The organism is Streptomyces sp. NPDC093065 (genome assembly GCF_044754585.1).
Lineage (GTDB): Bacteria > Actinomycetota > Actinomycetes > Streptomycetales > Streptomycetaceae > Streptomyces.
Window position 1 is genome coordinate 1 of the sequence record NZ_JBIVPJ010000017.1, and the last position, 55,408, is coordinate 55,408.

Here is a 55,408-nt window from a genome sequence, read left to right on the forward strand (position 1 = left end):
TACGAGTTGCGTCCGGGGAACGTGCAGATCGAGCCGGGGCGTGCGGCGTTCGTGGAGACGACGCTGAAGCCGAAGCGGATCATCTGGTTCGGTTCGAAGGAGGAGCGGCCCTACACGCTGGCGGTGCGGCGGTCGGGGGTGGATCCGACCGAGGTCGAGGGCACGTATGTGCAGCGGGGGTTCCTGCCTCGGTGGCTGGCGACGTTCTTCGGGGTCTTCCTGGCGTTGGCGATCGCGTTCGTGATGATTTGGATCGCCTACAAGCCGCAGGTCCGCACCAGCGCCACCGAGCAGACCCAGCAGGCAGGTGTGGCGCTCGCGCCCAGTCCCAGTGCCACCCCGGAGACCCTGCCCAGCACCGCCGAATCCGCGCCCGCCGAGCAGCCGCAGGTGCAGCAGCCGGCCACGCAGGAGTCGAAGGACGACGGCGGCGGTGCGGACAAGGGCGACGGGGACAAGGGCGGCGGCGAGTCCAAGAAGCCCGACAAGCCGGCCGTGAAACCGGTGGTCCCCGCGCGGAACATCCTGCTGCGGAACACCACCAGCCACATGTGCGCCGAACTCCCCGGGCGGGAGAAGGGCGAGCTCGACGGACCCGTCCAGCAGGCCGTCTGCGACGACACCGACGGGGACAACCAGATCTGGGACCTTGAGGTCAAGTACCCGAAGGCCGGCCCCGGCGGGGCGCCGCTCTTCCAGATCCGGAACATCAAGGACAAGTACTGCATGGACCTGCCCTACCACGGTGCCGCCGCCGTGGGGACGCCCGTCACCGAGTTCCACTGCGACAGCACCACTCCGAACGACAACCAGCTCTGGTGGGTCGACAAGCAGGAGAGCGGGGCCTACTGGATCCGCAACTTCTCCAGCAACCAGAAGTGCCTCGGCGTGGAGGGCGCGAACGGCGGCGCCCTCTTCTCCAAGATGGTGCTCGACAACTGCGGCAACGTCGACGACCAGGAGTGGGAGATCATCCACCCGAAGAAGGGCTGACGGCCCGGGCGGTCCGGGCCCCGGCGGTCACCAGCCGCCTTCGCCCGGGACCAGCCGGCCGGCCTTGCGGTACTCGCGGCGGGCGCCCTCCAGGAGGTCGTCCGCCGTCACCACGTCGTCGCGTCCGGCGGCGAGGTACGCGGCCGTGACGACCGCGCTGCGGATCGAACCGCCGGCCAGCTCGAACTCCCGGGCCAGCCCGCCCGGGTCGATGCCGTCGGCGGACGGGACCCGCGACAGGCTGTGCCGCCACAGCGCCAGGCGCTGGTCGACGTCCGGGAACGGGAAGTCGACCACCAGGTCCAGGCGCCGGGTGAAGGCCTCGTCGATGTTGGCGCGCAGGTTGGTGGTGAGCAGGGCGATGCCGTCGAAGGACTCGAGGCGCTGGAGCAGGTAGGCGCTCTCCATGTTGGCGTACTTGTCGTGGGCGTCCTTGACCTCGGAGCGCTTGCCGAAGACGGCGTCGGCCTCGTCGAAGAGGAGCACGGCGTCCGTGCGGTCGGCCTCCGTGAAGATCCGCTCCAGGTTCTTCTCGGTCTCGCCGACGTACTTGTCGACCACCGACGACAGCTGGACCACGTACAGGTCGAGGCCCAGGTCGGCGGCGACCACCTCCGCCGACAGGGTCTTGCCGGTGCCGGACTCGCCCGCGAACAGCCCGAGGACACCGCGTCCGCGTCCGCCGCCCGCGCTGAGGCGCCAGTCGCCGAGGACGCGGTCGCGGTGGCGGGCGCGCAGGGCGAGCTCGCGGAGCTGGACCAGGGGCTTGTCGGGCAGTACCAGGTCCCCCCAGTCCACGGCGGGCCGGATGCGCCGGGCGTGGCTCTCCAGACCGGAGGCGGACTGGCGGCGGGCGGCGAGCCGGACGTGGTCGGCGGTGACGGGGGTGCCGTCGAAGGCGGCGAGGGCGCGGGCGGTGTGCGCGGCCCGCTGGATGCGGTCCCCGCCGAGCCGGTACGGGGCGACGGCCGAGGCCAGGTCGAACCCGTCGGCGTCGGCTCCCAGCGCGGCCCGCCAGGCGGCGGCGCCCCCGGCCCGGCGGCCCGGTGCGTCCAGGACCAGCGGGTCGGCCGGGGCCCAGTGCGGGTCGTAGGGGCGCGGGTCCGTCATGAGTACGGTCACGCCGGTGGCGGCGGTCAGCGCCCGCACCAACGGGCCCGGCTTCTCGGGCAGGCCCGACACCACGATCGCCCGGCCGCCGAGCCGGGCCTCGCGCAGCAACTCGGGTACGTGGTCCTCGGGGTCGGTGCAGCGCAGCGCGTCGATGCCCGCGGCGTCCAGGGCACGGGCGAGCGCGGCCAGGCCGTCGCCCTCGCGCGGCTCGCGCAGGTAGGCCGTGAGCGGACCCTCGCGCAGCCGGGCGGCCAGCCGGCGTACGAAGGCGTCGGCGTCGGCGCCCGCGGCGGGCAGCGGTTCCGGCATCGCGGTCAGCATGCCGAGGAGTTGGGCGTCGGGGGCGTCGTCGCCGAGCAGATGGCCGATCAGCCGGTCCGGGGCCCGCAGCGAACGGGTGAGGAAGGGCCGCTCGGGCTCCTCCACCTCCAGCAGGCCGAGGGAGCGCAGCGGCGCGGAGACGTGGAACCGGGCCCGGGCGGCGGCCGCGTGCGCGGGCACTCCGCACAGGTCGAGGGCGAGGCCCACGGTCGCGCGGCGACGGCTCACGTCGTTGTTGAGGTAGCCGTAGAGCGGCTCGAAGGTGCGGTCGACGTCGGGAGCGAGGGCGACCAGCAGGGCGGCGGTGTCCAGCTCGGTCAGTCCCGCCCGCCCGGCCAGCCGCGCCAGCCGGTCCCCGGGGCCGGCCGGTGTGCCGTCGGAGACCGGTTCCACGGGCGCGGGCCCGGGGTCGCCGGACGGCCAGGTGCGCAGCAGGTGGTGGACGGCCTCGTCGGGCAGGTACAGGCCGCGCAGCGGGTCGTCGGCCGTGGGGTCGGCGGCGCTGCGGTGCTCGACCAGCGCGGTCACCCGTTCCCGCAGGACGCCGAGGCGGGCGAGGAGCGTCCGGGCGGGGTCGTCGGACGCGGCGCCCGGGGCGGCCGACCAAGGATCGGTGCCGGGGGTGTTCACAGTCGTCACGGTTGTCACTGTCGCTTCGTGGGACCGCCCGGCAGGGCCTTGCGGGCAGCACGGGCCGCCACCACCTGGTGCGGCCGGTGCGAGCGGCCCTCGGACATGGGCGGGTCGCCCTCGACGCCGCCGACCCGGACCGTCGCGCCCTCGGTGACCGGAGGCCCGGCGTCGTACTCCGGGAAGGCCGGGAAGGGTGCGGTCACGACCAGGTCGAGGGACGGCTTCAGCTCGCCGCCCAGGGCGGACCAGATCTCGGCGAGGGAACGGGACTCGGTCTGGGCGCCCGCCACCGTGATCGGCACCGGCAGCCCCATCGCCCCGAGCGCCCCCGGGAGTTCGGAGGGGGGCAGCTGCTCGCGCGGAAGCAGCGTCGCCAGTACGGCGGACAGCAGCCGGTGTTCGTCCTGCGGGGTCTTCGTCCAGGCCGTCACCAGGTACGACAGCCGGAACCAGCGCGGCGGCTGCCGGCGCTTGACGACGATGTCGTCCTGGTCGCGCACCGCCACCTGGCCGCGGTGCCGGCGGCCCACGTCCTCGCGGATGTCGTACAGGTAGGTGTTGACGACGGGCGCGTTGCGCCGGGCCGCCCAGTCGCGGGTGGGTGCCTCGAAGGCCACGTCGATGCCCGAGTCCGTCAACGCCCCGCCCTTGAGGAGGGTCTTGAGGACCTCGTCCACCTCGTGGATCACGCTCGTGCTCCCGCCTCGCCCGTCATGGACATCCACCGTCGATCGTGCCCCGGTGCCCACCCGCCCGCACGTGCCACGGGGACGGCGGCCGGGCAGGACACGCTGCCCGTGCGGACCGAAGGGTCCGCGTTCGATTGCCCGTTCGGTCAGATGTAACCTTCCCGGAGGGCATAGGCCACGGCGTGGGCGCGGTTGCGCAGATGGAGCCGCGTGGTGAGTCCGTGCATGACGTTCTTGACGGTGCGTTCGGAGTAGGACAACTTGCCGGCGATCTCTCCGGTGTCGAGACCCTCGGCGACCAGCCGCAGGACGTCCACCTCTCGGGGTGCGAGGCCCAGCGAGGGGGCGCCGGGGCGGCCCGCCGCGCCCCGGTGCAGGGTGCCCACCTGGCTGATGAGCCGGCCCAGCAGGTCCGCGGGCAGGTCGCCGTCGCCGCGCGAGGCGGCCAGTACGGCCTGCACCAGCCGGTGGGCGGTGGCCTCGTGCCGCCAGACGATCGCGCCGACGCCGCACTCGACGACGTCGAGCAGCTCGCTCTCGCGGATCGCGCCGACCACGAGCACGGCGCGGGCGCCCTCGCTGCGCACGATGCGGCGCAGCCGGGTGAGCGCCGTGTCGTCGAGCGCGTCCTCGATGAGCAGGGCCACCGTGCCGGGCCCCGACTCCTCGCGCAGGTCGATCTCCGGGTGCCGGCGCAACTGGCTGACCGCGCCCTCGCGGCTGATCGGGTCCGGAGCGGACACCGCCACCGGGACCCGCCGGTCGACGACGCCGGCGGCGGCGCCGGAGCCGCGGGCCGAGGTGGTGGTCGTGACGGATGTGGTGGTGTTCCGGGGTGAGTTGAGCAACCGTTTCCCCCCTGTTCACGTGCCCGCAATACGGCACAGGCCGGTAGCGGATGTGCGTGTTCCACACTTATGGGACTGCTGGGACTTCGCAATCGTGGACCACCACGAGGTACACCACGAGACCAGTGCGCCGGCCGCCACGAACGGCCCTCTGGCGGGTGTCCCGGCAGGTCACAGGGCTCGCACAAGGACGTGCGGGACCGTGTGGAGTGCCGCGTGCCACCGTGACCCGCGCCACTTCGCACCACCGTTCGCCGCAGCCGTTCGTCTCACACACCGGGGGAGCACCATCCACCACAGGAGGCACCGATGACCGGACCGCTCCGTGAACGCGACGACGCCCACGCGCTGTTGGCCGCGGAGACCGAGCGTGCCCGGGCCGGCACCGGCCGCCTCGTCCTGCTGCGCGGCGCCAGCGGCACCGGACGCACCGCCGTCCTGGAGACCGCCGCCCGGCACGCCGAGGACCGGGGCGTCAGGGTGCTGCGCGTGCGCTGCTCGCCCGAGGACACCCCGGTGCCCTTCGCCATGGTCCTCCATCTCCTCGGGCCCGTACCGGAGTTCACCGACATGGCGCCCGCCGGCGACGACCGGGGCAGCGCGGCCCGGCTGTGGCGGCTGCTGCGCTCGTACGCGGCCGAGGGCCCGGTCATGGTGGCCGTCGACGACGTCCACCTCGCCGACGACTCCTCGCGCCGCTGGCTGGCGGAGGCGGCCCGGCACGTCGACCGATTACCGGTACTGCTGGTCGCCACCGAGCGCAGCCAGTACGACGTCGACCCCCGGCCGCCCGGACTCACCCAGGCGCTGCCGCCGTCCCTGGTGCGCACCCACACCCTCGCCCCGCTCGGCGACGCGGCGGCGGCCGGGCTGGTCCGCGACGCCTTCCCGGACGCGTCCGCGGCCTGGACGCGGGAGGTCGTCCTGGCCGGCGCGGGCAGCCCGCTGCTCCTGCACGCCCTGCTGGACGACCTCGGCGGCACCCCGCACCCCGACGGCGTCCCGCCCGTGCCGGACACCTGCGCCGCGCTGTACCCCGGGTCCTACCCGGCCGCCGTCTCCTGGTGGCTGAACAGCGCGGGTCCCGCGACGGCCGACGTGGCGCGCTGCCTCGCCGCCCTGGAACAGGCCTGGCCCGCGGGCCGGGAGCCGCGCCGGGGCGCGCTTCGGCATGCCCTGCCGCACCCGCAGACGCCGCCGTTCGAGCCCGTGCACCGGCACCCGCGCGACACACCGGCGGTGCGGACCCGGCGGTCCGGCGACACCGCCCCGGGCTGCCGGGACGTGTGGAGCGCGGACGCGGGGGACGGCGGCCGGGACCCGCAGGCACCGCCGTCGCCGTACGCGCGCGGGACGCTCCTGCCGGCGCCCGGGGCGGCGGACCTCCTCGCGGACCCGGGGGAGCACGGCCCCTACCCGCACCCCACCGAGCCCGCCGCCGAGATGCCGTACCCGCCGTACCCGTACGCGGTCCACGCCCCGTACGACGGCCGCCCGCGGCCCGCAATCGGCGCCGCGGGCCACGGCCGCACCGATCCGCCCGCGCACGTCCCCCGGGCGGCGCCGTGGCGCACCACCGGCCCGTCCGCGGCGCGAGGCCCGGCCGGGGACCCGGTCGACGTGCTCGCCGATGCGGCCGGGGCCGACCCCGTGCGGATCGAGGGGTGGCTCGCCGCCATGACCCGGCTCGGCCTGCTGCGCCCCGACACGGGCGGCCGCCCCCGCTACGCGCACCCGCTGCTGCGCGACGCCGTGCTCAGCGGCTGGCCCCGGCCGCGCCGCGAGGCCGTGCACCGGGCGGCGGCGGAGGCGACGCTGCGCCGCGGCGACCGGGTCGAGGCGGTCGCCCGGCACCTGCTGCGCACCCCTGCCGTCGGCCTGTCCTGGGCGCTGCGCGTCCTGCGCGACGCCGTGACGGTCGCCGTGCACGACGCCCGGCCCGCCGACGCCGTCGCCTACCTGCGCCGGGCGCTGGACGAACCGCTGCCCGACGACCTGCGGCAGCGGCTGCTGACCGAACTGGGCTCCCTGGAGTACGCGTCGGCCGACACCCCGGCCGCCATCGCGCGGCTCGCCGAGGCCCAGCACCTGCCGGCCGAGCCCCGCAACCAGGTGCGCACCGCCGTCGCCCTCGGCACTGCCCTGGCCGGCCGCGGCGAGATCCGCACGGCGATGGAGGTGCTGCGCCGCACCGAGGGCCGGCTGTCCGCCCACCCGGGGCTCGCACGCACCGTGCAGACGGCCGGCGCCCTGCTGTCCGACGAGGACCTGGCGACCCGGCAGCAGGTCTACCGGTGGCTGTCCGAGACCGGCCGGCACTCCCCGGAACTGGTCGGCACCGCCGGACAGGCCCTGCTGGTGCGGCACGCGGCGACGGCCGGGCTGATCTCCGCCGACGAGGCGATGACACGGGTACGGGACCTGCTCGCCCAGCCCACCGACCCGCTCGCCGAGCCCTTCCTCCTCGGCACGGCCGCCGCGGTCGCCCAGTGGGCCGACGAACTCGAGGAGGCCGAGCGGCTCGTGGAACGCGGCCTCGCCGGGCAGCACCCCGCCCTGCTGCACCCGATGCAGCACGCGCTGCTCAACACCCGCGCCGACATCGTTGCCTCCCGCGGCGACCACGCCCGGCTGCTCGCCCTCGCCGCCGACCCCGGGCCGGGTCCCGGTCCCACCAACCGCGACGCCCACGCCCTGATGGCGCTGGTCCACACCGGCCGCACCGACGAGGCTCTGCGCCTCGCGGACCGCTTCGACCTGCGCGAGGCGCCGGAGAACTGGGAGCTGAACCGCTACCTGTACGCGCGGGGCGTGCTGCGCGCCGCCGCCGGCGACCCGACGGGAGCGCTCCACGACTTCCTGGAGTGCGGGCGGCGCCAGTCGGCCCGCGAGGTGGTCAGCCCGGTCGTCACCCCGTGGCGGACCGCCGTCGCGGAGATCCGGCTGGCGTTCGGCAGCGGCCCCGAGGCGCTGGCCCTGGCGACGGAGGAACTGCGGCTGGCCAGGGTGTGGAACACCCCGCGCACCGTGGGCCGCGCCCTGCGCGTGCTGGGCACCGCGACCGGCGGGCGCCGCGGTCTCGAGCTGGCCGAGGAAGCCGTACGGACCCTGCGCGACGCACCCGCCGACACCGGCATGGAGCTGATCCCCGCACTGCTCGCCCAGGGCCGCCAGCTCCTCGACGCGGGCGAACGCGGGCGCGCCCGGGCCCGGCTGCGCGAGGCGGCGGACCTCGCCGAACGCAAGGGCGCGCTGCGCTGGCTCACCCAGGCGGGACAGGCCCTGCGCGAGGGCGGCGCCCGGGGCTCCGTGGCGTCCCGCACCGGCGCCGGGGCACTGACCGGCAGCGAGCGCCGGATCGCCGAACTGGCCGCCGACGGCCGCACCAACACCGAGATCGCCGCACTCCTCCACCTCGCCCGGCGCACCGTGGAGACCCATCTGACCAGCACCTACCGCAAGCTGCGGATACGGCGCCGGACGGAACTGCCGGGCGCCCTGGAGCGCGGCGGACACCGGGAACGGGAGCCGCGCCCCGACACCCGGTGCTGAGGGCGTCCCCTCACAGGCCGCGCAGCAGCCGCCCGATCTCCAGCTGCTCGGTCTCCAGCGGGTCGCCGTCCTCGACGTTCCACAGGCTGTTCTGCAGCACGCGGCCGAGGGACCAGGCACGGGCCCGCTGCCGGTCGAGGCCGAGTACGTCGGTCATGGCGTCGAAACGCCACCGGGTCCCGGCCGGTTCGTAGCGGTTGTCCAGGGCGGGCAGCAGGTCGAACCCGGGGTCGCCGGCCAGCGGCTTGGGGTCGATGGCGAGCCAGGGGGCGCGGTCCGCGGCGAGCACGTTGTCGTAGTGCAGGTCCCAGTGCAGCAGCCGGTCGCCCGGCTCGTCGGCCACCTCGCGCAGGGCGGCGGCGCAGTCGGCGACCAGCCGCCGGTCCGCCGGGTCCGGGATGCGCTCCAGCGCGCCGGGCGTCCGCTCCAGCATGCCCCGTGCGATGTCCCCGAGCCGGCGCACACCGGGCGGCGCGGGCGTCGCGGTGAGGTGCGCGAGCAGCCGGGCGACGACCAGGACGGCCTCGCGGGAGTCCTCGACGTGAGTGAGCGTGCGGCCGGAGTCCAGGCGCTCCAGGAGCATGGTCCCGGTGGCCGCGTCGTGGTCGAGCAGCCGCACCGCGCCGTCCCCGTCCCACACCCGCAGCGCGACGGGCTCGCCCTCGGTCTCCGCGTCGAGGATCTGGAGCTTCAGCACGGCCCCGGTGCCGTCGCGCCGCACGACCGGCAGCACCAGCGCCGCCCACCCGTGCATCGACGGTCCGTCCAGCCGCAGCTCCCACCGCTCCAGGAACCCGGCCGCCAGCGCGGGCAGCCCGGCCACGAAGGCGCGCCCCGCCTCCCCGTTGTGCTTCGCCTGCGAGCGGGCGAGTGCGTCCGGAACCCCGATCATGTCGGGCAACGCTACCGGCCCGTCCCTTTGGCCATGCCCAAAGGGATGGACCGCCTCTCCCGGCGCCTGCCACCGTCGGTCGGGCCCGAGGACGGGCACGGGGGAGCGGGGGACGGGACATGCGTGTTCACGGAGTTGCTCCGGGCGGCACGAGAGTGCGGGCGGCGGCCGGCACGGCGGCGACGGCGGTCGTCCTGATGGCGGCCGTCGGGTGCGGCGGGCCGGGGGCCACCGGACCCGCGCGGCCCACGGACGGCAGCGGGCCGGTGCGGGACCTCACCACGGCCGAGGAGGCCGTGCTCGACCGGGCCGAGGGCCTGCTCGTCCGGCAGTGCATGGCGGAGGCGGGATTCTCGTTCTGGCCGGCGGCCGAGGACGGCACCGCGGAGCGGGAGGGCTTCGGGTACGTCCTCGACGACGTCGGCTGGGCACGGAAGTACGGCTACGGCGGGCAGTTCGCGAAGAAGGCCGAGAAGGCCCGGCGCAGCGGCCCGAACGTCTCGTACCTGAACTCCCTGCCGCGCAACCGCCGGATGCGGTACGACGCGACGCTGGGCGGCCGGCTCGCCGAGGACGCGCTCACGGTCGAGCTGCCCCAGGGCGGCACGGTCAGGACGCCCCGCGACGGCTGCCGGGCGGCGGCCCAGGGCGAGCTCTACGGCGACTTCGCGACCTGGTTCCGGGTACAGGCGATCGCCACGAACCTGACCCCGCTCTTCGTCCCGGACCTCGTCAGGGACAAACGCTTCCGCGAGGCGGTCGGGGCCTGGTCGGCGTGTATGCGCACCAAGGGGCACGACTACCCCGACCCACCCGCGGTGCGGGCGGAACTGCCCGCACTGACCGAGGGGTTGGACGACGCGGAAGCGCACGCGGTCGAAGTGCGCCTCGCCGTCGACGAGGCGACCTGCGCGACCACGACGCGGCTCGCCGCCACCGGACGTGCGCTGGAGCGCGAGTACCGCGCCGAGAAGACCGTCCGCTACCGCGAGGACGTCCGCACCTACCAGCGCCTGCGGCTGTCCGCCCTGGCGCGTGCGCACGAGATCGTCCACGACGCGACGGCCTGAGACCCCTCCCCTTTCCAGACTCCCGCAGCCGACGCGCGCTGCGGGTGCTCCACCCTTCCAACCGACAGGAGGAAGTCATGCGCAAATGGTTCGCCGCGACGGCGGCCGTCGGCATCGCGCTGCTCGGGGTGTCCCTGCCCGCCGGCACCGCACAGGCCGCGACCGCGTGCGACAACGCGTGGAACGGCATGCCGACGGGCTACATGCGGGCCTATCAGAACGCCTACTGCGGAGGCGACATGCTGGGCCAGTCGGCCGGCAACGACTCCAACTGGGGCAACGGCCAGGGTGCCTTCCAGGGCAGCGACACCAACAGGGCCAGCTCCGTCCTGAACAAGGGGACGACGTCGGGCACCACGTACACGGCCGTGCAGTTCCTCAACGGGACCGGAACGGACTGGGGCGGCGGCTACATCTGCCTCAAGCGGGGCGAGCTGTACGCCGACTACCTGGGGGACAACTACTTCACCAGCGGGTACAACGTCAACGACGCGATCAGCTCGCACCGTTGGCTGCCGCCGTCCGCCTGCAGCAAGTTCCTGACCTGATCCCGGGGTCACCGGCGCACCGCCCCCCGTCCGGCCCGGGCCGGACGGGGGGCGCGCTCAACGGCCGGTCAGGAGCTGATGGCCGAGCGGGGTCGCGGTGTGCCGGACACACTTGCCGTCGCGTCGGCTGACCACGAGTCCGCCGTCCCGCAGCGCGGCCAGTTGCTGACTGGCGCTCGGCAGGGACGCCCCGACCGCCCTGGCGAGCTCCGAGGTGGTGGCCTCGCGTGCGGCGGTCTCGTACAGCAGCGCGGCACGCGTGGCACCCAGCAGCCGGGCCAGCGTTCTCGGGGAGGCGGTGGACCACGAGAAGGTCCTCTCGACCGGGCAGACCAGCACCGGCCGCAACCCGTCGTCGGCCAGTGCCACCGGCCGCCGCGCGCAGAAGTACGACGGGACCAGCAGCAGGCCGCGGCCGCCCAGGTGCAGATCGCGGTCGACCGGGTAGTCGACCGTCAGCACCGGCGACTCCCACACCGCCATCGGCCGCAGGCTGTTGAGCAGCGCGTGGTTCCCGCCGTCCAGCAGGGCGCGGGTGCGCAGCGTCAGGTCCGCCGTCGTGGCCGCGTGGACGCGGTCCCACAGGGGAGCCACGAACTGCTCGTAGTAGGTGCGCAGATGCCCGCCCAGCTCGGTCAGCGCACGGGCGTCCCCGCGTGCCAGTGCCGCGCCCGCCCAGGGCCGGGCGCCGTCCGCCGCCAGCAGGGTCATCTCCTGACGCAGACGACGGCGCGGCGTCGTGAGCACGCGGTCGACGGACACCTGGAGGTCGTCGGCGGCGTCCTGCGACGGCGGGGTGAGGAAGTCCGGGAAGTAGGCGGCGTTCGGCACGAGACTGCGCAACGCCAGGGCCGACCTCCCGGCGGCCCCGCCCCGGCGCAGCAGCGTTCCGGCCGTGCGCCGCCACGCGTCGAAGGCGAGAGGCTCCTCACGGGTCTGCAGCCGGCACACGCTGCACACGACCTCCCACAGGAGGTCCGGGCGTCGGGCCAGGCGCACGTTCTCCAGATCGGCGCCGGTGAAGTGGATACGCAACATGTTTCCCCCGTTGTCGCTCACACGGCATAAGACTCTCGCCATGCCAAACAGGGCGAACAAGGGGTGTTTCGGCCAGTTGCTCCCCGGGGGCCCTCCCCCTCAGGCCACCGGCTCCGGCACCGGCCGCTCCGCCGGAGTCCCGTGCTTCGGCGCCTTGGCCGTCACCATCAGGCCCGCGACCAGCCCCGCCAGCAGCATGACCCCGGCGGCCACCCAGATGGCGACCGTGTACCCGTGCACGATGCCCTCCCGGACGATCAGCTCCCGCTGCGAGGGGTCGGTCAGGTGCGAGGCGATCCAGGACGCGCTGGTGCCGGTCGCGATGGTGTTGAGCAGCGCCGTGCCGATCGAGCCGCCCACCTGCTGCGAGGTGTTGACCGTCGCGGAGGTCACGCCGGAGTCCTTCGGGGCGACGCCTGCGGTGGCCGTGGAGAACACCGGCATGAAGGTCAGGCCCATGCCGAGGCCCATCAGGAGCAGCGCGGGAAGGATCTCGGAGACGTACTCCGAGCGCACGGTGATCCGCGTGAGGATCACCATGCCGCCGGAGGCGAGCAGCATGCCGGGCACCATCAGCATGCGCGGACTCACGTGCGGCAGCAGCCGGGCCGAGATCTGGGTGGAGCCCACGACGATCGCGACGGTCAGCGGCAGGAACGCCAGGCCGGTCCGCACGGGGGAGTAGCCGAGGATGACCTGGAGGTAGTAGGTCATGAACAGGAACAGCCCGAACATGCCGATGACCGCCAGCATCATCGTCAGGAAGCAGCCCGCGCGGTTGCGCTCCCGGATGACGTGCAGCGGCAGCAGGGGCGTCCGCGCCCGGGTCTGCCACCACACGAACGCGGCCAGCAGCACCACGGCCAGGGCGAACAGGGCCAGCACGAGCGCGTCGGTCCAGCCCCGGGGCTGGGCCTCGCTGAAGCCGTAGACGAGGGCGACGAGTCCGCCGCAGCCGAGGACGACGCCGGGCACGTCGAGACGGGCGTCGGCGTGGCCGGGCCGGTCGTGCAGCAGGGCGAACGCGCCGATCACCGCGATGACGGCGATGGGGATGTTGACGTACAGGCACCAGCGCCAGTTCAGGTACTCGGTGAGCACGCCGCCGACGATGAAGCCGATCGCGGAGCCGCTGCCGGCCAGCGCGCCGTAGATGCCGAAGGCCTTGCCGCGTTCCCGGGGGTCGGTGAACGTGGTCGTCAGCAGGGACAGCGCCGACGGCGCGAGCACGGCGGCGAAGACGCCCTGGAGGGCGCGGGCGCCGAAGAGCATCACCGACGTGGTGGCGGCGCCGCCGATCGCGGAGGCGGCGGCGAAGCCGATCAGGCCGATGACGAAGGTGCGTTTGCGCCCCACCAGGTCCGCGACCCGCCCGCCGAGCAGCAGCAGACCGCCGAACGCGAGGGTGTACGCGGTGATCACCCACTGCCGGTTGGCGTCGGACATGTCCAGGTCGCGCTGGGCCGAGGGCAGCGCGATGTTCACGATCGTCGCGTCGAGGACGACCATCAGCTGGGCCAGGGCGATCACCACCAGCCCCCACCAGCGGTGGGGGTCGGCCTCCGCGGGCGCGGCGGGCCCGCCTGTCCGGCCTGTCCGGGAGCCACTCATCTGGCCAGAAGACCACGATTCAGGAGGTATCGCATCCCGTTGCGTGCGCCCCCGACGGCATCCGCGCCGCGGGCCGCCGGTCATGGCTCCAGGACCACCTTCCCGGTCGTCCCGCGGCTCTCCAGGGCACGGTGCGCGGCGGCGGCTTCGGCGAGCGGGAAGCGCCGTACGGCCGGGACCAGCCGGCCCTCGGCGGCCTCGGCGAGTGCCCGCAGTTCCAGGGTGCGTACGGGGTTTGCGCCGCCGGCCCGCTCCATCATCACCGGGCCGAGCACCTGCTGGGAGACGCCGTCGACGAGGTAGGGGGTGCCGTCGTGCGGGCCCTTGCCCGACCAGCCGAAGACCAGGTGCCGGCCGCCGGGCCCGAGCAGGGCGACGGCCTCGCGGGCGATGTCCCCGCCGACGCCGTCGAAGACGACGGTGGCCTTCCCCGCGCCGGGCTCCGAACGCGCGGCGGGAACCCCGTCGCCGCCCAGGTGGGCGCGGACCTTCTCCGGCCACCGGGGATCCTTGTAGTCGACGGCGAGATCGGCGCCGTTCGCGGCGACCCGGGCGGTCTTCTCCGGCCCGCCGGCGAGGCCGACCACCGTGGCACCGGCGTTCTTCGCGTACTGCACCAGCAGCGTGCCTATGCCGCCCGCGGCGGCCGTCACGACGGCCACGGAGCCGGGGCCGAGCTCGGCGAACTGCAGGATCCCCATCGTCGTACGCCCCGTGCCGATCATGGCGACGGCCTGGGCGAAGTCCAGGTTCTCGGGGATCTCGTGGACGCGGGCGAGGTCGGTGACGGCGAGTTCGGCGTAGCCGCCGGGGGCGAAGCCGAGGTGGGCGACGACGCGCCTGCCCAGCCGGCTCTCCGGCGTGCCCGCCCCGACGGCGTCGACGACGCCGGCGGCCTCGCGGCCGGGGATCGTGGGCAGCTCGGGGAGCGCGGGCGCCGGGCCCCGGATGCCCTGGCGCAGGGCGGTGTCCAGGAGGTGGACGCCCGCCGCGCGGACGGCGATCCGGACCTGGCCCGGACCCGGCGCCGGGTCCTCGACCTCGTCCAGGACGAGGTTCCCGGCCGGGCCGAAGGCGTGCAGACGGATGGCGTGTATGACGGTCCCCCAGGGGAAGCGCGCAGCCGAGGAGTGCGGCTGCTCCGGGTCGGTACGGCCCCCACTCAACGACCTCAAGCATGCTTGAGGTCAAGCTCCCGCCGGCCCAGGGCGAGGGAGACCGCCGTCAGGGCGCTGTTGAAGGAGACCTCGGAGAGCAGGCCGGGCGAGGCGACCTGGTCACCGGCGAGGTAGACGCCGTCGCCCCGGTCGACGGCCGGCCGGTCGCGCCAGGTGGTGCCGGGCGGGTCGACGGCGCCCGTGCGGCCGTTCGCGACCGCCTCGCGCCGCCAGGTCAGCCGCTCGCGCCAGCCGGGAAAGCCGAGGTCGAGCAGCTGCTCGGCCCGTGCGGTGCCGTCGGCCTTCGACTCGTGCGGGGCAATGGGGATCTGCCCCTGGATCAGCTGCTCGCCCGCCGGTGCGAGCGTGCGGTCCTGGGCGGTGAACCGCTCGATCCACCCCGGCGCGTCCAGGTCGGAGACGGCGAAGGCGTCGCCGCGCCGGGTCCGTACGGCCAGGTCGACCAGGGTGGTGCGGCCGCTGGGCCAGGTCGGAGCCGGGTCGTCCAGCAGGCGGCGGGCCGCGTCGAGGGAGGTGGCGACGATGACGGGGTTTCCGGTGGGCAGCGTGTCGACGCGGGAGAGCGTCTCGATCCGGACCCCGAGGTTCCAGGCCAGGGCGGCCATCCGGTCGACGAGTCCGGCCCAGCCGCCGCGCGGGTAGTGCGCCTCGGGCGGCAGCTTGGCGGCCCGCCGCAGCCGCTCCTGCACGAAGGCGGCGGACAGCGAGCCCGGATCGTGGTGGAACAGCGCGACGGCGCAGTAGTGGGCGGCGGCCCGCGCCCCCTCCTCGCCCGCGATCCCGGTCGCCCAGGTCAGGAAGTCGGTCTCGACCGGCGCCGGTCCGACCCCCCGGCGCAGCAGCTTCAGCATGGCCAACGGCGGAGTGCGGCGCAGCGCTCCCTTGTGCCGCAGCCGCAGCCGGGCCGCCTCCAGCGGCGGGATCGGCGCGAGCGGGCCGATCAGGTCGCGCCGGCGCAGCCAGGCCCAGTGCGGGCCGCTGTTGTAGAGGGCGTGCGGGCCGTCGTTGGTCCGGTAGGGCCCGTCGGCCGTCCGGGCCCGCCCGCCCAGCGTGTGGTGGGCCTCGTGCACGGTGACCTCGGCGCCCGCCTCGGCGGCGGTGATGGCCGCGGTCAGACCGGCGAAGCCGCCGCCGACGACGGTGATGCGATGCATGGCTCGGGTTCTCCCTCGGATCGGGGTCACGGTCGGGCCGCCCGGTGCGGCGCCCCTCTTCCCGTACGACGGTCGAGGGGGTGCCGGATGTGACATGCGGCCGGGGCGCGGATGTTTCCGCAGGTCACAGCGGGCTGTCAGTGGCCGGGTGCAGCATGGGGCCATGGCGAGGAGAACGGTGGGAACGGCGGGCGGGCGCGGTACGACAGCGGTGCGTGGGGCGAGGCGCCCCCAGCTGCGGCTGCCGCCGCTGGAGCCGTACGAGGGCGGGGGCGGACTGGAGCCGGACGGGGACTACGACGCGCTGGACTTCCGGGACACGGACCTCACCGGGCAGGACGGCGCGGGCGCGCGCTTCATGGACTGCGCGCTGACCGGCTGCGCCCTGGACGAGGCGTCGCTGCCCCGGGCCCGGCTGCTGGACACGGTCCTCACCGGGGTCCGGGGCGTGGGCACGAACCTCGCGGAGGCGACCCTGCGCGACGTCGAGCTGCTCGACGCCCGTCTCGGCGGCACCCAGCTGCACGGCGCCGTACTGGAACGGGTCCTGGTCCGGGGCGGCAAGATCGACTGTCTCAACCTGCGCCGGGCCCGCCTCAAGGACGTCGTCTTCGAGAGCTGCGTCCTGGTCGAGCCGGACTTCGGGGGCGCCCGCCTGGAGCGGGTCGAGTTCGTGGACTGCGCCCTGAAGCAGGCGGACCTCAGCGCGGCCACCCTCACCGACATCGACCTGCGCGGCGCCGCCCCGCTGGAGCTGTCCCGCGGCGTGGACCGCCTCTCGGGCGCGGTGATCAGCCCCGCCCAGCTCCTCGACCTGGCACCGGTGCTGGCGGCGGAGCTGGGGGTGCGGGTGCTGGCGGAGGGGTAGCGGGCGGCCGTCCGGTGCTCAGGGCAGCCGGGGGAAGCGGGCCTGGAGGGACCAGATCGCCGGGTTGTCCGCCAGGTCCTCGTGCAGGTCGGTGAGGTCGGCGAGCAGGTCGTGCAGGAAGTCCCGGGCCTCCCGGCGCAGTTCGCCGTGGGAGAAGGAGATCGGGGGTTCGGTCGCCGGAAGCCACTCCGCCTCGATGTCGACCCAGCCGAAGCGGCGCTCGAAGAGCAGGCGGTCGGTGGATTCCGTGAAGTCCAGCTCCGCCCGCTGCGGCCGGGCGGCCCGGGAGCCCGCCGGGTCCCGGTCGACCTGCTCCACGATGTCGCACAGCGCCCACGCGAAGTCGAGCACCGGCACCCATCCCCAGGCTGTGGACAGCTCCCGGTCCGCCTTGGTGTCGGCGAGATACACGTCCCCGCAGAACAGGTCGTGCCGCAGGGCGTGGACGTCCGCGCTCCGGTAGTCCGTCTGCGGCGGGTCCGGGAAGCGGGTGGAGAGGGCGTAGCCGATGTCGAGCACGCAGGTGATGGTGTCACGGACGCGGAACCGCCCACGCGCCGCGACCCCGGTCGCTCCCGGCGGGACGGCAGCGGCCGGCTCCGGCCGGGCGGCAGCGGTCGGCTCCGGCGGGCGCGGTCAGTGCGGTGACGTGGCGCGGCGGACCGTGTCGCGGAGCACGGCGCGCCGCCGTTCGTGCACGTCCTCGGGCTCGTCGGCGGTCGCCGCGTAGACGTTGCTGACCGGTGACCAGGCCATGGACATGGCGATGACGAGGGCCAGCACGTCGAACGGCTCCCCGGGCCGCACCCGCCCCGCCGCCTGGGCCTCGGCGATGGCGCGGAGCTTGGCGTCGTCACGGCGGTCGGCGTCGTCGACCAGGTGGCCCGCCGGACGCCGCTCCAGTCGCGCCCAGGTGGCCAGCCGGATGAGGTCGGGGCGGCGCAGATACTCGTCGTAGAGGCGCACGGCCCAGTCCGCGAGGTCGTCGGCGTCGATCGGCACGACGTTCACGATGCGGTCCAGCGAGCCGAAGAAGATCGCGTCGAACAGGCCGTCCTTGCTGCCGAAGTAAGCGTAGAGCTGCGCCTTGTTGGTGCGCGCGGCGGCCACGATCCGCTCGACGCGCGCCCCGGCGATCCCGTGCTCGGCGAACTCCCGGGTCGCGACGTCCAGGATGCGCCGGTGGGTGGCCGCCCCGCGCGGGGTCAGGGGCCGGCCGGGGGTGCGGTCGGAGGTGCGGTCGGGCATGTCCGCAGGGTATCGCACGCTCAGACAGAACAGTTGGTTTGCCTGCTGCGGCAAGCGCGTCTACGCTCGAACAGACCGAACAGTCTGTCTGAGGAGTTGATGAGTGCCATGAGGACCACGACGGGCTGGCAGGCGCAGGCGCAGGCGCAGGACCCGGACGGCGCCGCGCCCACGCGGGCGCTGCGGCGCACCCCGCTGCACCGGCGCGACCTGCGCCCCGACGACCTCGCCGTCCGGGTCGACTACTGCGGCGTCTGCCACACCGACCTGCACGCCGTGCGGACCCGCGCCGCCGACGGGAGCGGGGAGCCCCTGGTCCCGGGGCACGAGTTCACGGGCGTGGTGACCGGGGCCGGCGCCGAAGTCACCCGTTTCCGGCCGGGCGACCCGGTCGCCGTCGGCAACATCGTCGACTCCTGCGGCGCCTGCGCCATGTGCGAGATCGGCCAGGAGAACTTCTGCCACGCCTTCCCGACCCTGACCTACGGCGGTACCGACCGCGTCGACGGATCGCCCACCCTCGGCGGCTACTCCCGCGAGTACGTGCTCGGCGAACGGTTCGCGTACGCCCTGCCCGCCGGACTCGACCCGGCGGCCGCGGCACCACTGCTGTGCGCCGGGGTCACCGTCTGGGAGCCCCTGCGCGCCCTGGGCGCCGGGCCCGGCACCCGCGTCGCCGTGGCCGGTCTCGGTGGTCTCGGCCACCTCGCCGTGAAGTTCGCCGTCGCGCTCGGCGCCGACACCACGGTCGTCAGCCGGTCGCCGGACAAGGCCGAGGACGCCCGCCGTCTGGGCGCCCGCGGGTTCCTCGTCTCGACCGACCCCGGGCAGACGGCGGCCGCCCGCGAGCGGTTCGACATCGTCATCGACACCGTCTCCGCACCGCACGACCTGAGCGCCTACCTGCGCCTGGTCGCCCTGGACGGCACGCTCAGCCACCTCGGGCACCTCGGACCCGTCACCGTGGACACCCTCGACCTGCTCGTCGGCCGCAAGAAGCTCAGCTCCGCGGGCAGCGGAGGCCGCAGGGGCACCGCCGAGATGCTGGCCTTCTGCGCCGCGCACGGCATCACCGCCGACATCGAACTCCTCCCCTCCGCCCGTGTGAACGAGGCCCTCGACCGCCTGGCCCGGGGCGACGTCCGCCACCGCTTCGTCCTCGACCTGTCCGACCTGGACTGACCCGGGCGGCGGGCCAGGGCGGCCGGCCCGGCGGCCGGATAGGTTGCCCCCGTGATCCTCACTCCCCTCACGCTCGCCCCCGACCACGACATCCCGGGGCCCGTCCTCACCGAACTCACCGCCCTCTACGCCTCCCACCGCGCCTTCCACGCGCTGAGCGGCGACTTCCCCGACCCGGAGGACATCCGTCCGGAGCAGGTGGCGGCCGCGCTCGCCGGCGAACTGGCGCGGCCGGGTGCCGAGGTGCTGCTGGCCCGGGACGCCGGGCGGCTGGTGGGAGTCGCCATCACGCTCGCCCGGCACCCCGATCCCTCCGACCCGGACCCGTGGATCGGGCTGCTGATGGTCGACGCGGGCCTGGCGCGGCAGGGACACGGCAGACGGCTCGCGTCCCTCGTCGAGGACCGCTTCCGCGCCGCGGGCCGCACTGCCGTCCGGCTCGCCGTCCTCGACGGCGACACCGACGCGCTCGCCTTCTGGACCGCCCTCGGCTACACGGCCGTCGGCCATCGCCGCGATCCCGGGGCCGGCCGCCCGTGCACGGTGCTGCGCAGGGAACTGGAGAGCGACAGGCCGCGCGTGCCGCGCCACGCCGCCCGCGTCGCCGTGCTCGACCCCCAGGGCGCGGTCTTCCTCCTGCGCTACGACAACGTCGAGGTGGGCGTGCACTGGGCGATGCCCGGCGGCGGCCTCGAAGCGGACGAGAGCCCCCGCGAGGGCGCCCTGCGCGAGGTGCGCGAGGAGACCGGCTGGACCGACCTGGAGCCGGGTCCCCTGCTCTGCACCTGGGAACACGACTTCACCCACCTGGGCGTCGGCCCCGTCCGCCAGTACGAGCACATCTACGTGGCCCGGGGGCCCCGCCGCGAGCCCACCGGCGCCGACCTCGCCGCCGCCCACGCCGCGGACGGCATCCTCACCTGGCGCTGGTGGACCCCGGCCGAACTCGCCGAGGCGCCCGAGCCGCTCTGGCCGCCGGACCTGGCCCTGCTGCTCGACGCCTTCGAGGGAGCCGGAGGAGCCGGGGGAGCCGCGGGCTTCGCAGGGTGAGCCTCAGGGGCTGTCCGGCCGGCCGTCCCCGCGCAGCCAGTCCGCCCAGATCTCCGAGAAGTCCTCGTCCGGCGCCGACTTCTCCACGTACGCCGTGAAGTCCCCGGTGTCCGCGTTGCCGTGGCGGTGGGCGGCCGCCCAGCCGCTCAGCAGGTCCCGGAAGGCGTCGTCGCCGACCGTCTCGCGGATCTTGTGAAGGACCATGGCGCCCCGCTGGTAGACGGGACTGTCGGAGATGTGCGCCGCGTCGGGCGGGTCCGCGGGCGGGAACGCCCAGATCGAGGCGTTCGCGTCCGCGTCGTCGTAGTACGTGCCGTCGTACAGCGCCTCGAAGGACTCCTGGGCCGTGTCGCCACCGTGGTCCTCCTCCCACAGCCACTCCGCGTAGGTGGCGAAGCCCTCGTTGAGCCACATGTCCCGCCAGGTCTTCGGGCTGACGGAGTTCCCGTACCACTGGTGGGCGAGTTCGTGGACGAGCAGGACCGTGTCGGGGGCGCCGGGGAAGTAGGGCCGGTTCTGGGTCTCCAGGGCGTACCCGGCGTCCTCGTCCCGGTCGACGATCGCGCCGGTGGAGGAGAAGGGGTAGGGGCCGAAGTTCTCCCGTCCCCATTCCATGATCTCGGGGATCCGCTTCAGGACCTTGCGGCTCGCGTCGGCCTGTGTCGGGTCGACCGCCGTGTACACGGTCAGACCGTCGTCCGTGGTGGAGCGGGCGGTCTCCCACTCGCCCACGGCGACCGTGACGACATGGCTCGCCACCGGCTCGGCGGTGTGCCAGGTGAACGTCGTACGCCCGCCCCGGGTCCGCTCGTCCCGCAACTCACCGTTGGAGACCACGCCAAGGCCCTTGGGCACGGTCACCGCGAGGTCGTACGTCGCCTTGTCGGAGGGGTGGTGGCTGCCGGGGAACCAGGCCATCGAGCCCGTCGGCTCACCCAGCCCCACCGCGCCGTCGGCCGTGGGCAGCCAGCCCTCCTCCGAGCCGTCGGGGTCGGTGACGGTCTGCGGCTCACCGGAGTAGCGGACCGTCACGCGGAACGTCTCGCCTTCCTCCAACTCGTCGGCGGGGCGCACCGTCAGTTCCTGCCCGGCCCGGTTGAAGCGGGCGTCCCGGCCCTCGACCTCGACGTGCTCGACGTCCAGGCCCTTGAGGTCCAGGTTGAAGGCGGACAGGACCTCCGTCGCGCGGGCGGTGATCACCGCGGTGCCGGTGAGGTGCCCGGCGTCGGCGTCCGTATCGGGGTCGTAGTCCAGGGTCAGGTCGTAGTGGCCGACGTCGTAGCCGCCGTTGCCCGCCTTGGGGAAGTACGGATCGCGCACCCCCGAAGCGCCGGGGGCGCCCTCGACCGCGCCGCCTCCACTGCACGCCGCGAGGGCGAGGGCGGTGGCGGCGGTCACGAGCAGACGGGGAGTGCGCACCTCGTGATCCTATGGGGCGTTTCACGTGAAACGCCTGTTGAGACCGCCTGTTGGACCGCCTCTTGGGACTCTTGCGTCCGCTTGGGCCAGTGCCGTCACGCCGACGCCCCGCACCGCCCCGCCGACGGAACGCCGAAGGTCCCCCGGCCGGACGTCCGGGGGACCTTCGTACGGAGCGAACGAGCGGGTGAACCTCAGACGTTCACGCCGAAGTCCTGGGCGATGCCCACCAGGCCCGAGGCGTAGCCCTGGCCGACGGCGCGGAACTTCCACTCGGCGCCGTTGCGGTACAGCTCGCCGAAGACCATCGCGGTCTCGGTGGCCGCGTCCTCGGACAGGTCGTAGCGGGCGATCTCGGCGCCGCCGGCCTGGTTGAGGATGCGGATGTAGGCGTTGCGCACCTGGCCGAAGTTCTGCGAGCGGTTCTCGGCGTCGTAGATCGAGACCGGGAAGACGATCTTGTCGACGTCGGCCGGCAGGCCGGCCAGGTTGACGTTGATCGCCTCGTCGTCGCCGGCGCCCTCGCCGGTGCGGTTGTCACCGGTGTGGACGATCGTGTTGTCCGGCGTCTGCTTGTTGTTGAAGAAGACGAAGTGGGCGTCGGAGTAGACCTTGCCCTCGGTGTTGACCGCGATCGCGGAGGCGTCGAGGTCGAAGTCGGTGCCGGTGGTGGTGCGGACGTCCCAGCCGAGCCCCACGGTGACTTCGGTCAGGCCCGGAGCCTCCTTGGTGAGCGAGACGTTGCCACCCTTGGACAGGCTTACAGCCATTGTTGGGAGTCCCTTCCCTCGTTTACGTACGGCAAGAAAGCTACAGCTACCACCATGAACGTCGAGAGGGGTCCACAAGGTTCCGTCTCTCTTTACTTTCTTTACCCGGACGGGGAGAACCGGCCGGGAGAGCGGACCGGCAGAACGGACCGCGGATATTCGGGTGACGTGGGCCGCCCGGGGGCGGGAACATGGAGGACATGTCCGGTCCCCATGTCATCCGCGGCTCCGTCTCCCTGCCCGAGGCCGAGCTCGTCTGGCGTTTCTCGCGTTCCTCGGGGCCCGGCGGACAGCACGTCAACACCACGGACACGGCGGTGGAGCTGCGCTTCGACCTGGCGCGGACCGAGGCCCTGCCCGAGGTGTGGAAGCAGCGGGCGCTGGAGCGGCTGGCCGGGCGCCTGTCCGGCGGGGTCGTCACCGTCCGCGCCTCCGAGCACCGCTCCCAGTGGCGCAACCGCGAGACGGCCGCCGTGCGGCTGGCCGCCCTCCTCGCCGAGGCCACCGCGCCGCCGCCCAGGCCGCGCAGGCCGACCCGCGTCCCGCGCGGCATCAACGAGCGGCGGCTGCGGGAGAAGAAGGAGCGCTCCCAGACCAAGCGGGGGCGCTCCCCGAAGAACTGGGACTGAGACCGGTCAGTCCAGCTCCAGCACGCCGACCGTCTCCCCCTCGGACTTCTCGCCGTTGGGACGGAAGCCGAGGCCCAGGTAGAAGTTCTCGGGGCCGTCCGGGCCCGGGTGCCAGGTGACGTAGCACTCCTTGCCGCCACGGCGCCGTACCTCCGCCGCCACCGACTCGACGGCGAACCGGCCGTAACCGTGGCGCTGTTCGCCTGCCGCGACGTTCAGCCGCCACAGCCCGGAACGCAGGACGCTGCCGTCCCCGTGCCAGTCGATGCCGAAGAAGGCCATCAGGAAGCCGACCGGACGGTCGCCGTCGACGATGAGCCGGGGCCAGGCGACGCCGTGGTGGACGTAGGCCTCGGCGAGGGACTTCACCACCGGTGAGACGGCGAACTCCTGCTCGGGGCGCACCCGTACGGCGAGCGCCGCCTCGATGTTCGCGGGGGTGATCTTCTCCAGGCGGAGCGTGGTGCCGGTCGTCATGCGCGCACCCTAGGCGGGCGCCCGCGTGCCGGACGAGCGAATCACCGCTCAGCCCAGCTGCCGGTACCGGCCCCGGAAGTACGTCAGCGGCCCTCCGTCCGCGCTCGGCAGGGCGGCGGTCAGGACGCGGCCGATCACCAGGGTGTGGTCGCCGGCCGGCACCCGCTGTTCGGTGCGGCACTCCAGGGTCGCCAGGGCGCCGCCCGCCAGGGGCGCCCCGGTCGCCTCGCCCCGCACGTACGGGATGTCGGCGAACAGGAGGCGGTCGCTGACGCGGCCCTTCATCGCGAAGCGGCCCGCGATGTGCCGCTGGCTCTCGGACAGGACGGACACCGCCCACAGGGGCTGCTCGTCCAGCAGGTCGTCCATGCGGGAGCCCTCGCGCAGGCTGACCAGGACCAGCGGCGGGTCCAGGGACACCGACAAGAAGGCGGTGGCCGTCATGCCGACGTCCTCGCCGCGCGGCGCCAGCGGGTCGTCGGGGTCCAGCGGCGGCTCCTGCGCGGTCACCAGGACCACGCCCGAGGCCAGCCGGGACATGGCGGCACGGAACTCCTCGTTGCTCACCCCCTCAGAATGCCCGGAGGCGGGCGACGGGAACGGGGACGCGGGGGACGTGAGGGCCCCGGGGGACGTGAGAGGGGGAGTGTTCGGCACCCCGTCACGCTAATCTCCGGTGCGTGCGCCCGGCATCGGACCCCGGTCCGAACCGGGACCTAGGACCATGGGAGGAGACGTGCGCATACCTACAAACTTTGCGTTCGGTAAACGCACAGGGAAAACGCGGGATCCCCACTCAATTGTTCAGGTTTCGCTGTGACTTGAGTCACAAGGGGCGGTAATTGTTGACCCTGTGTACCGAGTGGGGAGCGCGCTGTGATTCAGTGGCGGGGAACCTGCAAGAGCACGATCCGGGGCACCATCAGTAAAGGCGCCGAAGAGAACCCTTGATTCACTGCGAGGTCTCGGGGGGAGGGCGAGCATGGAGACCGACTCGGAGCCCTATGTCCGCCTTGCGTCCCTGCGGCAGCTGCACCAGGCCATGGCCGACATGAACAAGGCCCGCAGCCTGGCCGACACCCTGCAGGCCGTCGCCGACGGCGTCGTCCAGGCCCTCGGCTACGAGCTGGCGTGCGTCAACCTGGTCGGCCCCGACGGCGACCTCGTCGTCGCCGCCTTCGCCGGCAACCAGGCCGCCGAGGCGCTCATCACCGGACGCTCCGGCTCCCGCGAGTCCTGGGACCGGCGCCTGAACATGGGCGAGCAGTGGGGCGACCTGATCTTCATACCCCACACCGAGGGCTGGGTCCTCGACGACGACGACGTCCCGCAGTGGTACACGGACGGGCCCGCGCCCCGCTTCGAGGACGAGTGGCACCCCTCGGACCGGCTCTTCGCCCCGATGTACGCGCCGGGCCCGCAGGGCGGCGGCAACAGCGGCGAACTGATCGGCGTCCTGTCCGTGGACCGGCCGCGCAACGGCCGCCGTCCCGGCGCCTGGGGCCGCGAGGCTTTGCAGATGTACGCGTTCCAGGCCGCCATCGCGATCAGCAACGCCCGGCTCCGCTCCAACATGCAGCGCGCCCTGGTCCGGCTGGAGCGCGACCAGCAGGCGCTCAGGGCCAGCGAGGAGAGCTTCCGGCAGGCCTTCGAGTACGCCCCCTCCGGCATGGCCATCGCCGAGATGGGCGGCGACCAGCACGGCCGCATCCTGCGTACCAACGACGCGCTGTGCCGGCTGCTGGGCCGCCGCGCCTCCTCGATGCGCCGCTACGCCTTCTCCGACCTGGTGCACCCCGAGGACATCGGCACCCTGCTGCGGACCTCCGCCGAGGGCGGCCGGGCCGAGCTGCGCCTGGGCCGCCGCGACGGCACCTACGTCTGGGTCTCGCTGCGCAACAGCGTCGTCGCCGACGCCGCCGACGGGCCGCGCTTCCTGCTCACCCACGTCGAGGACATAGAGGAGCGCAAGCGCCGCGAGCTGCAGCTCGCCCACCGCGCCTCCCACGACTCGCTCACCGGCCTGCCCAACAGCGCCGAGCTGCGCTCCCGCCTCGCCGCCCGGCTGTGCCAGCGCCCCCAGTCCTCGCACGCGGCCGTGGCCGACGCCATGGACGCCGCCTACGGGCATCCCGCCGTGTTCGACTCCGGCGGGCACACCTTCGACTTCGGCGCGGTGACCGAGCCGTACGGCGCCTTCGACCACCATGTGCACGCCGTGGCCCCCGAGGACGGCCGCGACGACGGCACCAAGGGGCTCGCGGTGCTCTTCTGCGACCTCGACGGCTTCAAGTCGATCAACGACCGGTTCGGGCACAACGCGGGGGACGCCGTGCTCATCGAGGTGGCCCGGCGGCTCAGCGGCGGGGTCCGCGACGGCGACACCGTGGCCCGGCTCGGCGGCGACGAGTTCGTGATCCTCGCCAACGGGCTCGGCCGGGCCGACGCCCAGGACCTCGCCGTACGGCTGCGCAACGAGATCATCCAGCCGATCCGGGCCGAGGGCCGGGCCGTCCGCGTGGGCGCCAGCTTCGGCATCGGATGGGCCCACTGCGGCATGACGGCGGACGAGGTGTTGAAGTCCGCCGACGAACGGATGTACGTCGAGAAACGATCTCGTCCCAAACAGCACCGCCGAGCCGGATGATCACCAGGTCGGCGCCCTGATGCGGTCTGAGTCACCCTTTTGGGTGTGTGGGAGCGGGTAGGCTCGCTCTCTCACGACCCGTACCGCACCACGCACCGCATCTGGTTAGGAGACCTAGGGATGACGCCCGGCAACAACGGCGCGAGCACGCCCGAGGACGACGACCCCTTCGGCTACCTCTACGCCGACGGGCAGGCCAACGGGGCCCAGCCGCCGTCCGGTGGCTACGGCTACCCGAACTCCGTCAACCGGGTGCGTCCCGTCGGCACACGGCAGTACGGGGCACCGCAGGGCCAGGGCGCGCAGACCGCCGCCTACGGCCAGGCCGCCCCGCCCCAGCAGGGCGCCTACGGCCAGCCGCAGGGGACGTACGGCCAGCCGAACGCGCACTACGCGGCGCCGGAGACCTTCCCCGGCGGTGGCGGCCCCGGGGCCCCGCAGCAGCCGTCCGGCCACGGCGGGGGCGGCGGGCGCCGCGGCCCCAACACCAAGGGTCTGCTGATCGGCGCGGTGGCGGTCGTCGCCGCCGTGGTCATCGGCATCATCGTGGCCATGACGAGCAACGGCGCCGACGACGACAAGGGCGGCGACGAGGCGGGCGGCGACTCCGCCCCCACCCAGTCCCAGAGCACCGAGCCGAGCCCGTCGGCGAGCGACGGCGGTGCCGAGGAGGAGGTCGAGCTGCCCTCCGTCGAAGCGAAGGCGATGCGGCTGGGCGGCCCCGCCTCCCTGGCGTCGGACGTGGAGGGCGCCCAGTCGGCCGGCGGCGTCTACGTGGCCAACCTCGACCAGCCGGGCGCCTCGGTCACCTGGTCCGTGAACGGCATCCCCGAGGACGGCCTCTACACCCTCTTCACCACGTACAGCGCGGCCGGCGAGGACCAGTCGATGACCCTGACGGTCAACGGCAAGGAGTTCGGCAGCAAGCTGAACCTGGGCAACTTCGCGCACGCCGAGGACGGCGACTTCGCCAAGGGCTGGACCAAGACCTACGCCTGGCCGACCCTCAACAAGGGCACCAACACCATCACGCTGTCCTGCGCCGACGGCGACAAGTGCAACGTCCTGCTGGACCAGTTCTCCCTGAAGAAGGGCCAGGTCAAGAACTAGGCCGCGCCCGCCTCCGCCGTCACCGCGACCCCGCGTCCGAGCAGTTCCTCGTACGCCGCCCGGTCGAACTCACCCGCCACCGGCGCCAGCACCGTCGCCGCCGACAGGGCGACCGCGCGGGCCAGCCGGTCGGGCCAGGGCAGGTGCTCCACCAGGCCGGAGAGCAGGCCCGCCACCGCGGAGTCGCCCGCGCCGGTCGGGTTGCCGTGCACATGGGCCGGCGGGGCGGCCCGCCAGCGGCCCTCCGGGGTCACCGCGAGCAGTCCCTCGGCGCCCAGCGAGGCGACCACCGCGCGGGCACCTCGGCGCCGGGCGGCCTGCGCGGCCCGCTGCGGCTCGTGCGAGCCGGTCAGCTCGGCCAGCTCGTCGGCGTTCGGCTTGATCAGGTCCGGGCGGGCGGCCAGCCCCCGCCGCAGCGGCTCCCCGCTGGTGTCCAGCAGCACCGGCACGCCCGCGGCGCGCGCGGACCGCACCAGCCCGGCGTACGCGCCCACCGGGACGCCCGGCGGCAGGCTGCCGCACAGGGCCACCGCGGCGGCGCCGGTCAGCAGGTCCCCGTACGCCTCCTGGAAGGCGTTCCACTCGGCGGGCGCCACGGCCGGGCCGGGCTCGTTGAGCTGGGTGGTGTCGCCGGTGCGCTCGTCGACCACGGCGACGGTGCGCCGCGTCGCCCCCGCGACCGGGACCAGCGCGTCGGTCACCCCGGGCACGCCGGTCAGCTGCTCGCGCACGACGCCCCCGGTGGTGCCGCCCGCGAAGCCGGTGACCGTCACCTCGTGGCCGAGGGCCGCCAGCACGCGGGCCACGTTCAGCCCCTTGCCGCCGGGCCGCTCGGTCACCTCGGTCACCCGGTGGGAGGCGTGCGGCCTCAGACCCTGGACGCGGTAGGTGATGTCGAGCGCGGTGTTGAGAGTGACGGTGAGGATCACCGTGCCGGCCTCCCCCGATCGTCTGCGGCTGGGTGTGCCCGCGGAGCCGTGCTCCACGACACGATCATGCCAAAAGGGAGGCGGTCGGCCCAGCCCCCGGGTCGGCCGTCACCGGCCGGACCCGGAGCGGACTCGGGGACGGATCAGCCCAGTTGGGGATCGACCACCCATTCGCCCCGGCGCATGACGCCCACCAGGTCGAAGGCGTCGTCCAGGACCACCAGGTCGGCGTCCTTGCCGGGCTCCAGGGAGCCGATGCGGTCCTCCAGGCCGAGCAGCCGCGCCGGGTTGGCGGAGATCGCCGCGACGACGTCCCCGACCGGCAGCCCGTCCACCGTCACCGCCCGCTTGAAGGCGCGGTCCAGGGTGAGCGTGGAGCCCGCGATCGAGCCGCCCTCCACCAGCCGGGCCACACCGTCCGTGACCTCGACCTCCAGCGGGCCGAGCAGATAGCGGCCGTCGCCGAAGCCGGCCGCGTCCATCGCGTCGGTGATGAAGGCGACCCGGCCGGCACCCGCGTGGTGGAAGGCCAGCTGCAGCGCGGCCGGGTGCAGGTGGGTGCCGTCGTTGATCAGCTCGACGGTGATCCGCTCGTCCTCCAGCAGCGCGGTGATGGGGCCGGGGGCGCGGTGGCCGACCGGGGGCATCGCGTTGAAGAGGTGTGTGGCGACGGTGGCGCCCGCGTCGATGGCCTGCACGGTCTGCTCGTACGTCGCGTCGGTGTGCCCGACGGCCGCGATCACGCCGTGCTCGACGAGCAGCCGTACGGAGTCCAGGCCGCCCGGCAGCTCCGTCGCCAGCGTCATCATCATGGCGTGGCCGTGTGCCGCGTCGACCAGCTTGCGCACCTCGGCCGGGTCGGGGTCGCGCAGCAGCTGTTCGTCGTGCGCGCCCTTGCGGCAGGGGGAGATGAACGGCCCCTCGAAGTGAATGCCAACGATGTCGCCCTGCTGCGCGAGTTCGGCGAGCAACCCGGCCCGCCGGGCGAGGTAGTCCAGGTCACCGGTGACGACGGAGGCGACCACCGTGGTGGTGCCGTGCCGGCGGTGGGTCTCGACGCCCTTGAGGATCTCCTCGGGCGTACCGCCGGTGAAGGAGGCCCCACCGCCGCCGTGGTTGTGGATGTCGACGAAGCCGGGGACCACCCAGTGGCCGGACACGTCGACGACCTCGGCCTGCGGGGGAGCCGTGTCCGCGATCCGCGTGCCGTCGACGATCACGCGTCCGTCGTCCACGGTCCCGGTGGGCAGTACCACCCGGGCACCGGCGAGAACCTTGCTTGGGGCCATCAGGTGGTTACCTCCGGGGGAGTCGCGGCCGTGGCAGCCGTGGAAGCCGTGTGAGTCGGAGAAGCGGTGTCGAGCAGGTCCCAGGCCATCAGCCCGGCACCCAGGCAGCCGGCGGTGTCCCCGAGTGCGGCGGGGACGATCTCCGGCAGTTTCTGGAAGGTGACCCGCCGCCGGACCGCGTCCCGCAGCGGTGTGAACAAGGTTTCCCCCGCCTCGGCGAGGCCGCCACCGATGATCAGGACGCGGGGGTCCAGCAGGGTGAGCGCGGTGACCAGCCCGTCGGCGAGCGCGTCCACCGCGTCCCGCCACACGGCGAGCGCGCGGGCGTCGCCCGAATCGACGGCCTTGGCGCAGTCGGCGGCGTCCGCCTCCGGGTCGCCGCAGGCCTCGGCCCAGGCCTGGCTGACCGCCGACGCGGACGCGAACCGCTCCAGACAGCCGCGCTGCCCGCACGGGCACGGGAGGCCGCCGGGGCGTACGACGACGTGGCCGATCTCGCCCGCGAAGCCGTGCGCACCCGCCTCGACCCGGCCGTCGATGCCGATGGCACCCGCGATGCCGGTGCCCAGCGGCACGAACAGGAACCGGTCGGCGCCCCGGCCGGCGCCGATCCTGCCCTCGGCGAGCCCGCCGGTGCGCACGTCGTGGCCGAGGGCGACCGGTATGGAGCCGAGCCGTTCGCCGAGCAGCCTCCGCAGCGGCACGTCGCGCCAGCCGAGGTTGGCCGCGTACACGGCGACGCCCTGCTCGGCGTCGACGATGCCGGGAACGGCGACGCCGGCGGCGCCGGCCGGCTCGCCGAAGCGGTCCGCGCCGTAGGCCCGCAGCTCGGCGGCGAAGTCGAGGATGCCCGCGACGACCGCCTCGGGGCCCCGTTCACGGCCGGTGGCCCGGCGCGCCTGGTGCAGCAGCTCGCCCCCAGGCCCCGCCAGGGCGGCCTTCATCCCGGTGCCGCCCACATCGAGGGCGATGACATGTCTCACGGGGACAGTGTGGCCCGTCTACCCGCGAGAGGTCTAGTCCACTCACGTGGTGTAGACCTTAATCCGGTAAGCGAACGCGCGAACGAGCAGTGAACAACTGGCAGTGAACGCCGAGTCGTCGGCAGGGTTGGGGAACAGGGTGCAGCGGCGTAGGACAGGAATGATCGCGGTGGTGTCCGCGCTGGGCATGACGGCGGTCCTCGGCGGCTGCGGGCTGACCGGCGACTCCGACGGGGTGACCCTGAGGCTCGTCGCCGCCGACTACGGCGACGGCAAGGAGAACAGCTCCCAGAAGTACTGGGACGACCTGGTCGATTCCTACGAGGCCAAGAACCCCGACGTGCACGTGGACGTCACCGTGTACTCGTGGAACGACGTCGACCGCAAGGTCCGCGAGATGGTCGGGGCGGGCAAGGCGCCCGACATGGCGCAGATCGGCGCCTACTCCGACTACGCGGACAAGGGCCTGCTCTACCGGGCCGACGACGTGCTCTCCATCCCGGTCCAGGCCGACTTCGTCTCCCAGCTGGCCGGCGCCGGCCAGGTCAACGGCGTGCAGTACGGCCTGCCCTTCGCGGCCTCCACCCGCGTGCTCTTCTACAACAAGACCCTCTTCAGCGAGGCCGGCGTCACCCCGCCCAAGTCCTGGGACGACCTCGCCGAGGCCGCCGAGGCGCTCAAGGAGAAGGGCGTGAAGTACCCGTACGCCCTGCCGCTGGGCCCCGAGGAGGCACCGGCCGAGACGATGCAGTGGATGCTCAGCGGCGGGGGCGGCTACACCGACGACGTCGGCACCTACTCCGTCGACTCCTCGCAGAACGTCACCACCTTCACCTGGCTGCGCGACGAGCTGGTCGGCAAGGGCCTCACCGGGCCCGTCGCGCCCGGCAAGCTCAACCGCGCCGACGCCTTCGACGCCTTCGCGGCCGGCGACGTGGGCATGCTGAACGGGCACCCCTCGCTGATGAAGACGGCCTCCGACAAGGGCGTCGAGTACGGCATGGTGACCACGCCGGGCGTCGACGGCGAGAGCAGGAACACCCTCGGTGTCTCCGACTGGATGACGGCCTTCAAGAAGAACGGCCACCAGGACGAGATCGGTGACTTCCTCGACTTCGTCTACAGCGAGGAGAACGTCCTCGACTTCTCCCGCGAGTACGGTCTGCTGCCGGTGACCACCTCGGCCTCCCAGACCATGAGCACCGCCGCGGAGGACAAGAACCTTAAGCCGTTCCTGGACGAGCTGCTGCTCTCCCAGCTGTACCCGGTCGGCAAGACCTCCTGGGCCTCGGTCAGCACGGACGTCAAGAAGCACATCGGCGAGGCGGTCGCCTCCGGCGGCAGCCCCACGGAGGTCCTCGGCAAGATCCAGGCGACGGCCATGCGGGCGGGCAGCGCGGAGTAGCCGGGCGGTACGGTGCCGTACATGGACCCGGGAGAACTGGCCGAGCGGGAGCGGAGCATCCTCGCACTGGAACGCCGGGGCTTCTCCGGCCCCGGCGCCAAGGAGCGCGCCATCCGCGAGGAACTGGGCCTGGCCCCCGTCCGCTACTACCAGCTCCTCAACGCCCTCCTGGACGACCCCCGAGCCCTGGCCGCCGACCCGGTGACGGTCAACCGCCTGCGCCGGGTCCGTGACTCACGCCGCTCGGAGCGCTGAGGGACCGCGCCGGGCGGGGCATCGCGTCGGCGCGCGCGGCGCGCCGAGGGCGTGCGCGGGGTGGAGCGCCTGTGCTGGGGCGACGAGCCGGCCAGGCCGCGCAGGGGGGCTTGGGGCGCTGGGGCCGCGCGTACCGGCCGGCCCTTGTACCGGCCCGGACCGCCGTGCCGGGGACGGTGTGCGAGCGTGGCGACGGGCGTTCCCCGAGCCCTGGCCGCCGGCCCGGTGACGGTCAACCGCCTGCGCCGGGTCCGTGACTCACGCCGCTCGGAGCGTTGAGGGCCTGCCCCGCCCGGGCCGGCGCGGGGCGGCGAGTCGGCCCGTCCGTGCCGGTCGTGCGGGCCCGGACCGCCGTGCCGGGCGGGTACGCGCCGGGGCCGCGTGAAGCGCCGCCGGGGACGGTGTGCGAGCGTGGTGACGGGCGTTCCCCGAGCCCTGGCCGCCGACCCGGTGACGGTCAACCGCCTGCGCCGGGTCCGTGAGTCACGCCGCTCGGAGCGTTGAGGGCCCGCGCCGGGCGGGGCCTCGCGTCGGCCCGCGCGGCGCGCCGAGGGCGTGCGCGGGGTGGAGCGCCCGTGCTGGGGGCTTGGGGCGCTGGGGCCGCGCGTACCGGCTGGCCCTTGTACCGGCCCGGACCGCCGTCCGTGACTCACGCCGCTCGGAGCGCTGAGGCCCCGCCCCGCTCGGGCCGGCGCGGGGCGGCGAGTCGGCCCGTCCGTGCCGGTTGTGCGGGCCCGGACCGCCGTGCCGGGCGGGTACGCGCCGGGGCCGCGTGAAGCGCCGCCGGGGTGTGTCGGGCGGTGGCCGTCGTGGGTGGCGCGTGGGGCCGGGGCCGGCGGGATAGGTTCGCGGTATGGGCAGCCACCAGGACTCCACGCGAGACGACTCCCTGCCGACGCCCGCGACGGCCGCCGGACGCGAAGGGCTCGACGCCCTGCTCGCCGATCCCGGCCGTGCGGTGGTCGCGCTCGACTTCGACGGCACGCTCGCCCCGATCGTGCCCGACCCCGACCGGGCCCGCGCCCACCCCGAGGCCGTACCGGCGCTCGCGGCCCTCGCCCCGAAGGTCGCCTCGGTCGCCGTGATCACCGGGCGCCCCGCCGAGGTCGCCGTCCACCACGGCGGCTTCGCGGACGTCCCCGGCCTCGACCGCCTCGTCGTCCTCGGCCACTACGGCGCCGAGCGCTGGGACGCCGCCACCGGTGCCCTCACCACGCCCGAACCGCACCCCGGCGTCGCCGCCGTCCGCGCCGAGCTGCCGGGACTGCTGGAGCGGTCCGGGTCCGCGGCGCAGGGCACCTGGACGGAGGACAAGGGGCACGCGGTCGCCGTCCACACCCGCCGCGCCCCCGACCCGCAGGCCGCCTTCGAAGCCCTGCGCGCCCCCCTCGCCGGCCTGGCCTCCCGCCACGGCCTGATCGTCGAACCCGGCCGCATGGTCCTGGAACTGCGCCCACCCGGCATGGACAAGGGCGCCGCCCTCAGGTCGTACGTCCACTCCCTCGACGCCGGCTCCGTCCTCTTCGCCGGCGACGACCTCGGCGACCTCCCGGCCTACGCGGCCGTCGACACCCTCCGCGCCGAGGGCACCCCCGGGCTCCTGGTCTGCAGCGCCAGCGACGAGGTGACGGAACTGCGCAGGCGCGCGGACGTCGAGGTGCCCGGCCCGGCCGGGGTGGTGGCCCTCCTGGCGGCCCTCGCGCACCGGCTGGCCTGAGACAACGTCACGGACGGTTCCCCCGCCCGTCACAGGCGTGTCCGGACCCGGCGGGCCCGGCAACCCGGTCTGCCGCCCCGCGGTCTTGCCCGCCGTAAAGCCTGCTCGATGAGGCCACAAGCCGTGGAGGAACCGTCATGACCGTCAGGAAGACCCCGATGCTCGCCCTCGCCGCCGTGGCCCTCGGGCTGGCGCTGACCGCCTGCGGCAACGACGCGGACGGCGGCAGCACCGGCGTCCCCGCCCCTTCCACCACCGCCACCGCGACGAGCACCGCACAGACCCCCACCGCCGACGAGGGGACCGCCGCCGGCGGCACGTCCTCGGACAGCCCGGAGCAGGCGAAGCCGGACCAGGGTGCGGGGGAGAAGAAGTGCACGGACCAGCTGGACTACGCCGGTGACCCGAGGCCGAACGCCGAGATCAACTCGATCGGCGAGGAGAGCGGCACCTGCCCGCCGGTCCAGGCCGAGTAGTCCCGGCCGCGCCCCGGCCCGTCAGCGCCGCAGCGCCTCCAGCTGCTCCAGGAACCACCGCGCCGGGGGCAGCGCGGTGCCGGCGTCCGCCAGCCGCTTCGACCGCTCGGCCCGTTCCCCCGCCGGCAGGCCGAGCGCCTCGTGCAACGCGTCCGCCGTGCCCACCACGTCGTACGGGTTCACCAGCACCGAGTCGGCGCCCAGCTCCTCGTACGCCCCCGCCTCCCGCGACAGCACCAGCGCGCACCCCGCGTCGGAGACCAGCGGCACCTCCTTCGCGACCAGGTTCATCCCGTCGCGGACGGGGTTGACGAGCGCCACGTCCGCCAGCCGGTACGCCGCCAGCGACCGTGCGAAGTCGTCCTTCAGATTCAGCACGACCGGCGTCCACCCCGGCGTGCCGAACTCCTCGTTGACCGCGTTCGCGACCCGCTCCACCTCGGCCGTGTACTCCCGGTACACGGCGAGGTCCTGCCGCGAGGGGTAGGCGAACGCGACGTGCACGACCCGTTCGCGCCACTCCGGCCGTCCCGCCAGCAGCTCCCGGTAGGCCAGCAGCCCCCGCACGATGTTCTTGGACAGCTCGGTCCGGTCCACCCGCACGACGGTGCGGCGCGGGCCGCCCTCCGGAGCGGTGCCGATCTCCTCCCGCAGCGCCGCCATCCGCTCCTCGACGTCCGCCTCGTGCGACCGCTTGCGCAGGAAGTCCCCGTCGGCGCCGAGCCCGTGCACGCCGATCTCCGTGCCGCCCGTGCCGCCCACCACGGCGTCGCAGCAGGCGGTGAACGCGTCGGCCCAGCGCCGGGTGAGGAACCCGAGCCGGTCGGCGCCCAGCATCCCGCGCAGCACCTGCTCGGCGATGTCGTCCGGCAGCAGCCGGAAGTAGTCGACCGGGGCCCACGGCGTGTGCGAGAAGTGGCCGATCCTGAGGTCCGGGCGCAGCTCGCGCAGCATCCCCGGCACCAGCGTCAGGTGGTAGTCCTGCACGATCGCGACCGCGCCCTCGGCCGCCTCCTCGGCCAGCGCCTCGGCGAAGGCCCGGTTGTACTCCTCGTAGGAGGCCCACTGCCGCCGGAACTCCGCGTCGAAGACCGGCTCCAGGGGCGTCTGGTACAGCATGTGGTGCACGAACCACAGCACCGAGTTGGCGATCCCGTTGTACGCGTCCGCGTGCACGTCGGCCGGTACGTCCAGCATCCGTACACCGTCCTCGCCGACCCCGCGCCGCACCGCCTCGCGGTCGCCGTCGCCGAGCGCCGAGCACACCCACAGCGCGCCCGCGTCGGGCCCGATGGCCGACAGCCCCGAAACCAGCCCGCCACCGCCGCGTTTGGCGTGCAGCGACCCGTCCTCCCGCACCTCGTACGAGACCGGCCCCCGGTTGGAGGCGACCAGCACCTGAGCAGCACCGAAGCTTGAAGCCATACGCCTCAACCTAGCCCGGCCCCCCGAACCTCAAACGTTTCCCGGTGTCACCTCGGCGGCGATTCGGTCACGCGTCTTGTGCAGAAACTGTGAACGGGTCGAGGATATGCGGTGCATATTTCAACTTCTTGGGGGGCGGGCGAACCATGCCCATACGCATACGTACGAGACGGCCGCGCACCGGCCGGCTCACCGGCACGGCGGCACTGATCGCGGCCTGCGCCCTGGCTCTGGCGGGCTGCGGCGACGGTGACGGCGACACGAGCACGAAGGCGGACGCGGCACCCACGACGGCCACTCCGACCGCCACCGCCACGCCGAGCAGCAGCCCCACCCCCGAGGCGTCCCCCAGCACCGAGCCCCCGACGCCGACCGGGACCCCGACCGCCGTCACCCTGCCGGATCTCACCGGCGGCGGCATCGGTGCGGCCGTCAGCGCCGCCAAGAAGGCGCACGTCGGCTACACCGTGCGCCTCCAGGGCACCGGACAGCGGGCCTCCTCCTGGGGCAGCGGCGAGAAGGTCTGCGAGCAGAGCGGCGGATCCGGCGCCGTGACCTTCACCGTCCCCCGCGACGGCCGCGACTGCGACGGGCGTCTGCTGCACACGCCGAAGCCGGCCCCGAAGCCGACGAAGACCCGGGACAGCGGGACCGGCGGCACGAGCGGGGGCGGCGGCACCACCGGCGGCTCGGGTGGCGGCTCGGGTGGCGGCTCGGGCGTCTGCGAGCTGATGAGCCCGGCCGGCAACTGCTACGCCGACGGCCAGTTCTGCGCCAACAAGCACCACGGCCTGCACACCCACGGCCGCGGCGGCGAGTACCTGACCTGCGAGCTGGACTCCGGCGGCCGGTGGCGCTGGTCGGACGGCGTCCCCGGCTGAGGCCGGGGTCAGGCCACCTTCCGGGCCGCGTACTCCGCGATCTCCGTCATCGGGGGCCGTTCCTCGGTGTCCACGGCGTAGGTGCGCGGCTCGAACCCGTCGACACCCCGCTCGAACTGGGTGAGTGCCGGCCGGACCAGGTGGCCGCGGGCCAGCCGCAGCTGGGCGGTGCGGTAGATCGCGGCGGCCATCCGGCCCAGCGCCCGCCCGTCCTGGTGGCGGTGGACGCGGACCCCGACGTCGACCTGCGCGAGCGCGTCCAGGCCCACCAGGTGCAGGGCGTCGACCAGCATGCCCAGTTCGACGCCGTAGCCGACCGGGAAGGGGAGCCGTTCCAGCAGGGAGCGGCGGGCGGCGTACTCGCCGCCCAGCGGCTGGACGAAACCGGCCAGCTGCGGCCAGTGCATGTTGAGCAGCGGGCGGGCCATCAGCTCGGTGACCCGGCCGCCCTGCCCGGGTGCGGCACCGAGCGGCCGGTCGTACATGGCCTTGACGAGGTGCACGTCCGGGTCGGTGAGCAGCGGGCCCACGATCCCGGAGACGAAGTCGGCGGAGAACTCGCGCAGGTCGGCGTCGACGAAGCAGACGATGTCCCCGCCGGTGACCAGCAGCGAGCGCCACAGCACCTCGCCCTTGCCCGGCACGGCGGGTATGCGGGGGAGGATCGCGTCGCGGTGCACGACGCGGGCGCCGGCCGCCGCGGCCACCTGTGACGTACGGTCGCTCGACCCGGAGTCCACGACCACCACCTCGTCGACGAGCGGGACCCGGAGCATCAGCTCCCGCCGGATCACCCTGACGATGTCGCCGACCGTGGCCTCCTCGTCCAGGGCGGGGAGCACCACGCTGACCGACTGCCCGGTGGCGTGCTTGGCGGACAGGAGCCGCTGGACGGTGCGGTCCCCGGCGGACCAGGAGCGTGCGTTCAGCCAGCGCTCGACTTCTTCCAGCACGTCCGGTGGCTCCTTTGTGATCCGTCTCGCGGTACGGACGACTATCTCAACCGTCCTGGCCTTCGGTTACAGTCTTGAACAACGCGTGGGACCACCGCATGCCGGGGTCGTCGCGCGCACAACGGAAAAACAACCACATACCGCTCATCCAGAGGGGCAGAGGGATACGGCCCGATGAAGCCCCGGCAACCCTCCAGCCGGCTCTTGTCACACAGACGTGGCGAGGCTCCCGGCTAGGGAAGGTGCCAAATCCGTCTCACGGCGAGATGCGTCGTGAGGAAGATGAGGAGAAAGGGCCTCGCCTCCATGGCTGTGCAGACTGCCGAAAGCACCACGAACGCCGCGACCACCCGGAACGCCTCGGGTTCCGCCGTCGACCTCGGCCCCGCCGCCGCCCTGAGCTGCCGCGAGTGCGGCCACAAGGTCCCGCTCGGACCGGTCTTCGCCTGCGAGGAGTGTTTCGGCCCCCTCGAGATCGCCTACGACTTCTCGGCCTACGACACCGAGGAACTGCGGGGGCGGATCGAAGCGGGCCCAGCGAACATCTGGCGCTACGCCCCCCTGCTGCCCGTCCCCGCCGACGTGGCCACCAAGCCGAACATCAACCCCGGCTGGACCAAGCTCGTCAAGGCCGACAACCTCGCCCGCGAACTGGGCGTCACCGGCGGGCTCTACGTCAAGGACGACTCCGGCAACCCCACGCACTCCTTCAAGGACCGCGTCGTCGCCCAGGCCATCGAGGCCGCCCGCGCCTTCGGCTTCACCACCCTGTCCTGCTCCTCCACCGGCAACCTCGCCGGTGCCGTCGGCGCCGCCGCCGCGCGGGCCGGCTTCCGTTCCTGCGTGTTCATCCCGCACGACCTGGAGCAGGGCAAGGTCGTCATGGCCGCCGTCTACGGCGGTGAGCTGGTCGGCATCGAGGGCAACTACGACGACGTGAACCGCTTCTGCTCCGAGCTGATCGGCGACCCGGCCGGCGAGGGCTGGGGCTTCGTCAACGTCAACCTGCGGCCGTACTACGCCGAGGGCTCCAAGACCCTCGCCTACGAGATCTGCGAGCAGCTCGGCTGGCGGCTGCCCGACCAGCTCGTCGTCCCGATCGCCTCCGGCTCCCAGCTGACGAAGATCGACAAGGGGCTCAAGGAGCTGATCGCGCTCGGCCTGGTCGAGGACAGGCCGTACAAGATCTTCGGCGCGCAGGCCGAGGGCTGCTCGCCGGTCTCCACGGCCTACAAGGCCGGCCACGACGTGGTCCGCCCGCAGAAGCCGGACACCATCGCCAAGTCGCTGGCCATCGGCAACCCGGCCGACGGCCCCTACGTCCTCGACATCGCCCGCCGCACCGGCGGCGCCGTGGAGGACGTGACCGACGAGCAGGTCGTGGACGCGATCAGGCTGCTCGCCCGCACGGAGGGCATCTTCGCCGAGACGGCGGGCGGCGTGACGGTCGGCGTCACGAAGAAGCTGATCGAGGACGGCCTGCTCGACCCGTCGCTCACCACCGTCGTCCTCAACACCGGCGACGGCCTCAAGACCCTCGACGCGGTGGCCGGCACCGGCCTCACCGCCACGATCCGTCCCAACCTGGACTCCTTCCGAGAGGCTGGCCTCGCATGAGCGTGACCGTTCGCATCCCGACCATCCTGCGCACCTACACCGGCGGCAAGGCCGAGGTCAGCGCCGACGGTGCCAACCTCGGCGAGGTCATCTCCGACCTGGAGAAGAACCACACCGGCATCGCCGCCCGCGTCCTGGACGACCAGGGCAAGCTGCGCCGCTTCGTCAACGTCTACGTCAACGACGACGACGTGCGCTTCGAGCAGGGCCTCGAGACCGCGACGCCGGACGGCGCGGGCGTCTCGATCATCCCGGCGGTCGCCGGCGGCTGACGCGGTCGTCGTAGATCCACCGCAGATACACCTTGTAGTGTGAATTGCCCTCTCCGTGAGAGAAACGGAGGGGGCAATTCCATGTGATTGAGCGCGGTAGAGTTGGGGAACGCGCTCCCGATCGGCACAACGGGAACCGTTAATTCCTGCCGTCCGTCCGACAAGAAGCAGCCAAAGTGCGGGCGTGTTCTGAGGCTTTTGTTCCCTTTGTGTGCCCCGCCTTGACCCGAATTCAGGCGAATTCTCGCTACATTCCGGACCGGTCGCGTCCAGATTTCTCGTCCGATTGACCTGTTGCAGACGGCAGTTGGACAGATACATTCAGCCGCGGTCGACGCGTTCCGGCGCACGCCCCCAGTCGTGGGGGGTGAGGTCTGACCCGGGTCCGCGAAGTGCGGATCTGTGCAAGGGCCAGTAATAGGGGAGTTAGGCATGGCTCAGGGCACCGTCAAGTGGTTCAACGCGGAGAAGGGGTACGGCTTCATCGCGGTCGACGGTGGTGCGGATGTTTTCGTCCACTACAGCGCGATTCAGATGGACGGCTACCGCACCCTCGAAGAAGGCCAGCGGGTCGAGTTCGAGATCTCGCAGGGTCAGAAGGGCCCGCAGGCCGACATGGTTCGCCTCAGCGCCTGAGACGCGCGGCCGCCACAGCACCCGGTCTTCATCCGAAGGGCCCGTACCCGCTGGGTACGGGCCCTTCGGCCTGCCCGGACGCCAGCCGTCCCCTTGTTCGCGGGTGGCTGACCGGCGGGCCGGATCAGCGAGAGGCGCTTGCACTCGACAGGGGCGAGTGCTAATCATTGGCGTTAGCACTCTGAAGGTGAGAGTGACAACGAAGGACCGGGTCGGTGAGGCCCGCGGGCCGGGTGGGGAAGGAACCACAAGGCCGGCGAGCCGTCCGTCGCGGGCGCGGGCGCGGTCCGAAGGAATCACCCCCAGTCCTGGAGGGACCACTTCACATGGCCAAGATCATCGCGTTCGACGAGGAGGCGCGGCGCGGCCTCGAGCGCGGCATGAACCAGCTCGCGGACGCCGTCAAGGTGACGCTCGGCCCCAAGGGCCGCAACGTCGTCCTCGAGAAGAAGTGGGGCGCCCCCACGATCACCAACGATGGTGTCTCCATCGCCAAGGAGATCGAGCTCGAGGACCCGTACGAGAAGATCGGCGCCGAGCTGGTCAAGGAAGTCGCCAAGAAGACGGACGACGTCGCCGGTGACGGTACGACCACCGCGACCGTTCTCGCCCAGGCCCTGGTCAAGGAAGGCCTGCGCAACGTCGCGGCCGGCGCCAACCCGATGGCCCTCAAGCGCGGTATCGAGAAGGCCGTCGAGGCCGTCTCCGCCGCCCTGCTGGAGCAGGCCAAGGATGTCGAGACCAAGGAGCAGATCGCTTCCACGGCCTCCATCTCCGCCGCCGACACCCAGATCGGCGAGCTCATCGCCGAGGCCATGGACAAGGTCGGCAAGGAAGGCGTCATCACCGTCGAGGAGTCCCAGACCTTCGGTCTGGAGCTGGAGCTCACCGAGGGTATGCGCTTCGACAAGGGCTACATCTCGGCGTACTTCGCCACCGACATGGAGCGTATGGAGGCGTCGCTCGACGACCCGTACATCCTGATCGCCAACTCCAAGATCGGCAACGTCAAGGACCTGCTGCCGCTCCTGGAGAAGGTCATGCAGTCGGGCAAGCCGCTGCTGATCATCGCCGAGGACGTCGAGGGCGAGGCCCTGTCGACCCTGGTCGTCAACAAGATCCGCGGCACCTTCAAGTCCGTCGCCGTCAAGGCCCCGGGCTTCGGCGACCGCCGCAAGGCCATGCTCGGCGACATCGCCATCCTCACGGGCGGCGAGGTCATCTCCGAGGAGGTCGGCCTCAAGCTCGAGAACGCCACGCTGGACCTGCTGGGCAGCGCGCGCAAGGTCGTCATCACCAAGGACGAGACCACGATCGTGGACGGCGCCGGCTCGGCCGACCAGGTCCAGGGCCGGGTCAACCAGATCCGCGCCGAGATCGAGAACAGCGACTCGGACTACGACCGCGAGAAGCTCCAGGAGCGTCTGGCGAAGCTGGCCGGCGGCGTGGCCGTCATCAAGGCCGGTGCCGCCACCGAGGTCGAGCTCAAGGAGCGCAAGCACCGCATCGAGGACGCCGTCCGCAACGCGAAGGCGGCCGTCGAGGAGGGCATCGTCGCCGGTGGTGGCGTGGCCCTGCTCCAGGCCTCCCAGGTCTTCGAGAAGCTGGAGCTGTCGGGTGACGAGGCGACCGGCGCCAACGCCGTGAAGCTCGCCCTGGAGGCCCCGCTCAAGCAGATCGCCGTCAACGGTGGCCTGGAGGGCGGTGTCGTCGTCGAGAAGGTGCGCAACCTGACCGTCGGCCACGGCCTGAACGCCGCCTCCGGTGAGTACGTCGACATGATCGCCGAAGGCATCATCGACCCGGCGAAGGTGACCCGCTCTGCCCTGCAGAACGCCGCCTCCATCGCCGCGCTGTTCCTCACCACCGAGGCCGTCATCGCCGACAAGCCGGAGAAGGCCGCCGCGGCGGGCGCCCCGGGCGGCATGCCGGGCGGTGACATGGACTTCTGATCGACCGGTTCCGGTTGATCGACCGTCCTGCACGGACCGAGGGCGGCACTCCCCGAGAGGGGGGTGCCGCCCTCGGGCGTTTCCGCCCGCCCTCCGGGCGGATGTGGCCCGGGTCACGTCCGGTCGGAGGGCAGGGGTGGAATGCCCTGGCGGGGCGGGGCCGTTCACCGTGGAGTGCGATGAATGCACGCGCACATACCAACCGGTACCCCCCTCTGGAGCCCCACGTGACCGTCACCCCCGCCGAGGCCGCCACCCGCGCCGCCCGGTTGCTCGCCCGCCCGGCCACCATCAACGGCCTGACCGTGCCGAACCGCATCGCGATGGCGCCGATGACCCGGATGTTCTCCCCGGGCGGCGTCCCCGGCGAGGACGTGGTGTCGTACTACGCGCGCCGCGCCGCCGCCGGAGTCGGACTGATCGTCACCGAGGGCACCTACGTCGGCCACGACTCGGCCGGGCAGAGCGACCGCGTGCCGCGCTTCCACGGCGAGGAGCAGCTCGCCGGGTGGGCGAAGGTCGCCGAGGCGGTGCACGCGGGAGGCGGCACGATCGTGCCGCAGCTGTGGCACATCGGCATGGTCCGCAAGGCCGGGGACCAGCCCTACCCGGACGCCCCCGCCGTCGGCCCGTCCGGCCTGCGCGAGGGTGAGGACGAGGTCACCGGAAAGGCGATGACCCGGCGCGACGTGGACGACGTCGTCGGCGCCTTCGCCGAGGCCGCCGCGGCCGCCGAACGCATCGGATTCGACGGCGTGGAGATCCACGGCGCCCACGGCTACCTCGTCGACCAGTTCCTGTGGTCCCGCACCAACCGCCGCACCGACGCCTACGGCGGCGACCCCGTGTCCCGGGCGAGGTTCGCCGCCGAGATCGTGGCCGCCGTACGGGAGAAGGTGTCCGCGGACTTCCCAGTGATCTTCCGCTACTCCCAGTGGAAGCAGCAGGCCTACGACGCCCGCCTCGCCGGGACCCCCGAGGAGCTGGAGGCCATCCTGGCCCCGCTCGCCTCGGCCGGTGTCGACGCCTTCCACGCCTCCACCCGCCGCTACTGGCTCCCCGAGTTCGACGGCTCGGACCTGAACCTCGCCGGCTGGACCAAGAAGCTCACCGGCAAGAGCGTCATCACCGTCGGCTCGGTCGGCCTCGACGGCGACTTCGACAAGGCATTCCAGGGCGAGGGCGCCTCCGTCGGCAGCCTCGACAACCTCCTCGACCGCCTGGAGCGCGACGAGTTCGACCTCGTCGCCGTCGGCCGCGCGCTGCTCCAGGACCCGCGGTGGGCCGAGAAGGTCCTCGCCGGCCGCTTCGGCGAACTCGCCCCGTACGACGCGGCGTCGCTGAAGACCCTGAGCTGAGCGCCGTGCGCACCACGGCGTAGGGTCCGGAGGATGACGATCCCTGGACCCGTCGAGTCAGTGGAACCCGTGGTGCGCACCGTCTGCGGCGCGGTGCGCGGCCGGACGGAGAACGGACTGGCCGTCTTCCGCGGCATCCCGTTCGCCCGGCCCCCGGTGGGGGAGGCCCGGTTCGCCGCCCCGCGTCGCCCCCGCCCCTGGGACGGCGTGCGCGACGCCCACTCCTTCGGCCCGCCGCCCCCGCAGGACGCCGGCGTCGCGGGCGGCGTCGGCCCGGACGTCCCCCGGGGCGACGACTGGCTGACCGTCAACGTCTGGACGCCCGCCCCCGACCCGGCCGCCCACCGCCCGGTCATGGTCTGGATCCACGGCGGCGCCTACAAACTCGGCCACTCCGGCAACCCCGCCTACGACGCCCGCCGCATCGCCGCCGACGGCGACCTCGTCGTCGTCACCCTCAACTACCGCCTCGGCATGGAGGGTTTCGCCCACATCGAGGGCGCCCCCGCCAACCGGGGCCTGCTCGACCAGGTGGCCGCGCTGGTCTGGGTGCAGGACAACATCACCGCGTTCGGCGGCGACCCCGGCCAGGTCACCGTCTTCGGCGAGTCGGCCGGCGCCGGCTCCGTGGCGTCCCTGCTCGCGATGCCCCGCGCCGCCGGACTCTTCCGGCGGGCCGTCGCACAGAGCGTGCCCGGTACGTTCTTCTCCCCGGAACTCGCCCGGGACCTCGGCACGGCGCTGGCCGCCGAGCTGGGCCTGCGCCCGACCGTCGCCGACCTCGCCGCTCTCGCCCCGGACCGGCTCGTCGAGGCCGGGCAGAGCCTCGCCCCGAAAATGCCGGGCAACGTCGCCCGCTGGGGCCAGGCGGCGCCCACGATCACCCCGTACGCGCCCGTCGTGGACGGCGAGATCCTGCCGGTCACCCCGTGGGAGGCGCTCAGGTCCGGCGCGGCCCGCGGCATCGACCTGATGGCGGGTCACAACCGGGACGAGAACCGCCTCTTCACCGCGATGGCGGGCAAGCTCGGCGCGATCGGCGAGGACCGCGCGAGCGCCGCCCTGCGCCTGTACGCCCCGGGCGGCGAGGCGGCCTACCGCGCGGCGTTCCCGGACGCGTCGGCCAACGACCTCTACGAACACGTCCAGACCGACTGGCTGTTCGCGATGCCCTCCCTGCACCTGGCCGAGGCCCACCTCGCGGGCGGCGGCCGTGCCCACGTCTACGAACTGACGTGGCCCGCCCCGGCTTTCGACGGCGCCCTGGGCGCCTGCCACGCCCTGGACGTCCCCCTCCTCTTCGGTGCCTTCCGGGCGGACCTGGCCCTGCTCCAGTTCGGCGACGCGGAGCCGTCGGAGGAGGCGCTGGCCCTGTCGTCCCGCTTCCGTGCCTCCTGGACGGCCTTCGCCCGCACCGGAGACCCGGGCTGGCCCGCGTACGACACCCGGCAGCGCCTCGTGCGGGTCCTCGACGCCGAGTCGGCCGTGGCGCCGTACCCGGAGGAGACGTCCCGGCGCCTGTGGGAGGGCTACGAGTTCGCCCCGCTGCCGCTCCTGACCCCGTCGACGAAGACCGACCAGGCTGCCTCGGCCTGAAGGCGCGGCGTGGGCCCTACGGGGGTTTCGAGTCCCGGACCGGCATGACGGTGGTGCCGGTGGCTTACGACGCCAGGGGGCGGTGGATCAGACCCGGTCCGGTCCGTCCGGTGCCACGATGCGTTCGACCGCCGCCGTCACCAGCCGGTCCCGCTCCTCCTCGGTGAACACGTCCGGCAGGGTGAGCTGTTCGACGATCAGCCAGTTCAGGGTGAGGATGAGCAGCTTGACGGCCATGGCGTCGCCGGGGAGGCCCGACGCCTCGTGATAGGCGACGTTGGCGGCGACGTCCTCGCGGACGCGTTCGGTCAGCACCGCGCGCAGCTCGGGGCGCCGGGTGGCCTCCAGGCGCAGTTCCAGCAGGGCGAGGTAGCCGGTGCGGAAGGACGCGACGCGGTCGACCAGTTCGCGCATCAGCAGCACGTACGTGTCCCGGTCGCGGCCGGCCGTGCGCTGACGGGTGATGGTGGCCTCGTCGGGGTGCAGGCGCTCGTAGACGCGGGCGCCCGCCTGGGTGAGCAGGTCGTCGCGGTTGGCGAAGTAGTTGGACGCGGTGCCGGCCGGGACGGCGGCCTCCGTGTCCACCGCGCGGAAGGTCAGGCCCCGGGCGCCCTGTGCGGCCAGCACCTCGATCGCGGCGTCGACGAGGGCGGCGCGCCGCTGGTCGTTGCGTCTCACCACGTCAGAAGCCACCCATCGGTTCGGTGTCCACCCGTACCGGAGTGCCCCACACCCGCAGCACCTCGTAGTCCGTGAACTCGTGGACGAGCCGGTAGGCCGTCGCCGCGTGCGGGCCGCGCTGCTGGGCCGCGATGTACAGCTCGGCCTCGCGGCGGTCGCGGCGCGGGGTGCCGCACAGCTGCCACGTCCGGCCGTTCCACAGCTCGGGCAGCCAGCGCTGCTGGGGCTGCGGGCGGTCGCCCCGGACGCCGTAGCGGGACTGGACCGGCTCGGTGTGCCGGGGCGGCACCGGGCCGCCGCCGTACTCGGCGCGGCGGGCCGTGCGGCGGCGGGTCTCGCACAGGAGGCACAGGTCGGGAGCGGCCTGGTCGACCGGGCCGTTCGGGTGCTCGGGGCAGCGGGTGCTGGGGGCCGTCGTCGTGACGCTCTCCTCCAGCTGGTCCAGCGCACGCCTGAGGTCCGCGCGGACCTCGTGCAGCTTGGCCTCCGGCGTGTCGGCGGTCAGGGCCTCGCCGTGCTCGCCGAGGAGACGCAGGGCGCGGCCCAGGGCGGTCAGCTGGGCGTGGTTCATGTCTCTCAGAATCGCACACGGCGCCGACCGCCCCGGGCGCGCGGCCGGAGCGAGGGTGGCGGCGGACGGTCAGCCGTGCGCCGCCGTCAGCGCCGCCCGCAGGTGTCCGCCGGACTCCGCCAGGAGGCGGGCGGCCGTCGGGCCGTCCACGTCGGCCAGCAGGACCAGGATCGCGTCCTTGACCTCGCCGTCGGTCGCCGTCAGGGCGCGCTCGACGTCGTCGTCGGCGGCGCCGGTGGCGAGCGCGACGATGCGGCGCGAGCGGGCCCGCAGCTTCTCGTTGGAGGCGCGGACGTCGACCATCAGGTTCCCGTAGGTCTTGCCGAGCCGGATCATGGTGATCGTCGACAGCATGTTCAGGACCAGCTTCTGCGCCGTGCCCGCCTTCAGCCGGGTGGAGCCGGTGAGCAGCTCGGGTCCGGAGACCACCTCGATGCCGTGCTCGGCGGCGGCGGCCAGCGCGCTGTCCCGGTTGCAGGCGAGGCCGACGGTCAGGGCGCCGAGCGAGCGGGCGTACTCGACGGCGCCGACGGCGTACGGGGTGCGGCCGGAGGCCGAGACACCGACCACCGTGTCGTCGGCGCTCAGCGCGAGGGCGTCCAGGTCGGCGCGGGCCAGCTCCGGGGAGTCCTCGGCGCCCTCGATGGAGGTGACCATGGCGTCCGGGCCGCCCGCGATCAGGCCGACGACCTGGCCGGGGGCGGTGTTGAAGGTGGGCGGGCACTCCGAGGCGTCCAGCACGCCGAGCCGGCCGGCCGTACCGGCGCCCGCGTAGATCAGCCGCCCGCCGCGCGCCATCCGGACGGCCACGGCGTCGATCGCGGCGGCGATCTCGGGCAGCCGCTCGGCGACGGCGCCGGGCACGCCGGCGTCCTCACCGTTCATCAGCCGCGCGATGTCGAGCGTGGGCAACTGGTCGATCTCGGCCAGCTCCGGCCGGAACGCCTCGGTGGTCAGCGTCTCCAACTGGGAACGCAGGTCGGGGTGATGGGGGGTGGAGGTCATAGGAATACGGCCCTTTTCAACTTGCGATGCCTGTACTAACCCAGGGGCGCGGGGAACTGCGCGACCAGCCACACTCGGCCCGCAGCCACCCGCGAAAGCTCAAGCCCTACGGTCCCCCGCCCCCGCGCGGAGCGCCCCGTGCCGATGTGCCAACGCCTCGTAGGACGCCGCCAGAGCCGGCGCGGCCGCCTCGTAGGTCCGCTGCGCCACCCCCACGAACAGGCAGTCCACGACCAGCAGCTGGCTGGTGCGCGACGACATCGCCGCCGGCCGCAGCTCGCTCTCCCGGGCGGTGGACGTGGTCAGCACGTGGTCGGCGTACTGGGTGACGGGACTGTCGGGGCGGCCGGTGACGGCGATGGTCGTCGCGCCGCGCTCGAAGGCGACCCGCAGCGGTTCGATGACGTCCCCCGTCGAGCCCGAGTGGGTGATCGCGATGGCCACGTCCCCGGCGTGCAGCTGCACCGCGTTGGTGACGGCGAGGTGCGGGTCGCCCGGGGCGTGCGCTATGAGCCCTATGCGCAGCATCTTCTGGGTGAGGTCCTGGGCGACCAGGTTGGAGGCGCCGATGCCGTACACGTCGGTGCGCCGGGCGGCGGCCAGTGCGGCGACGGCCGCGCCGAGCTGGACGGTGTCGAGACCGGCGGCGGTGTCGGCGAGGGTCTGCTGCTCGTCGTAGGCCAGCTTGGCGACCACGTCGGCGATCGGGTCGTCGACCGCGATGTCGGTGGTGATGGCGGGCGCGCGGCCGGACTGCTGCTGGGCGGCGAGCCCGGCGAGCGCCAGGCGCAGATCGCGGTAGCCGGGGTAGCCGAGCAGCCGGGCGGTGCGTACGACGGTCGCCTCGCTGGTGCCGGTCAGCTCGGCCAGGCCGGTGACCGTGAGGGCCGCGCAGCCGGCCGGGTCGCCCGCGACGGCCTCGGCGACGCGCTGCATGGACCGCGTCATCGACGGCGCCAGGGTGCGGACCTTGGCCGCGAGGGCGGCGGGCGCGGGCGGCGCGCTCCCGCCGGCGGCGCGGCGGCCCCCGGAAGCGTGCGCGAAAGTTTCCTTCACTTCATCGGTCACTCATGAAAGATATTTTCGTTTCGGTCCGCGGGTCAAGAGTGCGCACAATGGGTGCATGAACCCCATCAGCCCCCTGGAGCAGGCGCTGCACGCCGCACGCGCCCTCGTGCTCGCCGACCTGGTGGCGGGCGAGGTCGCCGAACCGGACGTCGTCTCGCTGGTCGAGGAGTCCGTCGTGCAGCGGCGCTGGTGGGTCGAGCAGTGGCCCGAGGGGGCGGAGTTCGTGGCCGGACTGGTCGCACAGGACGTGCAGGACGCCCTGCTGGAGCGGTACGGCCGCTGGCCGCTGTGCCCGGTGTGCGGCTCCGGCGACCCGCACGCGCTGGACGTCGAGCCCGAGCTGGGCCCCGACCCGCACTGGGTGTGCGGCAAGGCCGGCGTGAAGGTCGCGGCGGTCGGCTCGCTGGGCGCGGCCACCGGCGGCGACCCCTCGTGAGGAACCCCCGGTGACCCTGTACATCGACCCGCCGACCTGGCCGGGCCACGGCCGCCTCTGGTCCCACCTGGTCAGCGACGTCTCCTACGCCGAACTGCACGCCTTCGCCGACGCCCTGGGCGTGCCGCGCCGCGCCTTCGAACGCGACCACTACGACCTGCCCGCCCACCGGTACGCCGACGCGGTGTCCGCCGGCGCGCTGGAGGTCAGCAGCCGCGAGGTGGTGCGGCTGCTGCACGGGGCGGGACTGCGCCGCCGCAAGGGTTCCTCCGGTCCGGGCCCGGGCCGAGGTCCCGGCTCCGGTGCTCAGTCGCGCAGCTCGTAGGCGAGCAGCTTCTCGTCCTCGGCGACCAGGCGGTAACCGGCGCGGGTGACGACGGCCTGCGAGCGGACGTTGGCCCGGTCGATCTTCGCGAGGAGCGTGGTGCCGTGCTGCCGCGCGGACGGCCACGCCGACAGCGCGCGCAGCGCCTCGGTGGCGTAGCCCCGGCCGCGGCCGTCCTCGGCGAGGTCGTAGCCGATCTCGGCCCGGCCGTCCTCGTCCGGCGGCCCGTGGAAGCCCATGGCGCCGACCGCGCGCCCGTCCTCCTTCCGCACGAGCACGAAGACGCCCCACTCCGGCCGGTGCGTCCCCGCCTCGTACGCCTTCAGCAGCATCCCGGCGGCGTCCCTGGTGCCCTGGAAGGGCCCGCTGCCGACCCATGCGAAGCCGCCGTCGCCGCCCTCGGCGAGGTCGGCGGCGGCGGCCGGCGTGACGCCCTGGAGGGTGAGCCGCTCGGCCGGGATCACCATGTTGTTGTGCCAGCGCCACTCGGTGACCGGCGGGCGTCCGGACAGGTCGCCGCGTCCGGTGGCCCACAGCAGGGTGCGCCAGGGGTCGGCGCCGGGCCGGACGCGCGGGAAGATCCGGGTCAGCACGTCCGTGCACAGTTCGGCGGGCGGTTCGTGGGCCAGCCCCAGGCCCTCGGCGATGTCGTGGGTGTGCAGCAGCACCTCGGCGATCCCCATCGCGGCGAAGCCCTCGCGGTTCGCGCTGCGGAAGGGGTACGGGTGGAAGGCCCTCACCTCGCGCGGGGTGGTGCGGACGGCGGCGGCGAGCAGCGCGCCGGTCGTCTCGATCACCTGGAGCACGCCCTCGTTGCCGGTGCCCTCTTCCAGGGTGAGCTCGAAGGGGACGTACGCCTCGGTGGCGCGTCCGGCCAGCTGACCGGCGTAGGCGATGAGGTCGCTCGCGATGTGCTCCGCCGTGTACAGGCAGTCCCATGCGAGCCGTCCGGCGCGCGTCCCCTTCCAGTCCCGGTCCGTCGCCGTCCGCAGCAGCGCGACGGCGCCCGTGACGGCCTCCTCCACCCGTTCCCCGCCCAGTGTTCGCATGCGGGGCAGGCTAGAGGCCCGGGGCGTCCGGGAGCGACAGCATTTCCAGCTCCCCGGTGAGGTTGTGGCGGGCGGTCGCCTCCCACTCGCGCCGTCCGTGCGGGGTGTGGAACAGGGCGGGCAGACCGAGGAGTTGCCGCAGGATCGCGGCCCGGCCCTCGCGGAAGGCCTCGTCCGGGACGAAGCGGTACTCCTCGCGGACGGCCGCCGTGTACGCCGCGTACGCCGACGGCGGCGAGGCGAGGACCGCCAGGTCCGCGTCGCACAGCACCTGCCCGTCGCGGTCGTCGTCGGCCGGGTCGTGGCCGACGGTGAGCCGGACCAGCCGGGCCACCTCGGCGGTCTTGTCCGCCGGGACCCCGGCCTCGGGCAGCGCGCGTTCGGCGAGCCGGGCCGAGCGCTCCTCGTTCTCGGACCGGTCGGGCAGGTAGACGGCGTCGTGGAACCAGGCGGCGAGGCGTACGACGTCCACGTCGTCGGCGTGCTCCGCCAGTACGTCGACGTGGTCCAGGACCGCGGTCAGGTGCGCCAGGGTGTGGTAGCGCCGCCGGGGCTCCTGCCAGCGGGCGAGCAGGTTGTCGGCGTACGGCGCGGGATCGGGCGCGGCGCCGGGGGCGGTGGCGCCCGCCACGGCGCGGGCGAAGCGGGAGCGCAGGGCGTCGAGGGCGGCGGGATCGGCGGGATCGGCGGGGGCGGACATGCGGCGCATTCTTCCAGATAATGATCGTGATAGCTTCTAACCGACTGGTGGACTTACCGGCCGGGCGAGCCGGGCGAGAGGTGGCGGACGGACCATGCCCGAGGCGCGCACGAGCACCCCGCGCGAGCGGTACCGCACCCAGGTGCGCGCGGAGATCAAGGAACACGCGTGGGAGCAGATCGCCACCGCGGGCGCCTCCGCGCTCTCCCTCAACGCGATCGCCAAGCGGATGGGCATGAGCGGGCCCGCGCTCTACCGGTACTTCGACGGCCGCGACGAGCTGATCACGGAACTCATCCGGGACGCCTACCGCAGCCAGGCCGACGCCTTCCGGGCGGCCGCCGGGGCCGGCGCCGGCCTGGCCGGTCTCGCGCACGCCCTGCGCGCCTGGGCCCTGGACGACCCGCAGCGCTACTTCCTCATCCACGGCACCCCCGTCCCCGGCTACCGTGCGCCGGACGACATCACCGAGATCGCCGCCGAGACCATGACCGTCATCGTCGACGCCTGTGCCGCGCTGCCGTCGCCGGACGGCACCCCCGGGACGTTCGACGCGCACATCGAGGAGCACCGGCAGTGGGCGGGCGACCACCCGGCACCCTCCCCGGCGCTCCACCGCGCGCTGTCCTTCTGGTCCCGGCTGCACGGCGTCCTGTCCCTGGAACTCGCCGGCCAGTTCACCGGCATGGGCTTCGACCCCGCTCTTCTCTTCGACGCCGAACTGAAGGACCTGCTCGGCCCCTAACGTGGAGTCCATGACGACTCCCGCAGACCTGCACGACGTACGCGACCCCGAACTCCCCGGCCGGCTGCTGACCCTCGAACGCGACGAACTGGTGCCCCTGCTGCGCTCCCGCCCGGACGCGGACTTCGCGCTGCCGGTGGCCGCGTGTCCCGGCTGGACCGTGCGCGACGTGCTGGCGCACTGCTCCAGTGCGCTGATCCGGGTGGTGGAGCAGCGCTTCGAGAAGGGCGTCTTCTCGCCCGAGTGCAACGACCGCGACATCGCCGAACGCGCCGACTGGACCCACGCCCGCGTCGTCGACGAACTGGAACGCGGCATGACCGAGGCCGGGCCGGTGATCGCCCGGTCGGACGGCAGGCTGGACGCCGTGGCACTGGGCGAGTGGGTGCACGCCGGTGACGTACGGGTGACCTTCGGCGAGCCGGGGGCGTACGCCGGGCGCGGGCTGCCGGAGGCGCTCGCACTGCTGGGCTCCGTCACCCGTGCGCGCGGTCACGTGCCGCTCCACGCCGACCTCGACGACCTCGACGAGCCCCTGAAGCTGGGCGGGGCGAGCGGCGAGCGCCCGCCGGGCCGCTACATCGGCGACGGCGCCACCCTCGTCCGGCTCTACGCGGGCCGCCCCCTGGACGGGACGGACGGCGCGAACGGGGCGTCGGGGTACGAGCTGGCCGGGGTGGAGGCGGCGGAGCTGAACATCTTCGGCGACTGAGCGGCGGCGCGGGCACCCGGGCCTGCCGTCGGGGCGTAGTCTTGGATTGGACTAGACCTGTAGCAGGCCGACGAATGGGGTCCCATGAGCAAGCGTGCAGTCCTGGAGGTGATCGCCCTCGACGCCGAGGACGCGGTCGCCGCCCAGGCCGGAGGCGCGGATCGCCTCGAACTGGTCACCGACATGGCGGCCGACGGACTCACCCCGTCGGCCTCGACCGTCGCCGCGATCCGCGCCGCCGTCGACATCGACGTACGGGTGATGCTGCGGCTCGCCGACGGGTTCGCCGCCGGTGACGTCGAGCGGCTGACACGCGTCGCCGGTGAGCTGCGGGAGGCCGGGGCCACGCAGTTCGTGCTGGGATTCCTGGACGCGGAGGGCGACGTGGACCTCAAGGCGGTGGAGCGCATCGCCGAGGTGCTGGACGGGTGCCGGTGGACGTTCCACCGCGCGATCGACCGGGCCGCGAACCGGGACGCGCTGCGCAAGCAGCTCGCGGACTTCCCGGGCCTCGACACGTACCTGACGGCCGGCGCGGCCGGTGGCGTGGACCAGGGCCTGAACGTGCTGCTCGCGGAGGCGCGGCGGCACGGGGAGCCGGGGTACGAGCAGCAGCTGCTGGTGGGGGGCGGCCTGCGCCTCGAACACGTACCGGGACTGCTGGACGCGGGGATCGACGGCTTCCACATCGGCGGCGCGGCACGGCCCGCCGGGTGGGGCGGGCCGGTGTCGCCGGACGCGGTCTCCCAGTGGCGGCGGGTACTGGGGGAATAGCAGCCCCTGGCAGCTGCGGGCAGTCGTGCCGCTGGGGCGGCACGGGTGGGCGCAGCGGCACCCGCCCGGCGCCGGTCGGCGTCACCCCGTACCTCAGCGCACAACTGCCCGCAGTTCACCCCAGCTGCGGCGGCAGCCCCGCCGCATGGACCACGACGAGCCCCGACACCGCACGCGTCAGCGCCACGTACAGCCGCCGCAGCCCGGTCCGCTCGTCCGGCTCGCCGTCGACCACGGCCCGCGGCTCGTCCAGGACCACGTAGTCGTACTCCAGGCCCTTGGCCAGCGAGGCCGGGACCAGGGTCAGCCGGGTCGCGTGCGTGGTCTCCTCGCCGGGCCCGATGTGACCGATCCCGGCCGCCGCCAGGGCCGCCGCCAGCTCCGGCACCCTCGCGTCGGCGGCGATCAGCCCGATCGAGCCCTCCCGCTCCAGCAGCTCGCGGCACGCCGCCACCACGTCCGCCGTGCCCGCGCCGGCGGCCGTACGGACGTCGAAGAAGCCCGGGTTCTCACGGATCGACGCCACCGGCGTCAGGCCCGGCGCGATGTGCGGCAGCAGCCGGGAGGCGTACGCGATGACGTCCGTCGGCACGCGGAAACCGGCCGTCAGCTCCTCGACCACCGCCTCGCCCTTGCCCAGGTGCCCCAGCGCCTGAGCCCAGCTCCGGGTCGCCCACGGCGTGGTGCCCTGCGCCAGGTCGCCGAGGACGGTCGCCGAGCCGGTGGTGCAGCGCCGGCCCACCGCGCGGTACTGCATCGGGGACAGGTCCTGCGCCTCGTCCAGGACCACGTGCCCCAGCGAATGGGTCCGCTCGATCAGGTCGGTCGCCTCGTCGATCAGCACGGCGTCGGCCGGCGACCACCTGGCCGACTTCACGGAGCGGGCCGGCTTCGCCCACAGCACCGCCTTCTGCTCGTCCTCGGTGAGGATCCCCTCGGCGTGCTCGGCGAGGAAGTCCGCGTCGGCGAGGAGACGCAGCACCAGCCTGGCCGGTTCGACCTGCGGCCAGACCGACTTCACCAGCGCCTTCACGGCCGCGTTGCGCGCCACCGCGTTCTGCACCCGGTCGTCCGGAGCCTCGCCCGCCCGCTCCATCTGCACCAGCACGGCGTGCGCGATCCGCTGCGGCAGCGCCTCGCGGGCAGCCCCGTAGCGGATGTCACGGGCCAGCAGCTCGCGGACGATCTCCTCCAGCTCGTACACCGGAACCCGCCAGCGGCGCGAGCCGCGCACCACCACCACGCCCTCGGCGGGCGGGGCGACGTGCGAGTACAGCGCCCTGCGCAGCACCCGCGCCATCCGCGCGTCGCCCTTGATCACCGCCGTCGCCGCCTCGTCCGCGCCGCGCACCTCGACGTGGGCGACCAGGTCGTCGACGGTGGCCTGGCGGACCGTCAGCTCGCCGAGCGCCGGAAGGACCTGCTCGATGTAGTGCAGGAAGGACCGGTTCGGGCCGATGACCAGCGTGCCGGTGCGGGCCAGGCGCTCGCGGTGCGCGTACAGCAGGTAGGCGACCCGGTGCAGGCCGACGGCGGTCTTGCCGGTGCCCGGACCACCCTGCACGCAGACCGAGCCGGCCAGCCCGGCGCGCACGATCTCGTCCTGCTCGGGCTGGATCGTCGCCACGATGTCCCGCATCGGTCCCACGCGGGGCCGCTCGATCTCCTGCTGGAGCAGCTTGCTGGTGGCCGCCGCCTCGGCCGGGTCCAGCAGGTGCTCGTCCTCGTACGCGGTCAGCTCGCCGCCGGTGTAGCCGAAGCGGCGGCGCAGCGAGACGTCCTGCGGGTCCTTCTTCGACGCCCGGTAGAACGGCTGGGAGACCGGCGCCCGCCAGTCGATCACCATCGGGTCGCCGTCCGCGTCGTGCACGTGCCGCCGCCCGACGTGCAGCGTCTGATAAGCGGCCTCCGGCCGCGGGCGCTCCCCCTCGCCGCCCTCGGCCTGTTCGGCCCCCGGAGCGTGCAGGTAGTCGAGCCGGCCGAAGAACAGTGGGGTCTCGCTGAGGTCCGCGAGCGCCTTGATGCGCTGCTCGATCTGGCTCTCCAGAACGGCGGCGTTGACCCAGTTCGCGGTCACGTCGGTGATGTCCAGGGACTCGACGTCCTCGCGCATGGCGCGCAGCGCGGAACGGGACGCGGCGAGGTGGGAGCGTTCCCTGGAGAGGGGGTCGTCGTGGACGGGCGTGGACAAGGGGGTGCCTCCGGATGACCTGCGGTGTGGTGGGCGCGGCACGCGCGCGCGGTGGACCGACCGGTTTCCGTCCGGACGGCAGCACTCCGTGGGGAGGCGGGCAAGAGCGGAGATTCTAGGGGAACGCGGGCGGCGCGGGCCAACCGTTTTTCTCCGGCCCGAGCCCGACCCCTAGGGGATCACGTCATCCGCTCTGGGGGATGCGCTCCCTCCACGGTCGTAGCGGAGCCGGGCGCGGATTGGGTCCGCAGACCGATGCCGGGCGGGGGGCGGCGGTCGCACCATGGAGACATGAGCGCAGCAACCATCTCCCCCGCCCCGGCACCGGGCCGCGCGTCCGGCGCCACGCCCGTGGCCGGCAGTCACC

54 protein-coding genes, 1 pseudogene and 1 riboswitch (1 of these 56 cut by a window edge) are annotated in these 55,408 nt (G+C 73.7%); of the genes and pseudogenes, 29 read left to right on the forward strand and 26 right to left on the reverse strand.

The window, feature by feature from the left end:
- On the forward strand, positions 1-993 hold a 993-nt coding region (locus tag ACIQFU_RS26215; protein WP_402554622.1), incomplete at its 5' end, for an RICIN domain-containing protein.
- 27 nt (positions 994-1,020) lie between these two features.
- Here ACIQFU_RS26215 and ACIQFU_RS26220 read toward each other — a convergent pair.
- The 3 genes from ACIQFU_RS26220 to ACIQFU_RS26230 form a co-directional block, all read right to left on the reverse strand.
- Positions 1,021-3,066 carry an ATP-binding protein gene (locus ACIQFU_RS26220; protein ID WP_402554623.1) on the reverse strand — a complete coding sequence of 682 codons (2,046 nt, stop codon included), beginning with the start codon at positions 3,064-3,066 and terminating at the stop codon, positions 1,021-1,023.
- Between the two features lie 5 nt (positions 3,067-3,071).
- Positions 3,072-3,749, reverse strand: a complete 678-nt coding sequence (locus ACIQFU_RS26225) for a DUF4255 domain-containing protein (RefSeq protein WP_402554624.1) — start codon at positions 3,747-3,749, stop codon at positions 3,072-3,074.
- A 146-nt stretch (positions 3,750-3,895) separates the two neighbouring features.
- Complete coding sequence (locus ACIQFU_RS26230; protein ID WP_402554625.1) at positions 3,896-4,597, reverse strand: LuxR C-terminal-related transcriptional regulator; 702 nt, start codon at positions 4,595-4,597, stop codon at positions 3,896-3,898.
- 309 nt (positions 4,598-4,906) lie between these two features.
- Between ACIQFU_RS26230 and ACIQFU_RS26235 the strand changes: the two genes are divergently transcribed.
- Positions 4,907-8,149: an AAA family ATPase gene (locus ACIQFU_RS26235; RefSeq protein WP_402554626.1), complete on the forward strand. Its 3,243-nt coding sequence runs from the start codon at positions 4,907-4,909 to the stop codon at positions 8,147-8,149.
- 10 nt (positions 8,150-8,159) lie between these two features.
- On the opposite strand, the gene ACIQFU_RS26240 is transcribed toward ACIQFU_RS26235, so the two are convergent.
- Entirely contained in the window at positions 8,160-9,041 is an 882-nt protein-coding gene (locus ACIQFU_RS26240) for an aminoglycoside phosphotransferase family protein (RefSeq protein WP_402554627.1), read from the reverse strand.
- 119 nt (positions 9,042-9,160) lie between these two features.
- Here ACIQFU_RS26240 and ACIQFU_RS26245 point away from each other — a divergent pair, with 119 nt between their 5' ends.
- Positions 9,161-10,111 (forward strand): hypothetical protein, encoded by a 951-nt coding sequence (locus ACIQFU_RS26245; protein ID WP_402554628.1) that lies wholly within the window; start codon positions 9,161-9,163, stop codon positions 10,109-10,111.
- 77 nt (positions 10,112-10,188) lie between these two features.
- A complete protein-coding gene (locus ACIQFU_RS26250) occupies positions 10,189-10,659 on the forward strand; it encodes a hypothetical protein (RefSeq protein WP_402554629.1) in 471 nt (156 codons plus the stop codon).
- Between the two features lie 57 nt (positions 10,660-10,716).
- Here the strand turns inward: ACIQFU_RS26250 and ACIQFU_RS26255 are convergent, their stop codons facing one another.
- The 4 genes from ACIQFU_RS26255 to ACIQFU_RS26270 form a co-directional block, all read right to left on the reverse strand.
- A complete protein-coding gene (locus ACIQFU_RS26255) occupies positions 10,717-11,697 on the reverse strand; it encodes an ArsR/SmtB family transcription factor (protein WP_402554630.1) in 981 nt (326 codons plus the stop codon).
- Between the two features lie 99 nt (positions 11,698-11,796).
- Positions 11,797-13,308, reverse strand: a complete 1,512-nt coding sequence (locus ACIQFU_RS26260; RefSeq protein WP_402554631.1) for an MFS transporter — start codon at positions 13,306-13,308, stop codon at positions 11,797-11,799.
- A gap of 80 nt (positions 13,309-13,388) precedes the next feature.
- Positions 13,389-14,405, reverse strand: coding sequence for a zinc-binding dehydrogenase (locus tag ACIQFU_RS26265; protein ID WP_402554774.1), 1,017 nt, complete (start codon positions 14,403-14,405; stop codon positions 13,389-13,391).
- Between the two features lie 74 nt (positions 14,406-14,479).
- On the reverse strand, positions 14,480-15,640 hold the full coding sequence (locus tag ACIQFU_RS26270) for an NAD(P)-binding protein (protein WP_402554632.1): 1,161 nt from the start codon (positions 15,638-15,640) through the stop codon (positions 14,480-14,482).
- A gap of 163 nt (positions 15,641-15,803) precedes the next feature.
- Between ACIQFU_RS26270 and ACIQFU_RS26275 the strand changes: the two genes are divergently transcribed.
- Positions 15,804-16,508: a pentapeptide repeat-containing protein gene (locus tag ACIQFU_RS26275; RefSeq protein WP_402554633.1), complete on the forward strand. Its 705-nt coding sequence runs from the start codon at positions 15,804-15,806 to the stop codon at positions 16,506-16,508.
- A gap of 18 nt (positions 16,509-16,526) precedes the next feature.
- Here the strand turns inward: ACIQFU_RS26275 and ACIQFU_RS26280 are convergent, their stop codons facing one another.
- Both ACIQFU_RS26280 and ACIQFU_RS26285 read right to left on the reverse strand, forming a co-directional pair.
- On the reverse strand, positions 16,527-17,027 hold the full coding sequence (locus ACIQFU_RS26280) for a hypothetical protein (protein WP_402554634.1): 501 nt from the start codon (positions 17,025-17,027) through the stop codon (positions 16,527-16,529).
- 117 nt (positions 17,028-17,144) lie between these two features.
- Complete coding sequence (locus tag ACIQFU_RS26285) at positions 17,145-17,756, reverse strand: TetR family transcriptional regulator (protein ID WP_402554635.1); 612 nt, start codon at positions 17,754-17,756, stop codon at positions 17,145-17,147.
- 108 nt (positions 17,757-17,864) lie between these two features.
- Here ACIQFU_RS26285 and ACIQFU_RS26290 point away from each other — a divergent pair, with 108 nt between their 5' ends.
- Positions 17,865-18,938, forward strand: coding sequence for an NAD(P)-dependent alcohol dehydrogenase (locus ACIQFU_RS26290; protein ID WP_402554636.1), 1,074 nt, complete (start codon positions 17,865-17,867; stop codon positions 18,936-18,938).
- A 51-nt stretch (positions 18,939-18,989) separates the two neighbouring features.
- Positions 18,990-19,988 carry a GNAT family N-acetyltransferase gene (locus tag ACIQFU_RS26295; protein ID WP_402554637.1) on the forward strand — a complete coding sequence of 333 codons (999 nt, stop codon included), beginning with the start codon at positions 18,990-18,992 and terminating at the stop codon, positions 19,986-19,988.
- Positions 19,989-19,991: 3 nt separating this feature from the next.
- Here ACIQFU_RS26295 and ACIQFU_RS26300 read toward each other — a convergent pair whose 3' ends face one another.
- Both ACIQFU_RS26300 and ACIQFU_RS26305 read right to left on the reverse strand, forming a co-directional pair.
- Positions 19,992-21,407 carry a M1 family metallopeptidase gene (locus ACIQFU_RS26300; RefSeq protein ID WP_402554638.1) on the reverse strand — a complete coding sequence of 472 codons (1,416 nt, stop codon included), beginning with the start codon at positions 21,405-21,407 and terminating at the stop codon, positions 19,992-19,994.
- A gap of 194 nt (positions 21,408-21,601) precedes the next feature.
- Positions 21,602-22,177, reverse strand: coding sequence for a TerD family protein (locus ACIQFU_RS26305; protein ID WP_402554639.1), 576 nt, complete (start codon positions 22,175-22,177; stop codon positions 21,602-21,604).
- 191 nt (positions 22,178-22,368) lie between these two features.
- On the opposite strand from ACIQFU_RS26305, the gene arfB reads away from it, so the two are divergent.
- Positions 22,369-22,806 (forward strand): alternative ribosome rescue aminoacyl-tRNA hydrolase ArfB, encoded by a 438-nt coding sequence (gene arfB / locus ACIQFU_RS26310; RefSeq protein WP_402554640.1) that lies wholly within the window; start codon positions 22,369-22,371, stop codon positions 22,804-22,806.
- Positions 22,807-22,812: 6 nt separating this feature from the next.
- On the opposite strand, the gene ACIQFU_RS26315 is transcribed toward arfB, so the two are convergent.
- Positions 22,813-23,283 (reverse strand): GNAT family N-acetyltransferase, encoded by a 471-nt coding sequence (locus ACIQFU_RS26315; RefSeq protein WP_402554641.1) that lies wholly within the window; start codon positions 23,281-23,283, stop codon positions 22,813-22,815.
- Between the two features lie 48 nt (positions 23,284-23,331).
- A complete protein-coding gene (locus tag ACIQFU_RS26320; RefSeq protein WP_402554642.1) occupies positions 23,332-23,940 on the reverse strand; it encodes a flavin reductase family protein in 609 nt (202 codons plus the stop codon).
- A 325-nt stretch (positions 23,941-24,265) separates the two neighbouring features.
- Here ACIQFU_RS26320 and cdgB point away from each other — a divergent pair, with 325 nt between their 5' ends.
- Positions 24,266-25,930, forward strand: coding sequence for a diguanylate cyclase CdgB (gene cdgB / locus ACIQFU_RS26325; RefSeq protein ID WP_402554643.1), 1,665 nt, complete (start codon positions 24,266-24,268; stop codon positions 25,928-25,930).
- Positions 25,931-26,050: 120 nt separating this feature from the next.
- The gene (locus ACIQFU_RS26330; RefSeq protein WP_402554644.1) at positions 26,051-27,040 is read left to right on the forward strand and encodes a carbohydrate-binding protein; all 990 of its coding nucleotides are present in this window, start codon (positions 26,051-26,053) and stop codon (positions 27,038-27,040) included.
- On the opposite strand, the gene ACIQFU_RS26335 is transcribed toward ACIQFU_RS26330, so the two are convergent.
- The 3 genes from ACIQFU_RS26335 to ACIQFU_RS26345 all read right to left on the reverse strand — a co-directional run bounded on the left by ACIQFU_RS26335 (position 27,037) and on the right by ACIQFU_RS26345 (position 30,241).
- Positions 27,037-27,969 carry a 1-phosphofructokinase family hexose kinase gene (locus ACIQFU_RS26335; protein ID WP_402554775.1) on the reverse strand — a complete coding sequence of 311 codons (933 nt, stop codon included), beginning with the start codon at positions 27,967-27,969 and terminating at the stop codon, positions 27,037-27,039. The two genes, ACIQFU_RS26330 and ACIQFU_RS26335, sit on opposite strands and share 4 nt — an antisense overlap.
- A gap of 143 nt (positions 27,970-28,112) precedes the next feature.
- Positions 28,113-29,258, reverse strand: coding sequence for an N-acetylglucosamine-6-phosphate deacetylase (nagA, locus tag ACIQFU_RS26340; RefSeq protein WP_402554645.1), 1,146 nt, complete (start codon positions 29,256-29,258; stop codon positions 28,113-28,115).
- On the reverse strand, positions 29,258-30,241 hold the full coding sequence (locus tag ACIQFU_RS26345; RefSeq protein WP_402554646.1) for an ROK family protein: 984 nt from the start codon (positions 30,239-30,241) through the stop codon (positions 29,258-29,260). Before ACIQFU_RS26345 ends, nagA begins: the two co-directional genes overlap by 1 nt.
- Positions 30,242-30,401: 160 nt before the next feature.
- On the opposite strand from ACIQFU_RS26345, the gene ACIQFU_RS26350 reads away from it, so the two are divergent.
- The 6 genes and pseudogenes from ACIQFU_RS26350 (at position 30,402) to ACIQFU_RS26375 (ending at position 34,094) form a co-directional block, all read left to right on the forward strand.
- Positions 30,402-31,646, forward strand: a complete 1,245-nt coding sequence (locus ACIQFU_RS26350) for an extracellular solute-binding protein (RefSeq protein WP_402554647.1) — start codon at positions 30,402-30,404, stop codon at positions 31,644-31,646.
- Between the two features lie 21 nt (positions 31,647-31,667).
- Positions 31,668-31,901, forward strand: coding sequence for a DUF3263 domain-containing protein (locus ACIQFU_RS26355; RefSeq protein ID WP_402554648.1), 234 nt, complete (start codon positions 31,668-31,670; stop codon positions 31,899-31,901).
- A 186-nt stretch (positions 31,902-32,087) separates the two neighbouring features.
- Entirely contained in the window at positions 32,088-32,180 is a 93-nt protein-coding gene (locus ACIQFU_RS26360; protein WP_402554649.1) for a DUF3263 domain-containing protein, read from the forward strand.
- 144 nt (positions 32,181-32,324) lie between these two features.
- Positions 32,325-32,405: pseudogene (locus ACIQFU_RS26365) on the forward strand (DUF3263 domain-containing protein); the annotation flags it as partial.
- Positions 32,406-32,754: 349 nt separating this feature from the next.
- A complete protein-coding gene (gene otsB, locus ACIQFU_RS26370; RefSeq protein WP_402554650.1) occupies positions 32,755-33,618 on the forward strand; it encodes a trehalose-phosphatase in 864 nt (287 codons plus the stop codon).
- Positions 33,619-33,755: 137 nt separating this feature from the next.
- Positions 33,756-34,094, forward strand: a complete 339-nt coding sequence (locus ACIQFU_RS26375; RefSeq protein ID WP_402554651.1) for a hypothetical protein — start codon at positions 33,756-33,758, stop codon at positions 34,092-34,094.
- Positions 34,095-34,115: 21 nt separating this feature from the next.
- Here the strand turns inward: ACIQFU_RS26375 and ACIQFU_RS26380 are convergent, their stop codons facing one another.
- Positions 34,116-35,519: a trehalose-6-phosphate synthase gene (locus ACIQFU_RS26380; RefSeq protein ID WP_402554652.1), complete on the reverse strand. Its 1,404-nt coding sequence runs from the start codon at positions 35,517-35,519 to the stop codon at positions 34,116-34,118.
- A gap of 146 nt (positions 35,520-35,665) precedes the next feature.
- Here ACIQFU_RS26380 and ACIQFU_RS26385 point away from each other — a divergent pair, with 146 nt between their 5' ends.
- Positions 35,666-36,400 carry a hypothetical protein gene (locus tag ACIQFU_RS26385; RefSeq protein WP_402554653.1) on the forward strand — a complete coding sequence of 245 codons (735 nt, stop codon included), beginning with the start codon at positions 35,666-35,668 and terminating at the stop codon, positions 36,398-36,400.
- An 8-nt stretch (positions 36,401-36,408) separates the two neighbouring features.
- On the opposite strand, the gene ACIQFU_RS26390 is transcribed toward ACIQFU_RS26385, so the two are convergent.
- Positions 36,409-37,353 carry a glucosyl-3-phosphoglycerate synthase gene (locus ACIQFU_RS26390; protein WP_402554654.1) on the reverse strand — a complete coding sequence of 315 codons (945 nt, stop codon included), beginning with the start codon at positions 37,351-37,353 and terminating at the stop codon, positions 36,409-36,411.
- 141 nt (positions 37,354-37,494) lie between these two features.
- Positions 37,495-37,642, forward strand: a riboswitch (SAM riboswitch).
- A gap of 17 nt (positions 37,643-37,659) precedes the next feature.
- Between ACIQFU_RS26390 and thrC the strand changes: the two genes are divergently transcribed.
- From thrC to ACIQFU_RS26420, 6 genes are all read left to right on the forward strand, one after another.
- Positions 37,660-38,970 (forward strand): threonine synthase, encoded by a 1,311-nt coding sequence (thrC, locus tag ACIQFU_RS26395; protein WP_402554655.1) that lies wholly within the window; start codon positions 37,660-37,662, stop codon positions 38,968-38,970.
- Positions 38,967-39,242: a MoaD/ThiS family protein gene (locus ACIQFU_RS26400; protein WP_030186288.1), complete on the forward strand. Its 276-nt coding sequence runs from the start codon at positions 38,967-38,969 to the stop codon at positions 39,240-39,242. The genes thrC and ACIQFU_RS26400 overlap by 4 nt, the downstream gene beginning before the upstream one ends.
- Positions 39,243-39,674: 432 nt before the next feature.
- The gene (locus tag ACIQFU_RS26405) at positions 39,675-39,878 is read left to right on the forward strand and encodes a cold-shock protein (protein ID WP_004929928.1); all 204 of its coding nucleotides are present in this window, start codon (positions 39,675-39,677) and stop codon (positions 39,876-39,878) included.
- Between the two features lie 326 nt (positions 39,879-40,204).
- Positions 40,205-41,830 (forward strand): chaperonin GroEL, encoded by a 1,626-nt coding sequence (groL, locus tag ACIQFU_RS26410; protein ID WP_007388714.1) that lies wholly within the window; start codon positions 40,205-40,207, stop codon positions 41,828-41,830.
- Positions 41,831-42,057: 227 nt separating this feature from the next.
- On the forward strand, positions 42,058-43,188 hold the full coding sequence (locus ACIQFU_RS26415) for an NADH:flavin oxidoreductase (RefSeq protein ID WP_402554656.1): 1,131 nt from the start codon (positions 42,058-42,060) through the stop codon (positions 43,186-43,188).
- Between the two features lie 33 nt (positions 43,189-43,221).
- Positions 43,222-44,784, forward strand: coding sequence for a carboxylesterase/lipase family protein (locus ACIQFU_RS26420; protein ID WP_402554657.1), 1,563 nt, complete (start codon positions 43,222-43,224; stop codon positions 44,782-44,784).
- 87 nt (positions 44,785-44,871) lie between these two features.
- On the opposite strand, the gene ACIQFU_RS26425 is transcribed toward ACIQFU_RS26420, so the two are convergent.
- From ACIQFU_RS26425 to ACIQFU_RS26440, 4 genes are all read right to left on the reverse strand, one after another.
- Complete coding sequence (locus tag ACIQFU_RS26425; RefSeq protein WP_402554658.1) at positions 44,872-45,465, reverse strand: TetR/AcrR family transcriptional regulator; 594 nt, start codon at positions 45,463-45,465, stop codon at positions 44,872-44,874.
- 1 nt (position 45,466) lies between these two features.
- On the reverse strand, positions 45,467-46,036 hold the full coding sequence (locus ACIQFU_RS26430; protein ID WP_402554659.1) for a hypothetical protein: 570 nt from the start codon (positions 46,034-46,036) through the stop codon (positions 45,467-45,469).
- A 69-nt stretch (positions 46,037-46,105) separates the two neighbouring features.
- Positions 46,106-47,041 (reverse strand): N-acetylmuramic acid 6-phosphate etherase, encoded by a 936-nt coding sequence (gene murQ / locus ACIQFU_RS26435; RefSeq protein WP_402554660.1) that lies wholly within the window; start codon positions 47,039-47,041, stop codon positions 46,106-46,108.
- 99 nt (positions 47,042-47,140) lie between these two features.
- Entirely contained in the window at positions 47,141-48,109 is a 969-nt protein-coding gene (locus ACIQFU_RS26440) for a MurR/RpiR family transcriptional regulator (protein ID WP_402554661.1), read from the reverse strand.
- A gap of 55 nt (positions 48,110-48,164) precedes the next feature.
- Here ACIQFU_RS26440 and ACIQFU_RS26445 point away from each other — a divergent pair, with 55 nt between their 5' ends.
- Both ACIQFU_RS26445 and ACIQFU_RS26450 read left to right on the forward strand, forming a co-directional pair.
- The gene (locus ACIQFU_RS26445; protein ID WP_402554662.1) at positions 48,165-48,545 is read left to right on the forward strand and encodes a hypothetical protein; all 381 of its coding nucleotides are present in this window, start codon (positions 48,165-48,167) and stop codon (positions 48,543-48,545) included.
- 10 nt (positions 48,546-48,555) lie between these two features.
- Positions 48,556-48,870 carry a DUF4031 domain-containing protein gene (locus tag ACIQFU_RS26450; protein ID WP_402554663.1) on the forward strand — a complete coding sequence of 105 codons (315 nt, stop codon included), beginning with the start codon at positions 48,556-48,558 and terminating at the stop codon, positions 48,868-48,870.
- On the opposite strand, the gene ACIQFU_RS26455 is transcribed toward ACIQFU_RS26450, so the two are convergent.
- Both ACIQFU_RS26455 and ACIQFU_RS26460 read right to left on the reverse strand, forming a co-directional pair.
- Positions 48,852-49,919 carry a GNAT family N-acetyltransferase gene (locus tag ACIQFU_RS26455; protein ID WP_402554664.1) on the reverse strand — a complete coding sequence of 356 codons (1,068 nt, stop codon included), beginning with the start codon at positions 49,917-49,919 and terminating at the stop codon, positions 48,852-48,854. The genes ACIQFU_RS26450 and ACIQFU_RS26455 overlap by 19 nt on opposite strands.
- Positions 49,920-49,929: 10 nt before the next feature.
- The gene (locus ACIQFU_RS26460) at positions 49,930-50,619 is read right to left on the reverse strand and encodes a hypothetical protein (protein ID WP_402554665.1); all 690 of its coding nucleotides are present in this window, start codon (positions 50,617-50,619) and stop codon (positions 49,930-49,932) included.
- 94 nt (positions 50,620-50,713) lie between these two features.
- Here ACIQFU_RS26460 and ACIQFU_RS26465 point away from each other — a divergent pair, with 94 nt between their 5' ends.
- From ACIQFU_RS26465 to ACIQFU_RS26475, 3 genes are all read left to right on the forward strand, one after another.
- Positions 50,714-51,364 (forward strand): TetR/AcrR family transcriptional regulator, encoded by a 651-nt coding sequence (locus ACIQFU_RS26465; protein ID WP_402554666.1) that lies wholly within the window; start codon positions 50,714-50,716, stop codon positions 51,362-51,364.
- Between the two features lie 10 nt (positions 51,365-51,374).
- Positions 51,375-52,076, forward strand: coding sequence for a maleylpyruvate isomerase family mycothiol-dependent enzyme (locus ACIQFU_RS26470; protein WP_402554667.1), 702 nt, complete (start codon positions 51,375-51,377; stop codon positions 52,074-52,076).
- Between the two features lie 84 nt (positions 52,077-52,160).
- Positions 52,161-52,850: a copper homeostasis protein CutC gene (locus tag ACIQFU_RS26475; protein ID WP_402554668.1), complete on the forward strand. Its 690-nt coding sequence runs from the start codon at positions 52,161-52,163 to the stop codon at positions 52,848-52,850.
- Positions 52,851-52,965: 115 nt separating this feature from the next.
- On the opposite strand, the gene ACIQFU_RS26480 is transcribed toward ACIQFU_RS26475, so the two are convergent.
- Entirely contained in the window at positions 52,966-55,041 is a 2,076-nt protein-coding gene (locus tag ACIQFU_RS26480) for a HelD family protein (protein ID WP_402554669.1), read from the reverse strand.
- 291 nt (positions 55,042-55,332) lie between these two features.
- Here ACIQFU_RS26480 and ACIQFU_RS26485 point away from each other — a divergent pair, with 291 nt between their 5' ends.
- Positions 55,333-55,408: the 5' portion of a hypothetical protein gene (locus ACIQFU_RS26485; protein WP_179235596.1), read on the forward strand. Its footprint extends 110 nt past the window's final position; the window shows 76 of its 186 coding nt (coding positions 1-76); it begins with the start codon at positions 55,333-55,335; its stop codon lies off the right edge, out of view.

Bases quoted from the DNA above. Each gene is read 5' to 3' on its own strand.
- ACIQFU_RS26235 (WP_402554626.1), top strand. From the start codon at position 4,907: ATGACCGGACCGCTCCGTGAACGCGACGACGCCCACGCGCTGTTGGCC.
- ACIQFU_RS26240 (WP_402554627.1), bottom strand. From the start codon at position 9,041: ATGATCGGGGTTCCGGACGCACTCGCCCGCTCGCAGGCGAAGCACAAC.
- ACIQFU_RS26245 (WP_402554628.1), top strand. From the start codon at position 9,161: ATGCGTGTTCACGGAGTTGCTCCGGGCGGCACGAGAGTGCGGGCGGCG.
- ACIQFU_RS26250 (WP_402554629.1), top strand. From the start codon at position 10,189: ATGCGCAAATGGTTCGCCGCGACGGCGGCCGTCGGCATCGCGCTGCTC.
- ACIQFU_RS26255 (WP_402554630.1), bottom strand. From the start codon at position 11,697: ATGTTGCGTATCCACTTCACCGGCGCCGATCTGGAGAACGTGCGCCTG.
- ACIQFU_RS26260 (WP_402554631.1), bottom strand. From the start codon at position 13,308: ATGAGTGGCTCCCGGACAGGCCGGACAGGCGGGCCCGCCGCGCCCGCG.
- ACIQFU_RS26270 (WP_402554632.1), bottom strand. From the start codon at position 15,640: ATGCATCGCATCACCGTCGTCGGCGGCGGCTTCGCCGGTCTGACCGCG.
- ACIQFU_RS26275 (WP_402554633.1), top strand. From the start codon at position 15,804: ATGGCGAGGAGAACGGTGGGAACGGCGGGCGGGCGCGGTACGACAGCG.
- ACIQFU_RS26285 (WP_402554635.1), bottom strand. From the start codon at position 17,756: ATGCCCGACCGCACCTCCGACCGCACCCCCGGCCGGCCCCTGACCCCG.
- ACIQFU_RS26290 (WP_402554636.1), top strand. From the start codon at position 17,865: ATGAGGACCACGACGGGCTGGCAGGCGCAGGCGCAGGCGCAGGACCCG.
- ACIQFU_RS26305 (WP_402554639.1), bottom strand. From the start codon at position 22,177: ATGGCTGTAAGCCTGTCCAAGGGTGGCAACGTCTCGCTCACCAAGGAG.
- arfB (WP_402554640.1), top strand. From the start codon at position 22,369: ATGGAGGACATGTCCGGTCCCCATGTCATCCGCGGCTCCGTCTCCCTG.
- ACIQFU_RS26315 (WP_402554641.1), bottom strand. From the start codon at position 23,283: ATGACGACCGGCACCACGCTCCGCCTGGAGAAGATCACCCCCGCGAAC.
- cdgB (WP_402554643.1), top strand. From the start codon at position 24,266: ATGGAGACCGACTCGGAGCCCTATGTCCGCCTTGCGTCCCTGCGGCAG.
- ACIQFU_RS26330 (WP_402554644.1), top strand. From the start codon at position 26,051: ATGACGCCCGGCAACAACGGCGCGAGCACGCCCGAGGACGACGACCCC.
- nagA (WP_402554645.1), bottom strand. From the start codon at position 29,258: ATGGCCCCAAGCAAGGTTCTCGCCGGTGCCCGGGTGGTACTGCCCACC.
- ACIQFU_RS26350 (WP_402554647.1), top strand. From the start codon at position 30,402: ATGATCGCGGTGGTGTCCGCGCTGGGCATGACGGCGGTCCTCGGCGGC.
- ACIQFU_RS26355 (WP_402554648.1), top strand. From the start codon at position 31,668: ATGGACCCGGGAGAACTGGCCGAGCGGGAGCGGAGCATCCTCGCACTG.
- otsB (WP_402554650.1), top strand. From the start codon at position 32,755: ATGGGCAGCCACCAGGACTCCACGCGAGACGACTCCCTGCCGACGCCC.
- ACIQFU_RS26375 (WP_402554651.1), top strand. From the start codon at position 33,756: ATGACCGTCAGGAAGACCCCGATGCTCGCCCTCGCCGCCGTGGCCCTC.
- ACIQFU_RS26380 (WP_402554652.1), bottom strand. From the start codon at position 35,519: ATGGCTTCAAGCTTCGGTGCTGCTCAGGTGCTGGTCGCCTCCAACCGG.
- ACIQFU_RS26385 (WP_402554653.1), top strand. From the start codon at position 35,666: ATGCCCATACGCATACGTACGAGACGGCCGCGCACCGGCCGGCTCACC.
- thrC (WP_402554655.1), top strand. From the start codon at position 37,660: ATGGCTGTGCAGACTGCCGAAAGCACCACGAACGCCGCGACCACCCGG.
- ACIQFU_RS26400 (WP_030186288.1), top strand. From the start codon at position 38,967: ATGAGCGTGACCGTTCGCATCCCGACCATCCTGCGCACCTACACCGGC.
- ACIQFU_RS26405 (WP_004929928.1), top strand. From the start codon at position 39,675: ATGGCTCAGGGCACCGTCAAGTGGTTCAACGCGGAGAAGGGGTACGGC.
- groL (WP_007388714.1), top strand. From the start codon at position 40,205: ATGGCCAAGATCATCGCGTTCGACGAGGAGGCGCGGCGCGGCCTCGAG.
- ACIQFU_RS26420 (WP_402554657.1), top strand. From the start codon at position 43,222: ATGACGATCCCTGGACCCGTCGAGTCAGTGGAACCCGTGGTGCGCACC.
- ACIQFU_RS26430 (WP_402554659.1), bottom strand. From the start codon at position 46,036: ATGAACCACGCCCAGCTGACCGCCCTGGGCCGCGCCCTGCGTCTCCTC.
- murQ (WP_402554660.1), bottom strand. From the start codon at position 47,041: ATGACCTCCACCCCCCATCACCCCGACCTGCGTTCCCAGTTGGAGACG.
- ACIQFU_RS26445 (WP_402554662.1), top strand. From the start codon at position 48,165: ATGAACCCCATCAGCCCCCTGGAGCAGGCGCTGCACGCCGCACGCGCC.
- ACIQFU_RS26455 (WP_402554664.1), bottom strand. From the start codon at position 49,919: ATGCGAACACTGGGCGGGGAACGGGTGGAGGAGGCCGTCACGGGCGCC.
- ACIQFU_RS26460 (WP_402554665.1), bottom strand. From the start codon at position 50,619: ATGTCCGCCCCCGCCGATCCCGCCGATCCCGCCGCCCTCGACGCCCTG.
- ACIQFU_RS26465 (WP_402554666.1), top strand. From the start codon at position 50,714: ATGCCCGAGGCGCGCACGAGCACCCCGCGCGAGCGGTACCGCACCCAG.
- ACIQFU_RS26470 (WP_402554667.1), top strand. From the start codon at position 51,375: ATGACGACTCCCGCAGACCTGCACGACGTACGCGACCCCGAACTCCCC.
- ACIQFU_RS26475 (WP_402554668.1), top strand. From the start codon at position 52,161: ATGAGCAAGCGTGCAGTCCTGGAGGTGATCGCCCTCGACGCCGAGGAC.